Here is a 55,381-nt window from a genome sequence, read left to right on the forward strand (position 1 = left end):
CGGAATCTTCTCTAATCCTGAGCATCCGCAGTATCCGCAATGATTCCCAGCTTTATTTTCATTTTCAAAATGCGCAGGACCGCTTCGTTGAGGCGTTCCTCGGTAATCTCACCGGTTTCGACCGCCTTGATGACTGCGGGTACCTGTACTTCAAAATCGGTGCAGCACAGCATATCGTTTCCTGCCTGTACCGCCCGGACGGCAATCTCCGCATCCCCGGCGAACTGCCGTACTCCTTCCATGACCAGATCATCGGTAATGATCACGCCGTCAAACCCTAATTCATTACGCAAAATATTATGTACCGGTAGAGAAATAGATGCCGGTACCTGATCATCCATGCAGGAGACAACATTGTGGGCTACCAGCACCATATCCGCCCCTGCATCGATGCCTGCCTGAAACGGCAGAAAATCAGAATTTACAAATCTCTCTATGGGACGTTCATCATAAGCGATCCCTGTGTGCGTGTCCGAGTTATTGCCATATCCCGGGAAATGCTTTAATACACTTCCCATCTGTTCCTGCGACATGGTCTGCACGACGGTCCTCACATACTCCGTCGTCTGTTCCGCATCCTGCCCGAAACTGCGGGCATAAATAAAATCCTGCGGATCCTGTGATACATCGCATACCGGAGCAAAATTCAGATTAATTCCCAGGCTCTGCAGTAATTGACATTTTTCCTGCGTATCACTTCGGATCATATCCCATCCGCCTGCGCTATACAATTCCTGCGGTGATGCAAAGGGGGTCTTCCGCAGATTCGTATTTTTGCTGACACGGTTTACCGTGCCGCCTTCCTCATCCACACCGATCAGCAGAGGTATTTCCGCAGCATTCTGATAGCTTTGAATGGATGCCGTTACTTCCTCTTTTGTTTTACCGGTAAAATCCCGTGCAAATAAGATATATCCGCCGAGATGATACTGTGTCACCTTGGAGGCTGCATCCGTCTCCGGACAACGGGCGATGAACATCTGTCCGACTTTTTCCTCTAAGGTCATTCCTGCCAGGAGTTCTTCTGCCTCCTGCTCTACAGGATCTTCCGGTTCCGCCGGTTCACTTTCTTCCGTCTCCGGCAATTCCGTAGGATCTCCACTGTTCTCTGCGCTGTTGCCGCTCACATCAGAATCCGATACACTCTGTTCCGACATAGGCTCCGACTGAACTTCCGGTATTATTTCCTGTGCAGACTCCTCTGTACTTCTTAAATTCCACAACAAAAAAACCAGAATTCCAACACATATGACAGATAACACGATCACTACGATATTCCGCACCTTTTTCATTTCGCATTTCTCCATAACCATATTGTTAAGACGCCAGGGTCAAAAGGCCCCGATCTTCGGCTGATACTTCATACTCGATACATTATATACGGTAATAAACGCCTTGGGGTCCAGTTCATTGATGAATTTCATTAATTTCTGGTACTCACTTTTGTCCACAATGGTGATGATCTCGTTGTGTTTTTCAAAATGATAGGCACCGATGGCTTCATAGATCGTGGCACCGCTGTGCAGATCTCTTGTAATAAACTGACGCAGTTCTTCCTCTTTCTTCGTAATAATGCAGACACGTCGCTTGATATTATTGTCAAAAATAAAATGATCCAGAATGATTCCGTTGAAATAGGTACCCAGAATACTCAAAACCACAGTCTTCTTATCATATACCAATGCTGCGGACAGTGCCACGCACATACCGGACAGAGACATTGCCCTGCCCAGCTCCATGTGGAGATATTTGTTCATGATCTTTGCTACAATATCCAGTCCGCCCGAAGATGCATTCCGGTTGAACAGAATGCTGAGTCCCACGCTGACCACCAGAATATAGCACAGTACATCCAGTTCCTGACTGTCCGTCATGGAACCGAAATTCGGAAACAGCATCTCGAAAAGCCCTAAGAATACCGGCAACATCACACTGGTGTACACCGTCTTTACCCCGAATTCTTTCCCGCAGGTGGCAAAGCCGATGAGCAGAAGCACCACATTCAGGATCATCGTAATGACCGACAGTGGAAGTGGTATAAAGTTAGACAGCACAATGCCGAGACCGGAAATACTGCTGACCGACGCATGACTCGGCACCAGGAAAAAGTAGACTGCTGCCGCGATGATGGCTACCGCCACGGTCAGGATCCCTGTCTCCTTCATAATTTCTGTATAATTTATTTTTTTCTTCATAATAACATTTTCTCCAGCGATATATTTTAATTTGTTTCTATACTTTTCTCATCTTATTATTCTTAGAGTACTATTACAACGGCATCAAGTCCCTCTATTTTTCCGTCAAAGGGATTCTCTCTAAGTAAATCATATTTTTGCGCATACTCATTAAACATTCTTGCGCTGCTGCTGCAGTTGAAAATCAAAGCGAGTGTCTCTTCTCCATTTTTTCTGGTCAGGACGATCGTCTCTTCCTCGTCCCTTACAGTTATTTCAATTGGTTCACCCTCTACGATACATGCATGGTTTTTTCGCACCTTCAGCAGCTGCTTATACCATTCAAACATCTCTTTATCCTGGTATTCTTCATCCCAGTACATCCCACGTCTGCAATCCGGATCATTTGCTCCGCGCATCGAAAATTCATCTCCGTAATAAATCATGGGCATTCCCGGTAATAACAATTGAAAAGCTGCTGCCAAATGCTGCTTTTTCTTATTATCATTACATAGATGTAGAAATCTTGCTGTATCATGACTGTCGATCAGATTCCACATTAAAGGATAGCATTTTTTGTTTAAGCGCCCCTTCAAATATCCAAGATTCTGTATAAACTGGCTGACATTGATTTTTTCATCTGCAAGCAGATCTATGAGATTCAGGTAAAATGGATAATTCATGACCGTATCCCATTCATCTCCCTCAAGAAAATCTCCTGCATAATGCCAGATTTCTCCAATGATCAGCAGATCTTTTTTTACTGCCTTAACAGCCTTTCTAAATCGCTTCCAGAAGAAATGACTGATTTCGTCACCTACATCCATTCTCCATCCATCGATATCGCATTCCTTAATCCAATAACATGCAACATCTGTAACGAATTTTTCAACCTCCGGATTTTTCAGATTTAATTTTGGCATTCCGCCATAATAACCAAAACATTTGAAGTTAGGAGTTTCTCCTTTTTCACCCTTCAGCGGAAATCTCTCGATAAAATACCAGTCCAGATATCTGGATTTATCTTCTTTTTCTATAATATCCTTAAATGCAAAAAAATCTCTTCCTGTATGGTTGAATACCGCATCCATCACTACTTTCATTCCACACTCATGCGCTTTTTGCACCAGCTCCTTAAGATCCTCTGTTGTTCCGAAGGAAGAATCAATCTGGTAATAATCAGTGGTATCATATTTATGGCAGGAATCCGATTTAAAAATAGGTGTTAAATACATAACATCTATTCCCAGCTTCTGAATATGATCCAAATGATCAATAATTCCTCTGAGATCACCATGCAGATTATCCTTAGATGTAATGGGTGCTTTATACCACAGTTCCTTGTCTATTGGCTGTGATGCTGCAAAGCGAGATGGAAAAATCTGATACACAACCTTGTTTGCTGCCCACTCCGGCACCTCAAACATTTCTTCCTCACGAAGGTTTTGCGGACAGTCGAACATTCTGTCCCTGTTTGTAATGCATTCCCTGCTAAACTCATAGTTGCCGTAATATACCTTTTCTCCCTGCATATCCGTAAATTCAAAATAATAGCGGAGGCATATCAAATGCATCTGAAGCTGTGCCTCATAATAATCATGAAACTGTGATGTGGCAACCTTCTTCATCGGAATCGTCTTTCGTGTATCCTTCCATCCCAATGGTATGTACTTGTCTTCATAATGAAGAATGATCTCTTTTATATCATCTTTTTTTACCTGCACACGTATCACAAATAAATCCTTATCGATTGCATAGCAGAATCTCTTATCCATATCATGAAGAATTGCCGAATATTCCATAATATTTTCCTTCCTTTTATTTAAGATGCTCAGTTATCACATTCCATCAACTTAAAAATATCTCCATCATTTTGCCATCGAATGATGGAGATTTCAACAGGTATGATGGAGATAGACTCCCCCTATCCACAAGGAATATAGGATAAAGTTCTTTTTTTGTGAAAATTTTATGTACATTGGTTTTTTTGAAAATGGTGATACTATGAAAATAAGCTACATAAAAGAGTTTTTAGCTCTTGCGGAAAGGTGTAATTATAATAAAGCATCAAACAAATTATGTCTATCCTCTTTTCTTAGAGTACTATTTTTGTTCATAAATTCGAATTTTTTATTCTTATATTTGGAATGACTTTAGTTGTTTTTACCAATTTCATATAGGTTCTTTTAATATGTTTTGCACAAATACGAAACCGTCTTCTTCAACCTCTTCCGACAGAATTTTATATTTTGTCCTCTCTCTGTCCAATCTGTGCTTATATCTGGTAATTTCCTCCTGCACTTTACGTTTTGAATACTCACTTTTCGTAATATCCTTGTTAATAAAATGAATCGTCTGTGTAATACATGCCGCTTTGATTCGTTTCATATTTTTTTCTGTATCTTCTCTTTTCCAACGGCGAAAAGCAGCAAGGATTTCCTCTATGTCATTCCAACGTTTATAATACTTCCAGTTCATCCTTTTCGACTCTGCAGGCAAGATTCAATACTTTCACTCCCGCTGCCTGTGCTTCATAAAATGCTTCCGCAAACTCCTTGTCCATCGCGGCATTGGGATACACCATCTTCACACCCTCCATGGGAATGACAAATGCGATATAACAATTATATCCTTCCGAAACCGCATTTATAAGTTCACGAAGATGCTTTGTCCCTCTCTCCGTCGGTGCATCCGGAAAATACCCTGCGCCGTCTATCTCAAGTGTACAGCCTTTTACCTCCATGAGATATTTCTTTGCACCCTTTTCCATGTAAAAATCTATTCTGGAATTTCCATACACATACTCCGGCTTTACATAATCATACTCCTGTTTCTCAAGCCATTCCCCTACCACCTTATTCGGTGCCTGACTATCAATATTTACCCAACCGGACCCTTTTTTGTATACCGATATCAGATCATACTTTGTTTTACGGGCCTCATTGTCCGACCTTTGAATACCAACGGTATTTCCCGGTAGCAAAAGCTCCCGACACCGCCCTGTATTTTTTACGTGTACCGTTTCCATCCTGTCTGCGACCTCCACATAGGCGATAAATCTGTTAGGTCTGTTGATAAATTTGCCTTCCACAATATTTTCATACTTCATAATATATACCTTCCTCAGATATCCTATTTACAGTACACTCAGACAATTCCCGGAAAACTGTCGGTGTCAAACATACAATTTATAGTGCCATTATAGAGCAATCCATCTATTTCAACAACCAAGGAATCTCCTCGAAATCTTTGTACCTGCCGATCACATGATTTTGACTTTTCCTCTGTCGGCTGGTCCATACCGCCTAAAATATTAAGTACTGTCGATTTACCGGCACCAGACTGTCCCAATATGACTACAAATTCGTCTTCTTCTATTTTAAAGTCAATATGGTTGACTGCATATAAAAGAGCTTCACCGCTTCCATATGTCTTTACAACATCCTTAAACTCAACAATTGTTTTGCTCATAGCTCCTCCTAATCTTATGTCTTCTATCATAATTTCTATTTGAGACAACGCAATTTTAACATCTTATATTATTAGTGTTACATTGTAGTTAGTCCCTCTGGATGACAGACCAAAAAATGTGAATCGGTGACAAGCATCCATCCTCGCTGACAAAATCAGTATTTTCAGCCTTGTTTCGCTGACAAATATGTCACTGAAATTGCAATTCTGCACAAAAAAAGCGGTAATGAAACTATCTTCATTACCGCTAAAAATGAGCGTCTCCTATAGGAATCGAACCTACAATAGAGTCTTAGGAGTTCAAGTCCCCGTTGGAAACCTATATTATTTTGAGTTAAGATAAGTCAATGAAATCATTGATTTTTCTACCGTTCCTGCGAATTCATATTTATGGCTACCATTCTCATTTAGCAATGCAGTAATGATAACACTGTTTTCTTATTAGATTACTTATATTATAACGTGTGCGAGGTCGGATATCGATAATTTTTTGACCATATTTTGCTCTGGTTTACAGTTTATCCAGCCACCCATCAAAACTTTTTTGACATCCTAAAATTTATAACTATTCAGAGCCATACAAAATTGCTTTCTGTGAATGCCAGCATGAGAAATTTCGTATCACCACCGCCACGGAGCACTCCCTTTGTCAGAATGCTGTTCATAGACTGAAAAATAACAATAAATGCGATGGCGTCCATAAGCTCACCGGCAATCTGAGCCGTTTCAGGTGTTATATTATAAAGTCCGATAATGGGTCTGCTTCCCCAACCTTTCCCACCATGACGGTATCGGTCATATTGACACCGATGGTGATCATGCTCTGCAAGGAAATCAGAATGGCGATAACTGCCATTTTTTTATAATAAAATTTGTCTTTCTATTCTCTTATCTTCTGTTCATCGTCAACCTCTAAAACGCTTCGCACTTCTTCAATCGCAAAGCACTGACAGAATATGGCGGTGCCTCGTATACGAACTCTGAGGAAGCGCCATGCATATTCACGGTAATATTCTTCACCTTCTCCGGCTCTTCAAAGCTGTTTTCATCCCCCTTTTCACCGCTAAGAAGTGTTACGGTATAGTCGCCCTGTACCTGACAGTCCAGTGTAATGGAAACCGGATCCACATCTCCTGCAAAATTAACCGCCTTAATAATGATTTCGTCCTTGGTGTCAGTTACTACCGAAACAAAAGCAGGTCCGTAGGGAATCGAAATTTCCTTCTGAAGCTCACCATCAACATACAGGCGAATCTGTTTTCCGTCCGTTTCATATCCAAAGCGGTGATATTCTCCCGGTTTTACTGAAATAGCAAAGTCCTCAGTCAGCTTGTTGTCATGCATATAGCCAAACTCTTCCAGTGAACATTGTCCTCCATTAACCTTCCAAAGGAACGGACGCACCAGAGCTGCATCCCATTCTTTTTCCACTCCGGCCGTAATCACGAGCTGCTCCTCATAATAGGAACGAACCACCCTGGCACTGAATATACCCAACTCGAAGTAAGCATTTTCCTCAACAAAAATATCGGTCTCAAATCTTCCATAAGTCTGGTCTTCTTCTCCAAATACCACAAAGCTCTTGGTCTCATCAGCCCATTCCAGAATACTGTGAAATTCCTTTTTCTGCTCCTCATCCGGAAGCTGAAGCAGGCGGCCATCCTCTGTATCCTGCACATGTCCCATTAATTCATGAGTAATCTTTGCTTCTTCTCCATTCCAAATGGGATTTCTGAAGCGAAGTTCCTTATTGGATTTTAAAGATGCCATTCCGGTTCTCGGACGATAAACACGTCCTCCCTCATCTTCGGATCGCACCACATATTCTCCGCGATTTTGACCGAACATTTTCCAGACATAATAAGTAGGAATTCCAAGGCTCTGATGATTATTGAAACGAATCAGATTAGGATACCACGCTCTGTAATTTACATTTTCAAATAATGGAGCATAAGAGGCCAATGTTACGATATCCTGATTTTTCTCAATACCCATAAGGAAAGCCGCTTCTCCCAAAGCCGCATACAACTGTCCCATATAGTTGCCTTCGTTTACAGCCACCTCTCCTACAAAGATTTTTGGTCCCTTACGATCGTAGTCATCATAATAATTTACACGTTCTGCAAAGAACTCTGTTGTATTGTAAAAATGTTCATCCACGCACTCGGCAGGACAACCATTTTTCTCTACATGCTCATTGGCTATGATTTTAATCTGGGGATACAGTTCCTTTACCTTCTTATAAATCATGTTGTATCGCTTTTCATAATCCGGACCCCAGTTTTCATTACCAATTTCCAGATAGGTCATTTTAAAGGGGTCCGGATGCCCCATAGAAGCACGAAGCCTTCCCCATTTGCTTTCCTTAGAGCCGATAGCATATTCAATGGCATCCAGTGTATCCTGTACCATTTCATCAAGAGCCTCTCCTTCCAGAAGGACGCTCTTTCTTCCCTGACAGGTCATTCCGCAGTTACATACATACAGGGGCTCCATCCCCAGATCCTCGCAAAGCTGCAGATATTCATGAAAGCCAAGTCCTAATGTACTCCTGTAATGCCATACAAACAGCTTACTGGGTCTTTCCCATGCCGGACCTACCGTATCCCGAAATCTCATCGCTGTGGACGGTGTCGTTCCTTCCACAATACAGCCTCCGGGAAAACGCATAAACTTTGGACTCATTCCCTTAAGCTTTTCTACAAGATCTGTTCTGAGTCCATGCCCCATGTAGGTATTGTCAGGCATTAGTGAAATAAATCCCAGCAGAATCTCTCCGCCTTCTTTGCAGGAAATAGTAAGCTGTGCCTCGTGACAATCCTCAGCTGCTGTCAGCTTCATGTCATATCTTGTATACTCCTGACCGGAAACCACCAGACTGTTTCCAGTCAGTACTTTTCCCTGGTATTCGATCGCTATGTCCAGTCCTATTTCTTCCTTTGCTTTTGCAAATAAATACAAAGAGTAACTTTCTCCAGCCTTTACGGATATACCGCAGTAACCGGTATTAGTCAGAGATCCGTCCTTTTCAAACTGCATACGCAGAGCTGCGTCCCGATGTTCATTCAGGGTATCCGTCAGTTCCAGTTCCATCTTTGCATTGTGCGTATACCATGCAGGTATTTCTGTCTCCGAAATATTGTTGCCCTTTACCCAGCGGCATAAGCCTTCTCCGTTGCAAAACTCATCCAGCCATCCGGATACGGTTTTTACATGGATGCCATCCTCCTGCTGTATATAACCCTCCGGTAAAACGGAATCTTCGAAGCTTCTGTTTCGAAGCATTTCCGGATAAAGTCCTCCGTCTCCGGCACGGTTAATGTCTTCAAAAAAGATTCCGTATAAATCCCTGGCTGTCTCAAATCGTCTTTCCTTTGTTTTAATCTTTAACTTGCTCATTGTAGGCTCCTTTTTTACATTCCAAGAGTTTTGATCACTACCTGTGCCAGAATTCTGGCAAGATAATCATTGGGGTGATTTAACCAGTTTCCGGTTATATCAATGTATCGTTTTCTCTTTCCGATTTCTTTTTGAACTGCCTGTATCTCCAGTTGCCCAGGTCATCGACCGGAGCTGACCACACGATCATAGTCATATCCTCGATCCGGATTCACCTTTCCGGCATTCAGTTCGAAATAAACCACACCGTTTTCGTTTACAGGAAGCTCTACGCAGATATTTCCGTCCTCCTGCTTTTTTCGCTCTGTTTTTACAAAAGGTCTGGATGATTCCCGAATCAGCTTCGTCTGTTCCTCACTCAGATTGGCAGGTTCTCCCATATCATGCCATACCTTCAAGGGATTACATGTTTCCTCATCTACCGTCTTAGTCAGGAAGCAGTACTCCTCCTGTTCAGCCGGAAATGCAAACTCCAACAGCATTTTTTCTTTACCCTGTTCTGTACTTTTACGGGCAATATTCCAGGCTACACCTAGATAATCACCATTTGCACGTTTCAAAACGACAATATTGTCATCCTTATATACACAATTGGCTTCACTTTCCTCAAGCTTTTTGTAAAAAGCAAATGTCCAGAAGGTCGGCTTGGTAATACAGCCATTGGCAACCAGTCCAAAACCGCCGTGGAATGGTGTAAAAGGAACTCCCAGCTCTTCAAACACATCACCAAATGTCCAGTAGGAATAGGATTCATTCACATCTCCCAATCTGGAAAGCTGCTGTGCTATAAGGGCCGCATTCAGGTTTGTATCATGAATGACGCCCTGAGGAGTATAGGAGCTGTTGAACTCCGTGATATGAATCTGCAGACCCTTATATTCCGGGAAACTGTCAATAATATCTCTGGTTGTTTTTAAATTGGCAAAGCCATCCTCTGCCTTCATCAGTTCAGAATATGCATAATGTCCAATACATTCCGGCGGATCAATGGTGTAATGATGTCTGGTTACGAAATCCAAAGGTATGTGATTCTCATGGCAATATTCCATAAATGCCTGAATCCATTTCTCATCCGTTCCTCCACAAACAGCAGGGCCTCCTACACGGAATCCCGGATTCACTTCCTTTATGGCATCAAAGGTTCTATGGAACAGCTTAAAATATTCCTGCATATCCGCATTTTCCCAGAAGCCGCAAAGATTGGGCTCGTTCCATACTTCAATGGGCCATTGAATAACTTCCTCTTCTCCATAGCGTCCCATCAGATGCCGCAGCAATGAATGCACCATATTACACCACATATCATAATCTTTTGGAGGAGTGGTATTTCCCTGCCAGTAAAAGATAGTCTGGCTTCCACTTGCCAACTTTTTAGGCATAAAACCCAGCTCAAGAAAAGGTCTCAGCCCCACCTTCTTATAGGCATCCATTACTCTATCCAGATAAGTATAGTTGTACTCGACCCTTACCTTACCATCCTCCTCATAGGTCTGAAAGATCGCCATATCATCACAGAATAATCCATGTCCCCGGATATGCTTAAATCCGATTTCCTTTTGAACCAAGCGCAGCTCCTCCTGATATTCTTCTGTCAATGCAAGCCCCATTCTTCCGGTTCCCACACAATAATCTACATTATTGTGAAAAAAGGCCTTTGAATCCTTTGTAATCACGATCTTTTTTCTGTCATTCTCTGTTGCTCCACCCAAATTTACCATGCATGTATCTCCTTCTTCTAAATCATGTTCCTATGCAGTCACGCATAAGATGTCTGACCGCTGCACGATCCGCAGCTCTCTGATGACGATTGACATATTAATCTGATACTATCGCATTGATTTAAAGTTTCCAATGATTTATACTATAAGAAAATTGATATATCCTCTGATGTATCAGAGCGGAGATTCCAGATGACTGAAATTGAATTTGTCGGCTACAGTGCCGTTCACCCCTCAGATTTTATATATGATGTTCCGAATGGCTTTACAGGCTATCTTCTGCTTCTTTTCGACTCTCCCTCGGAGCTGCTCATAGACGGAAGACTAATGCGGACAGCCGCCAATTCTGCTATTCTGTATACACCAGGAAGCAGGATTTATTACCGTGCTGCCGGTGAAGAATACCGGAATGACTGGATTCGTTTTCGTTCCGATCACTCCTTCGTGAAGCTGTTTCCGTTAACAAACACCCCATTTCCCGTAACAGATCCGGAATACTGTCATCAGCTTTTTAAATTACTAACCTGGGAGTCCGCCTTTTTCTCCTCTGAAAGCGAAGCAAACATTACTCACCTGCTGCGGGTTCTGTTCTCCAAATTAAGAGAAGGAATCCAGAATGAGTCCCCGAGTATTCACGATCATGAGCTGATTGCATTGCATAAGATGATCTACAATAATCCTCAGCTTCCATGGAATATAAACATGATGGCTGCGAAGCTTCACTTAAGTCCCAGTCATCTTCAGGCTCTCTATCACCGCCAATTTGGCTCCTCCTGCATGGATAATGTCATCGAAGGACGTCTGCGCCGTGCACAGGATTTATTAGAGTACAGCGAATACTCCATCCGCGACATTTCCGAGCAATGTGGTTATAATAATGTAGAGCATTTCTGCAGACAGTTCCGTCAGCATAACGGCTGTACCCCTGGACAATACCGGAAAAATGCATCAGCGGGAAGCAACAAAAGACTTCTCACCCACAATACCCTGGAAGGAAGGGAGTTTGAGAAGATTAATCGAAATATCCGGAAATTGTGAATTGGTGACAAGCATCCATCCCCGCTGACAAAATCAGTCTTTTCTGCCTTGTTTCGCTGACAAATTTGTCACTGAAATTACAATTCTGCATGAAAAAAGCGGCAATAAAACTATCTTTATTACCGCTAAAAATGAGCGTCTCCTATAGGAATCGAACCTACAATAGAGTCTTAGGAGTTCAAGTCCACACAGAAAACACATATCATTATCTGTAAATCTAAGTCAAGGAAAGTCTTGATTTTTCTAACCTTCCTGTAAATTCATGTCAAAATAAGAAAACAGAAAATCATCCAAGTAAAACGGCTTTCGATGACAAAATGATGACACTGTCACCCTGAGGGTTCAACCATTCCGTTCCTATGAATTCATATCTATGGCTACCATTCGCTCTTATCAAAGCAGTAATGATAACACTATTTTCTTATTAGATTACATATATTATATCGTGCATGAGGTCGGATGTCGATGGTTTTTTGACCATTATTTACTCTATTTTACTTATATACTCTTATATAGAGAAAGATGAAAGTTACTACTCCTATCTTTACTATGCCAACCATACTAACATACCGATAACCTGAAATTTACTTAATAGATAACTGCTTATCTCTTATCTTTAAACATGCCTCAATATGCATAATCCAATGTCTTGAAAACGGCATCTGTATCAATCCCTTTACATCTTTTCCACACCAGTAATCAATTAACCAATATGCGTTTTCATCACCACTCACTACATTTAGCATCTCCAACTGCTTTCTTTTTTCGTCAGTGATTTTCTCTTTAATATCACTATATGCAAGAGCTTTTAAAACTTGTGTCGTAGATGTGTCAACATCAATTATGTAATTATATAATTCTTCAATAGACAATTTTTTTGAAAACTCACTTATTTCTTCTTTTACAAGTTCGTTTGCAGTTGTAATAATCGGAGAATTTATGCGTCTTTGATAATCTCCTTTAAATAATACTTGTTCATCATCAGAAATAAGTGTATGTGCAACAATATCTTCAATGCGAAAAATATGCCAAAGAGAATAGGCAATCGTTTTACTATGATACCCTTTTGCATTCATATATGGCATTGCACTAAAATCATCAAATGATAATTCCGTCTTAAACTGTAGAATTTGTTTCATAAGTTCTTCACGGAGTGTAAGCAATGTATCTATACCTGTTGAAAAGGTATCTTTTTTCTTAATCTGTAATTGCATAGTCTTATTCATTCCTGACCATTCTTTATTCATAAAAACCTCCATGAAATTCAAATTCATGCGTGCTTTCAATCTCTCAGTAAGACTGGAAGTTGTTGGGTTCTTTACATAGATTAAATATCAATTTATAAATCAAACTTTATAAATCAAACTCGTCTTCTATCTTTTCCTGTTCGTCTATAATATTCATCCTTATCTGCATACATCAACTTATCAGCCATTGCCTTAATTTCTTCAAAATTAAGTTCTATATGTTCTGAACAAACAACTACTCCCTTAGACACACTAAGTTCAGAAATAAGATTTCCCTGGAAGTTTTCAGTTAAATAATCAAATGTCTTAACTGCATCCTGTGCTTCTTCTCTCGTTCCTCTCAGTAATGCAACAAACTCATCGCCACCTACACGATACGTCCTTCCAAGACCTGAGAATGCATTATCCATACACTTCGAAGCTCCAATAATTAACTCATCCCCTGCTTCGTGACCAATATTATCATTAGCTGCTTTTAAACCGTTCAAATCCATCATAATAAGAACGTATTCTATTAAGTTATTATTTTTCTTGATTATTTCACAGTCAACTTCAAACCCTCGTCTATTGTATAAGCCTGTAAGCTCGTCCTTTATAGATGCTTCATATCTTCTGTTGTATGCATCCTTTGCCTTCTTCTCTCTCATACTAATAATAACAAATGAAGTTGCCATTATTAATACGCTTGCAATAAAGATTAAAACAATTGGAAGTATAATTTTATTTACATCCAATTTAACAGGATTATTATCTCTTATTACTATATACCAATCAAATCCTTCGAGATACTTGGTCATATAACAGCCATTCTCCGATAACTGATAATAAAAATCATCATCTGATATATTACCAAAATATGAATTATCCAAGTAGCCTGTTTCTATAGAACTTACATCCGTATCAACCTGTATAAGTCCATCATGATTAACTAAATATACTTTAATATTGTATTCTTCCTCGAACCTGGCAAGCATGTCTACAAGGTCATTCATATCAACTCCGACACCACATGCTCCCAAAATGTCTCCATTCGTGTCAATAATACCGTAATTAATAAACACCGAAAGACTCCCGTTATTATCTTCATCAGTATCAACATTAACTGTATATCTTTTCCCTGAATCCAAGTAATCCTTATACCATATATCATGGCTGTCATTTTCAACATCAAGATACCTACTTATTCCATTATATGTATAATATGCTCTTGTTTTATCCGAAACAGCAAATACCATTTTATAATCAAATTCATTACCAATGGATACCAGACGATTAGTTATATCGTCTTTGACACTCTCCGCCTCTTCTCTGGTTTTCCCCTCTATGTAGGTTCTTATATCAATATCACTGCTAATCATCTGAGAAACAGTAATTGGCTTAATAAATTCATTCTCAATCTTTGCTGAAACCATCTGCGCAATTGTTCTGCTATGTATTTCAGAGTTTTCCTTAGTTACCTGCTCAATCACATTCACACATGCCATGATGGAAATACTCATGCTAAGTAGCATTATGATAAACATAATAACAGTATCAAATCTACTGTCATTAATCATATTCATATGTTCATCCACATTATGAGACCAATCATACATATATGCAGCAAACATTACAAATGAACCTATTCCCAGTCCTAAATTGGTTATAGAAAATCCATAAATAAAGGACTGTACAACTGTTGCAATTATTGGAATAAACGAAAACAGCATCATTGAAATGAAGCTTCGTTTTTCCAAATACTTTCTATACTTAATCGCCATACCTGCTCCTATAAATATGACGACAAGTGATATTAGTGTATATACATACCAGAAATTATTCCTGTGATAATAATTTGCCTCATCGAAATAATACATCCATGGATAAAACAAATTAACCACAACAATGAAAATATTAATGCACGAAAAGATATTGGCAATTTTAACACTATTGCCACTTACTTCAGCACCTTTTTCAACAAAAACAGAACTAACATACCTAACATAGGTATTTGCCATTGCTATGTTCATAGCAAATACCATAAGATTAGCAATTCTAGTTACTAAAATATTAAAAGGACCAAGGTTACCTCTAAAAATATATGCCAAAGTCTCTCCAAAAAACAGAACTGTAGCAATAAGAAATAATCGAACGAACATCCTCATACTCTTCTGTTTTGGATTATTTGCTTTAATTGAAACAAACATTATTAGACAGAACAAACAAAAGAACATATCCATTGTTGCCTGTGCAATTTCAAGACTTGTAATATTCATCTATTTTTCTCCTCGTCGATTGATACTCTTTTTTACCTTATATTTGAATTGATGGATAATGCTTGTTTTTTATTCTTATACAAGATTACTGTTTTTTCTTCGAAAGGTAAATTTATCAATTCTGCAACTTCAAAGTTTCTGTTCCCTATAAAATTAAACTATCGGGATTCACCAAATCGCCAAACAACAATTTGTAATTCCATTATAATATCATCAACATAATTTGCAAATTATGCAAGTAATATTCCTGTAAAAAACCTACTTTGCACTTAATCCCTACAGCTGACAGTTTTGAAAAATATGGATTGGTGACAAGAAATCATTTTCGCTGACAAAGATGGTTCCCCATGCTACTTTTTGCTGACAAATTTGTCACCGAAAATTCTGTTTTTGCATGAAAAAAGCAGCAATGATTTTCTAGTCATTACTGCTTAAATGAGCGTTCCCTATAGGAATCGAACCTACAATAGAGTCTTAGGAGGACCCCGTTATATCCATTTAACTAAGGGAACAAATGCCGTATTTTCGGGCTTTTTCAGCCTTTTGGCTACGGTAGCCATATCTATGAATCCAACACTAAGTGATGAATTTCTATTGTAACTTACTTTGACATCCAGGTCAATCCTTACTGGAATCGAACTTAAGACTTACCACTTCTTATCTTCCGTCGGTGTCAACCATGGTTGAACCTTAGGAGGCGCTTGTTATATCCATTTAACTATAGGAACATATGCACAATTGTTAGTATACCGAAAATATTGTTATTTTGCAACATTATTCCTCAGGAAAATTGATATATCCCTGCAGCCAGATGGATCCCTTAAAACGACGTCCCACCCGAGGTTCACCGTAGAGGTCTTTTTCGTTAATGCACACATCAAAAGTCAATTCATTGCACAGAATCGTAAGAATATATACCTTTTCTCCGGTAATATCATTGGTCACCAGGCGAAACTCTGTAATCTCTCCCAGTACTGAGTACTGGTCGCACTCCACACCGTAAGGCATAAAATAGGTGTCCACCAGACTGAAAATATCGTTCTTCTGTATCTTCCGGGAGATAGTGGTATACATATCCATATCTTCAAGTGTCAATGTCTCAATGGCATCTTCGTCTCCCTGTCTGGCAGCGGCCAGGAGTTTATTACGATTGGCAGAATCTTTTTTCACGCGCAGGACCTGTTCTTCATCCTTTTTTATAGGTAGGAGAATACTGCCCTTCAGAGACAATCCGGATAAGGTAAGTGTAGTACCGCGGATTGGTAACTTTCCGGTGCTTTGTGCTTTGATATAGGGAATACGATTCCGCAGATAAAAAATCAGAGAGATTCCCACCTTGATATCATCGCAGATACCGGCATAGGAATCCTTATCCGCATGGCGTTCCACAGAGACATCTTCATACGAAGTAATGCCGCTTCCCGTCAGATACGGAAAATAGTATTCGTAGATAAACTTATCGTTATCATCAAATTCTCCACAGACAGCCACACCAAAGGTACCGGATTCTGCGGTACCCTTAGTGTGTGTGTGATTTTTGCTGAATTCTCCTAGGAGGATGCCCTCCTGATTCATGGTATATGCACGATGATCGGAATTCATGATCACGTCTGTCAGTAATTCTTTTAATTTCTTTCGGTCCGTATATTCACTGAATCCGATGGCTCTCATATATTTATGCAAAAAATCACCTTCTTTCCATCTGTATCGTCTATTATAGATGAATTTTATATGCTTCGCATGGGTGAGCTATTCTATCATTTCTTAGGCAGGACTTTCTCCTTACCACCCATGTAAGGACGCAGAGCTACGGGAATGTTCACGCTGCCATCCTCATTTACATTATTCTCCAGGAATGCGATCAGTCCTCTGGGAGAAGCCAGTACGGTATTGTTCAGTGTGTGTACCAGATAAGTTCCATTTTCACCCTTGGTTCGGATACCCAGTCGTCTTGCCTGCGCATCACCCAGGGTAGAACAGGAACCAACCTCGAAATACTTCTTCTGTCTGGGACTCCATGCTTCTACATCGCAGGATTTTACTTTCAGATCTGCCAGATCACCACTACAACACTCCAGGGTACGAACGGGTACATCCAGACTGCGGAAGAATTCTACGGTGTAGGACCACATCTTGTTATACCAATCCATGGAATCCTCAGGCTTACACAGAACTACCATCTCCTGCTTTTCGAACTGGTGTACACGGTATACACCTCTCTCCTCGATGCCGTGGGAACCTACTTCCTTACGGAAGCAAGGAGAATAAGAAGTCATGGTAATGGGCAGGCTCTTCTCTTCTACGATCTGACCCTTGAACTTACCGATCATGGAATGCTCGGAAGTACCGATCAGGTACAGATCCTCTCCTTCAATCTTATACATCATGGCTTCCATTTCTGCGAAACTCATAACGCCGTTTACTACGCTGCTGCGGATCATGAAAGGAGGAATGCAATAGGTAAATCCCTTATCGATCATGAAGTCTCTTGCATAGCTGATCATTGCAGAATGGATTCTTGCTGCATCACCCATCAGATAATAGAAACCATTACCGCTGGTACGTCCTGCGCTCTCCTTGTCCAGACCGTTCAGACGATCCAGGATATCTGCATGATAAGGAACCTCAAAATCAGGAACTACGGGCTCGCCGAATTTCTCGATCTCTACGTTCTGGCTGTCGTCCTTACCGATAGGCACAGATTCATCAATGATATTGGGAATGACCATCATGATCTTGGTGATCTTCTCCTGCAGTTCGGTCTCGGAAGCTTCCAGTTCAGCCAGACGCTTTGCACCGGCAGCTACTTCTGCTTTCTTGGCTTCTGCCTCTTCCTTTTTGCCCTGACCCATCAGTGCACCGATTTCTTTGGAAATACGGTTTCTGGATGCACGCAGATCATCTGCTTCCTGCTTTGCCTTTCTGCTCTCGGCATCCAATGCGATCACCTCATCTACCAGGGAGAGCTTTTCATCCTGGAATTTTTTGCGGATGTTCTCCTTGACCACCTCGGGATTTTCTCTTAAAAATTTAATGTCTATCATGACTTCCTCCATTCTGCCATTCTGATCTGAACAGCATTATTCTAATCCTTTTTCAATATACACATTCAGAACTTTCACAAGATCCAGTATCTTCTCTTCTTTTAATTTCTGTCCGTTTTTATCCCGGATAATCCGGATCACAGGACGATCCTGAAAATCTTTGTTCTGCGATACTACGATTGCTTCTTCTCCGTCACTGGTAAGCACATGGCTTCCGGCGGGATAGACTGCAGTAAAACTTAAAAACGCGTCTACTATTTTACCATTATATTTCACATTTTTAAAGCTTTTTAAATATTCTACCGCTTCATATACTTTGCTGCGTCTCTGAGCAATACCACAGATCATCTCATCAAAGGCATCACATACCACTACGATCTGGCAAGAGAAAGGAATCTCCGCTTCTTTTAATTTGAGAGGAAAACCAGATCCATCCAGTCTCTCATGATGATACAGAATGATCTTCTTCACCTCATCAGAGATCCAGTCCTCATCCTTGACGGAAGTATATCCGTAGACCGGATGCTTCTTATACTCAGCCAGTGCTCCCGGCTTCATATCCTCCATGGATTTACCTTCGTAATCCAAAGTCGTATATCTGAGTCCGATATCATGTAACAGACAGCCTACACCGATATCATGAATCACACTTTTATCTAGCTTCAGCCGAAGCGCTGTCAGAATTGCCATGGAACTTAAGCTGATGGAATGTTCATAGATATCTGCACTTCTCTCCCGGATGTCAAATACTTTTTCTATGACTTCTTTTTCATCCAGTATATTCGTAATAATCTCATCTGCCGCCTGGGTCAGTCCCTGCAGTTCTTTATTATTCTGATAAGTGTGTCTCTCAAGAATACTTTTTACTTTATTTTTTATCGTTTTTTCTATATCGTTTTTAAGTATTACTATTTCATTTGCCTGGTCTTCTTTTACATAGACCTCCAGGATACCCATTTCTTCTATTTTAGAAATATACTCTTTTTTTAATACTACGCCTTCCGGAAGAATGATCTGATAATCCCAAGTCATCAATGACTGTGCAAGAATTTCGTTTCCGGTCAGCTCGCTCAGTTTCATCCTCTTCATATGCTGCTTCCTCTTTTATTCCCCCATTGCTATGGAAAGTGCTTCTGCCTCCTCAGCTCCCAGATCGATCGCACACTGTCCGAGTTTGATCTCCTTAGTGTAAGAATAACAACCCTCAGAACTATGAACGGAATTAATAATAAATCCATTATTATTTTCATCCAGCAGTGCCAGAGAAAAACTCAGCTGTCCTCCCATCTGATTAAATGCATCGTATTTTACCAGACCCATTTTCTGATAAGCGGATTCCATATTCTTATATAAAGTACGAATATCCTTTTTATTTTTCTCTGTATTTGCCTTGAGGAATTTATTGTCCTCATATAGACCTGCAATATCCTGTTCCAGACTGGTACCGTCTTTACCGGTGAGAAATTTATCCAGTCTCTTTTTTAATTTACTCGTCTTCCGGATCTGCACGATCAACAGAATCAGAAAAATGAGTAACAGCAGGATTGTCACTGTCATTCCGATCAGAAGGTATCCTAAGTCAAATCCACCCAGACCGATCTGATTTAAAAAAGTACTACCTGTCATAATACTCTCCTTTGTATCTCTTCTCTTTACTTGTCTTTCTTATTTATTCAGTACATCCAGGAGTCTGTCCAAGTCTTCATGATTGTAAAATTCAATTTCGATCTTACCGGATCCCTCTCCCTTAGATGTAACGGTTACTTTTCTTCCAAGTTTTTGTTTCAGTTTTTCTTCAATATCCTGGTAGATCACCTGCATGGTTTTATCATCTACTTTTTTGGGCTTTGCAGGTTTATGTAAATTTTTTACCAGTTTCTCTACATCACGTACGCTCAGCTTTTCATCAAAAATACGCTGTGCCAGATTATACTGTTCTTCCGGATTCTCCACTGCCAGTAATGCTCTCGCATGTCCGGTACTGATCATCTCATCTACCACCATGCGCTGTACTTCTTCATTCAGTTTCAGAAGTCGGATAGAGTTGGTAACCGCTGCACGGCTCTTGGATACTCTCTCTGCAACTTCATCCTGCTTCAGATGAAACTCTGTTAAGAGTCGCTTGTATGCCTGTGCTTCTTCAATCGGATTCAGATCTTCACGCTGGATATTCTCAATCAAGGAAATCTCCACAATCTCCTGTTCCGTATAATTACGGATGATAACCGGAACTTCCTTCAGACCTGCCAGCTTTGCTGCACGCCATCTTCTCTCACCGGCAATGATTTCATAATAATCTTTGCGGTCCTGTACCAAAATCGGCTGCAACAGACCGAACTGCTTAATAGAATCTGCCAGCTCCTGCAGAGCATCCTCATCAAAATTTTTACGAGGCTGTTCTCTGTTAGGCTCTACCTTTGTGATCTTCACAAGAGTCTGCGGTTCTTTTCCCTCTGTTGTCTCTGTCTTTGATTTTGCTGCTGTTTCTTTTTTTGTCTTTGTCTCCCCTAATGCATTAGGTATTAGAGAATCCAGACCTTTTCCCAATCCTCTCGCTGCCATACCGTTCTTCTCCTATATTTTCTTACTTGTTTTTAATTACTTCTTCTGCAAGCTGCATGTAAGCTTCTGCTCCGGCAGATTTTGGATCATACATATTGATGGGCATTCCATAACTGGGAGCTTCTGCTAATCTGATATTTCGGGGAATTAATGTATTATACACCTTTTGATTCAGATTTTGTTTAACATTTTCTACCACCTGCATAGACAGATTGGTACGGGAATCGTACATAGTGAAAACAACACCATCAATTCTAAGATCCGGATTTAGTCTCTCTTTTACCAGATTAATAGTGTGGATCAACTGGCTCAATCCTTCCAGTGCATAATATTCACATTGAATGGGAACCAGCACACTGTCTGCTGTAGTCATGGAATTAATCGTTAACATATTCAGAGAAGGAGGACAATCAATGATAATAAAATCATAATCATCCTTAACATAATCCACTTCGTTCTTTAATATATATTCCTTCTTATCTACTCCGATCAGTTCGATCTCAGCAGCTGCCAGATTTACATTGGAAGGAACTACCGATACATTCTTGATAATATTTGAAATAATACAATCTCTGATAGAACACTCTCCCAGGATTAGTTCATAAATTGTATTTTCCAATTCATTTTTTTCGATACCAAATCCACTGGTAGTATTTCCCTGTGGATCTGTGTCGATTACTAATACCTTTTTACCTTTTGCAGCCAGAGATGCAGACAAATTAATGGACGTAGTTGTCTTACCTACGCCACCCTTCTGGTTTGCTATTGCAATAATTCTACCCATACTTTTTTCACCATGTCTTTCTTAATGATTTAGCCGTGCAAACCTCTGGACTGTCTGTCCATATCTTCTACAACAATATCATAGATTTCTCCGAGAGAAGCACAATACTCCAGAACCTTCCAGGGCTCATTGGTATGAAAATGAATCTTGATCAGCTCTTCATCTCCTACTGCCAACAGGCAATCACCTTTGAAATGTTCTGTAATGTAGTCATTAATTTCATCTTCATCCAGATTGGTACCTTCAATTAATAATTGTGTATCATATTTGAATTCTAACATTATGAATCCTCCATTCTGTATTCGTGAAACTACTCTATAATAATAGCATGAGCATTTCTATGTTACAAGGTAAAAATACTACTAAAAGTTGATACTTTATTCGCATTTATAGGTAAATACTAGATATTGTGGCTGTGTATTTGTTTTTTTTTTATAAGTATTATGTTTCACGCTTCTTTTGTAATATGTTTCACAAATTTAGCCACTATATCTTGGGTGGTAATGTTTCACGTGAAACATTATGTAGTATGATTTTCATATAGGCTCATAGAATGTTTCACGTGAAACATTTTATGTAATTAACCCCTACATCTAGTGAACAAATTAATTTAAAAGGATATCTATGTAACTTGTTTTGTACTAACATCTATGCTAGGATAAAAATGCTAGTGGTACAAGTAAGCACACACCGATTTGGAGTAGAAAATTGAATTTTGATTTGCGATTTTTCCGACGAAAGGAATCGTCTGCGGAATGGAGATTAATATGGCTATTGATAAAGTAAGAGAATATTTCAAAACCTATCAGATGGATGATCATATTTTGGAATTTAATGTTTCGAGTGCAACCGTAGAATTAGCAGCGGAAGCTTTACATTGTGAAGGAAAACGAATTGCTAAGACAATGTCCTTCCTAATTGATGATCAGCCAATATTAATAGTAACCGCTGGGGATACAAAAATCGATAATGCTAAATACAAACACTTTTTCGGAGCAAAAGCAAAAATGATTCCGGGGGATGAAGTAGAAAGAATTATTGGTCATGCCATTGGCGGTGTATGTCCGTTTGCAGTGAATGATAATGTGAAAGTATACTTAGACGAATCTTTGCAAAGATTTGAAACTGTATTTCCGGCTGCAGGAAGTCCTAACAGTGCAATTGAATTAACAATCCCTGAATTAGAAAAATATTCAAACTTCCTACAGTGGGTAGATGTCTGCAAAGGTTGGCAGGAATCTAATACAATTTAATCAGATCATTTTTGATAGCAAACACTGCTGCCTGTGTTCGATCAGATACATCAATTTTTTTAAAGATATTAGAGATATGATTTTTTACTGTTCTCTCACTGATATTCAAAGATGTTGCAATTTCCTTATTGAACATTCCGTTAGCAACCTCAATAAGTACTTCCAACTCTCTCTTCGTCAAACTGTTGATTTTTTCTTTGTCAATATCTCTGGATACCAGTCGGCTGTTCAAAGCCGGTACCAGACTAGGTTGAATATAAGTTTCTCCCTGTATAATACAATTAATGGCTTTTTTCAGTTCTGCAGATTCTGCATCTTTCATGATATAACCATCTACGCCAATGTCCACAGCCTTTAAGAGATAATCAACTTCATTGTGTACCGTTAATACCAATACTTTAACAGAGATGTTCTTCTTCTTAATCTCCTGCAGAACTTCTATTCCATTCATAACAGGCATATTAATATCCAGAAGCAGTATATCAGGATGAACAGAAAGTAATTGCTCCATACATTCTACACCATTATTAGCTTCGGCAATCACAGAAATAGTACCGTCAAATTCCAGTAATTGACGAATTCCTTCTCTCATAAGAACATGATCATCTGCCAACATAACTTTTATACTCATATATATCCTCACTTACTTGTATATACTTATTCTTTGTCCTTGCTGTCCTATTTTTCAGCTAAATGTAAATCTGAAGGAATCTTAATATCTATCGTAGTTCCCTGACCAGGCTCAGAACTTATATGTATTGTACCGTTCAGTAGAACGACACCCTCATGGATCAATGCTAATCCAAAATGACTGTTCGCTTTATCTTCGGCTTCTTCCATGGTAAATCCCTTACCATTATCTTGGATTAAAATTTCATATTGCTGCTCTGTTTTTTTACAATGGAATAATACCCTGGTAGCCTGTGAATGCTTTTTAATATTCAACAGACATTCCTGAATCACACGGTATAAGGTAATACAAAAATAGTCATCTGTTTCACATGAAACATCATCGATTTCCACATCCATTATGTAGTCTCTGTCAGCATTCAAAAAATCCAGTAATCTTTCAAAGGAAGCCTTTAATCCCAGATCATCAAATGTCATAGGACGCAGATTGAAAATAGTACTTCTGATATCTTCAATGACATTATACAATCCTTTACTCACAGAATTCAATTCCATCTTTGCTCTGGCAGAATCCTTATCAATATATAAGGAAGCCAGTTCAATCATATGAACAAAATGGGCAATATCCTGCAATGAAGTATCATGAAGTTCGGAAACAATTCTTTTTCTCTCTGTCTCCAACATCTCAATCATTTTCTTACCATTTTCTGTATTACAACTACACTCATTCTTTTGTACATTTTCATTATTGTTCATATATCACCTTATAGAACATATGTTCTATTTAAAAATATTCTATTATATTTATAATATAGGAATAATATTATTGTGTAAAACTCTTTTTATTAATAAAAACAAATCTTAACACAATTTTTACATTGGATTCTCTTCGTTTTATGACAAAGGTTCCTTGGATGGCAATCCGGCTTTTCTGGGATATTTTGCAGGTGTGGACTTTTCCTTTGTAATAATAAACAGATTCCGATAAATATCCGAATCGGGAAGTGTAAATTCAACCTGTCCATCCGTTTTTCCACCTAGTATCTTCACAGCATGCTGTGCGGCATTCATCTCTTCTGTTATTTTTTCAGATTTATAAGAGATAAATTTGCCGCCGACCTTTACAAAAGGAAGGCAATATTCTGACAATGTGGAAAGATTAGCCACTGCCCTGGATACACAAAGATCATATTTTTCTCTGCATTTTCCCGGCTTGGCATAATCCTCCGCACGACCATGAATTGTCTCTACACCGGTAAGCCCTAAAGCAGAGATCACCTCATTTAAAAAATTGATTCTCTTATTCAGGGAATCCAATAAAGTAACCTGGAGATTCGGAAATGCAATCTTCAGTGCAAGCCCCGGAAATCCTGCTCCGGTTCCAACATCGATCACTGTTTTATTCTGTGTCACATCGTAAGCTTTGCAGAGAGAAATACTATCCACAAAATGTTTCTTCATGACTTCATCATATTCTGTAATTGCGGTAAGGTTCATTACCTCATTCCACTCCACCAGCATCTCAAAATATTTCAGAAATTGCCGAATCTGTTCATCACTTAAGGTTACACCCAGTGCCTTACAATCTTTTTCAAATTGTTCTGTGTTATATTCTGCCATGCATTCCTCCGGAATTCATATTAACTATGATTTTTTACATTATAATGTTCCAGGTACACTAACAATACCGAAATATCTGCAGGAGATACTCCGGAGATACGGGAGGCCTGTCCTACGGAAATCGGACGGAATTCCTTCAGTTTCTGTCTGGCTTCCAGTCGAAGGGAAGAAACTTCATCGTAATTCAGATTATCCGGAATTAATTTTTTCTCCATCTTACGATACTGTTCAACCTGACGTTTCTGTCTGATAATATATCCTTCATATTTAATTTCAATTTCTACCTGTTCCACAACAGCCGAAGGAAGAGGTTTTCGTTCCTTATCAATAGGAGCCAATGCCGCATATCCCAGCTCCGGTCTGCAGATCAGTTCTGCCAGAGTAGCTGCCGTTTTCAGAGTAGAGCTGCCACACTCTTCCAAAAAATGCTGGATCTCTTTATTGGCACCTACTGAAGTATTTTTCAGTCTCTGAATTTCCTGATCGATAAGTTCTTCTTTTTCAATCAGAGCATCATACTCCTGCTGTGAGATGAGACCTATCTCATAGCCTTTCTTACGAAGACGCAGATCTGCATTATCCTGACGAAGCAACAGACGATATTCTGCTCTGGAGGTCATCATACGATAAGGTTCTCTGTTATCTTTAGTAACCAGATCATCGATCAATACTCCGATATAGCTTTCGGAACGATCCAGTATCAACGGATCTCTGTGCAGAATAGACATTGCCGCATTGATACCGGCGATTAGTCCCTGGGAAGCTGCCTCTTCGTATCCACTGCTTCCGTTAAACTGTCCACCACTGAACAATCCAATGATATTTTTGAATTCCAGGGAAGGATTCAACTGTTTCGCATTAATACAGTCATATTCAATTGCGTAAGCATTTCTAACGATTTCACAGTGTTCCAGTCCCGGAACAGTACGATACATAGCTAACTGTACATCTTCCGGAAGAGATGAGGACATTCCACCAACATACATTTCATTCGTGTGCAGCCCCTCCGGCTCAATAAATACCTGATGTCTCTCTTTTTCCGCAAATTTTACAACCTTATCTTCAATCGAAGGACAATATCTGGGACCGGTTCCTTCGATAATACCCGCATAAATTGGAGAACGATCCAAGTTATTTCGGATGATTTCATGCGTATTTTCATTCGTATAAGTCAGCCAACAGGAAGCCTGTTCTTTCTGTACAGATTCAGGGTCTGTGGAAAAAGAAAAAGGAACCACTTTCTCATCTCCGAACTGCTCTTCCATTTTGGAAAAATCAAGAGAACGCTTATCCATTCTGGCAGGAGTTCCTGTCTTAAAACGACGCATTTCTATTCCCATTGCTTTCAGAGAATCCGTAAGGTGATTTGCTGCCTGCAATCCATTAGGTCCGGTATAAGTAATAGATTCACCGCACAAACATCTCGCACGAAGATATGTACCGGTGCAAAGGACCACAGCCTTACATTCATAGATGGCTCCGGTAAAGGTTTTGACACCTGTGATCTTTTTCTTATGATCTTCTGTTTCCTCCCAAAGAAGTTCACAGACTTCCGCCTGTTTGATCAACAGATTATCCTGATTTTCCAATACTTTACGCATTGCCCTGGAATATTCTGCTTTATCCGCCTGTGCACGCAGTGAGTGTACTGCAGGACCTTTAGAGACATTTAACATTTTGGACTGAATAAAAGTTTTATCAATATTTTTACCCATCTCTCCACCCAAAGCATCCAATTCTCTTACCAGATGTCCCTTGGATGAACCACCGACATTCGGATTGCAGGGCATCAAAGCAATACTATCTACACTTACCGTAAATATCACTGTCTGAAGTCCCAGCCTTGCACAGGCAAGAGCAGCTTCACATCCAGCATGACCGGCACCTACCACACATACATCCACTTGTTTTTTTAGTTCCATGTTATTTATTCCTCTTAGTTATTACTTTCCCATACAAAATTTTGAGAAAATCTCATTGACCACATCTTCATCTACTTCTTCCCCGATGATCTTACCCAGAGAAGCATATGCACTTGTCAGATCAATAGAATAAAAATCTTCGGGCATTCCATCTTCAATACTTCTCTCTACCAATTGCAGACTATGCAAAGCATCCTGAAGAGCTTCTTTATGTCTGAGGTTGGTGACTACCAATTCATTATTATGTTTTAATTCACCCTCAAAAAACATATTTCTAATAGTCTCTTCCAGTTCTTCCATTCCGGAATTTTCCGAAGAGGGATCAATGGTAGAAGTACGAAGGATACGAATATCCTCGCTATGTTTTAATCTTTTTGCCAGATTTTCTTTCAGACTTTCTTCTGTGATTTTATTTTCCAGATCTGATTTATTCAAAAGAATAATTGCCTTTTTGCCATCCAGTAAGGAAATAATATTCTGATCGTCCTCATCAATATTTCCGGAAGCATCTACCACATATAAAATAAGATCAGCATCCATAGCATATTTTTTGGCCCGTTCCACACCGATCTTCTCAACCACATCCTGTGTTTCATGAATTCCGGCGGTATCGATCATATTAAGACTGATTCCATGCAGATTGATTGTCTCATGCAGGGCATCTCTGGTAGTACCCGCAATCTCTGTAACAATCGCCCTATCTTCTCCCAGAAGCATATTAAGCAGAGAAGATTTTCCGGCATTAGGTTTACCTACAATCACGGTGGATATTCCTTCTTTGATAAGTCTTCCATTATCAGCTGTAGCTAAAAGCTTCGCAATCTCTTGTTGAAAATAGGTAACCTTTGTAGCGAGCTGCTCCGGATATCCATCCAGACTAATATGTTCCGGATCATCCAATGCAGATTCGATAAAAGCAATCTGATATAAAATATCTTCCCGCAACGTGTGTATTTTGTTCGAAAGCTGTCCCTTTAACTGACTTACCGAAGAAGAAAGAGCATATTCATTCTGCGAATGAATCACATCGATAACAGCTTCCGCCCGGGATAGATCAATTCTACCGTTCAAAAAAGCCCTTTTTGTAAATTCACCCGGCTGCGCCAGTCTGGCACCGGCATGCAATACCGCTTCCAATACTTTCTGCATGACCAACACACCACCATGACAGTTGATCTCTACTGTATCTTCCGTGGTATAACTCCTCGGAGCTTTCATGACAGCAACCATAACTTCATCAATTACATTTTCATCCGAATCGACAATGTAACCATAATGAATCGTATGACTCTGTACCTTTGTCAAGATTCTCCTGCCGGCTGCAGAACGAAAAATATTATCTATTATATATATGGCATTTTCGCCGCTAATTCTTACAATCCCGATTCCGGAATCCGATAACGCTGTTGCAATGGCAGCAATTGTTTCGTTTTCATATTTTTCCATATTAACGCTCACTATTATCTATTTTGCATCAAACACTCTTCCGGTGGGAATCAATGTAGATTCATCACCTGCATAACCTGTTTGCATATATTCTACCATATGATCTTCTCCAAGATATTTATAGAGAAGATATCTGCGCTCCCGCTGATCACCTTCTTTGTACTCAAAGCAATCATCAGATGCTGCACCATCCAACAATTTATAATACGCACCAACCAGATCCTCAAAAGAAATGGGTGCTCCGGATACCTGAAAATCATGATTTTCATTCAATCCTTTTATAAATAAAATAGGATGTTGTCTGCCTATTTCATTTTCATTACGCTGTGGAGTATCTATCGCATCACCTTCTATATTATATCCATGATCCGAGAGAACAATAATCACTGAATTATCATATACTCCGGCCTCTCTCAATTTATCCAGATATGCCATAGTAACTGTCATAGAAGATTCAATACAAGTATAGTAATTGGCATTATCTATTACATTTACATCCTTATCATAATAGAAAGGAACATGTGCCCCCATCAAATGAATCAGTTTAAATCTTTTTCCATCCACATAACTTATTTCATCTTCTTTCAAATCATCATAAAATGCTTTATTTTTCCAGGAGAATAATTCTTCATCTTTTGGAGTCATCTCTTGATTATTTAGCATATCAACATTAAACCAACATTTCGGTTTTAACAAATAAGGAGCATATTTCATACCAACCATTTTAATGATACGTTTATTAAATAAAGGAGCATCCCAAAGAGAAGACTGCGTATAAGCCAGATTATTAAATGCCCCGTCCATCACGCCTACTTCGAACTTATACTCATCTTCATAATAACTTAAAGTATAATCCTGTTTCTTCAAATATTCAAAAAAAGGAGAATTCTTAAATATTCTAATCTGATAATCCAAAAAGGGCTCTTTATTTTCATACCATTCTCCGGATATGATCAAAGGAAGAGAATGATCTGTATAGGCATATCCGGACATAGTATTATTATAGAAAGTAAAATCTCTCATTTCTTCTTTATATTCCGGATGCTGTTCCCACACCTGCCAAAAACACTCTTCATCAACAGCATCTAACAATACTATAATAAAATTAGTATCCGTAGACATTTCAAATTGATCTAATTTATTAAATTTTTCATATTGCTTTTTAGTAAAAATATCACCATTTACAGCAAGAACAGTGATCGTACTTCCAAGCATCAATATCATAAAAATACTGATATAACTGACTAGCTTTTTTATTTTATCATATTTTAAAAGGAAAAATCCAATAAGACAAATGACAGCTACTACAATCCACATAATTGTAGATTTCATAGTTTCCGTACGATACAAAGTCCAATTAATTTCCGTACCATCCAGAGGCGGTAGATTTTTTATCATAAAATTGCCCTGAATATAACAAGCAATCATACAGGCAAAATAACCATACAATGCAATTTCATAAACTATCTTTGCTATAAAATAAGCTACTGTAAAACTAATAAGACTGATCACAAAAAACAAAAGGAAATCTTTGAGAATAAAAGGAAACAATAAATAGGCATCATACCAAAATTCATTACTGTTATTAATGTAAAATTCCAGCGGAGCATAAATAAAAATCATAAAGCAAAAAGTCAGAGACAGAAATAAAGCAGGCTTTAATTCCGCAAGCATCTTTCCCTTATTCCATTTATTTTTAAACCAGCTTTTCATTTTTGTATATCTCCTTAAAATATAGACAATTATACTCCCAAAAAAGGGTAGTTGTAAATAAAGCCGGTAAATAGAATGAAATTCTAATACCGGCTTTTCATCACATTATTGTAATCTTCACTTTGATTATTTCTTCAAAGTAACTACAACTCTTCGGAAAGGTTCCTCACCTTCGCTGTGTGTGGTAACATATTTATCATTTTGCAATGCGGAATGAATAATTCTTCTCTCATAAGGATTCATGGGCTCCAGAGATACGCTTCTCTTGGTTCTCTTAACCTTATAAGCAATGTTTTTGGCAAGATTCTCAAGAGTTTCTTTTCTGCGCTGACGATAATTCTCGGTGTCAACCTTTACATGAATATACTCTTCAGATTCTTTGTTCACCACCAGAGATACCAGGTACTGGAGGGAATCCAGTGTCTGTCCTCTCTTACCGATCAGAACACCCATCTCATTACCGCTTAATTCGATATCCATGCTCTTCTCTTCTTCGTTGTACTTAATGGCAATTACTACTTCCATATTCATTGCCTGGAATACATCGTTTAAGAATACTCTGGCAACTTCTTCTACAGAACTTTTTTTAACAGATGCTTTGATCACAGCAGCCTTTGCTCCGATTCCTAAGAATCCGGAAGAACCTTCTTCTACTACTTCATAATCCAGCTTATCACTGGTAACACCCAGCTTCTGGCAAGCTTCTGTAATAGCATCACTGACTGTCTTTGCAGATACTTCGATCATGTCCATATTATTTACCTCCTCAATTATTAAGGAAACTTTCTATTTACGGCTGTTTTTCTCGTTATAGTCTCTGACCATATTAGCCTTAGACATCATACTTCCGGGTTTTGCTTCTTTTACTTCGGAATAGCTGTCAGCAGATACTTCACTATTATCTATTTTAGAAGAAATATTTGCCTTCTTCTGAAGATTTTTAGTATTCATGCTTGCATAAGCATTCAGTTTTTCCTGCTGTTCCTTCATTTTTTCAAGCTTTTTCGCACTCTTCTCAGAATTTTTCTTGATAATATCATCAAAATTCATCTTATCAATATGCTTATTGATCACTATCTGCTGGATACTTCTGACAACGCTACCTGCAACCCAGTACAGACCCAGACCGGAAGGTAATGTAAAACAGAACCATGCAGACATCAGAGGCATGATCATATTCATAGTCTTCATGGAAGAAGCCATTGCTGCCGCCTGATCATTGCCATTGTTAGAAGAAGTATCCTGCTGAGGCATCAGCTTTACGTTGATCCATTGTGTCAAAGCAGACAGAACCGGAATAGCAATTGCTCCGATTACTAAAAGCCATGCTCCGTTAGCCCATGCTTCCTTCAACACATAAGAAGGAGAGTTGCCGATATTCAGTCCTAAAAAATTATTATATTCTTCCAGCTTGCTTACCGTATTGGTCACATCTGCTGCAAGAGAAGGGAACTTCTCACTGATACTTGCAAAATCAGCGGTAGATGCCTTGTTCAGACAGTCAATGATCGTATTCTGTACATATTCACTGTGAGTACCGGCTACAAAGCCTGCATTCGTGAACTGCTTACTGTACATAGCGGAATTGCTCAGATTCTGAACCAGCTCCGTTGCACCGGCTGTATCAATAATATTATCTACCAGAGGGAAGAAAGCTTCCTTAACTCTGCCGACATAAGCAGGAATTGCATAAATTACACGATACAGAGCAAACAGAATAGGCATCTGGATCAACATATACAGACAGCTGCCGGTAGGAGATACACCATACTTTGCATATACTGCCTGGATTTCCTGATTCTGTGCCAACTGAGCATCCTGATCCTTACGATTCTTGTATTTTGCCTGAATCGCCTGAATCTCAGGATTCATTTTAGCAGACAGCTTAGAGAATTTCTGCTGCTTGATGGTAAGAGGCATCATCAACAGGTTAACAACAATTGTAAAAAGGATGATTGCGAGACCGATATTGGGAATACCGATCATATTCAGAACTTCGAAGATTCCTTCCATTATCTTACCCAGAAGCCAGGCTACCTGTCCGATAATGAATGTGGAATTCTGTGTCAAAAGAATACCGTTCATTTATCCTCCTAATAAGTGCCATTATTTAAAATTTTACGGTACCGGATCATATCCACCCTTGGAAAAAGGATTACACCTCAAAATTCTCCAGGCTGCCAAAAGTCCTCCCTTGATCACACCATATTTTTCAATGGCTTCCAGACCATATTGAGAACAACTGGGAACATAAGGACATTTGGTTCCCTTATAAGGCGAAATATATTTCTGATAAAATCTTATCATGGCTATCAATATTTTTTTCATATACGATTCTAATTTAGTCATTATAAAAATAAATTTTTATAATATGATGAAGTTTTGCAAGATGTAACAATGCGCTCTCCGCTTCTTCATATCCTATGGAAGCTGCACCGGGTCTTGCAATGATTACCATATCCAAACCACTATTGAATACACTTTCATGTAATCTGTAACTTTCTCTGACCAGTCGTGTAATCCTGTGTCTTACCACACTATTACCGACTTTTTTACTTACACTGATTCCGATTCTGTTCTTATCAAGGCCATTTTCCTTAACATACATGATAAAGTACTTGTTAGCATAAGATCTGCCATTCTTGTACACAAAACGGAACTGTTCATTTTTCTTTAATGATTCCGAAAACTGCATGCAATCCTCCAACCGTGAAAGTTAAGAGAAAAAAAGGTCACATTGCTGTGACCTATGCGGATAATTTCTTTCTTCCTTTTGCACGTCTTGCTGCTAAAACTTTTCTTCCACCGGGAGTACTCATTCTGGCTCTGAAACCGTGAACCTTGGAATGGGAACGCTTTTTAGGCTGAAATGTCATCTTCATGGAAAGGCACCTCCTTCTCTAAACCTTCTTATATAAAAAGGTAAACATATTTTTCAACAATTGGGCGCATAAAAATACGCCTTCCTTTCGGAAAATAGCATATTGATTGTAATGTAAAAGCCCATCAATGTCAAGCAAAAATCAATAAAAATGCTGAAAAATCAAGAGAAAACGAGCTTTTTAAAATTCTAAATTTTTTTTAAATTAAGTTATCCACATAGATATACACCATTTTTACCCACAAACGAGTTATCCACACCTTGTTGATTATTTGTGGATATTTTTATTTTTCATAGGGATATTATGTGTAAATCACGTGTAAAAGTGGACAAGTATCCAGTAAATGTGGATATCTTGAAATTTTACTATTTTATCCACATTTACACATCGCTATCCACAATCCCTGTTTATATTACAAGTTATAAACAACTTTATCAACAGATTGTGGATAACTTTATACATGACCTGTTCATAACTTGCATTTGAATTATTTGTAAATCTATTATACAATGAAATGGAGTTTCGCATGCGTCAGCTTGCACGGGAGGAAATCAATGGAAGCAATCAAAGAAAATTGGACAACTATCAAAGAAGCTGTCAGAAGAGAATACAGTCTTTCTGACATTTCTTATCATACATGGGTAGAACCTTTAGAATTTCACAATGTGGTAAATGATGTAGTAAGTATCATCATTCCCTCGGACCAGGCACATGCCCTGAATTATATTTCTTCCAAATATAAAAGTTTTTTTCAGGTAACCATCACCGAAATGTTTGATCATCCTTATGATATCAGCTTTATTTTGGAAAAGGATGTAAAAGGGGAAGAGACTGCAGAGAATGAAATGGCTGCTCCAAACCAGATCTACGGTGTGAATTATGAAGATGCCCATCTGAATCCTAAGTACAAATTTGACACTTTTGTCGTAGGAAGCAACAATAAATTCGCTCATTCCGCATCTCTCGCTGTAGCAGAGTCTCCGGGAGAGGTCTACAATCCTCTCTATTTATATGGAGGTCCCGGTCTGGGCAAGACCCATTTGATGCATTCTATCGGACACTTTATATTAGAACAGGATCCGGACAAAAAGGTACTCTACGTCACCAGTGAAGAATTTACGAATGAAGTAATCGAATCTATTCGTAGTGGTAATGCAGCTTCCATGACCAAGCTGCGTGAGAAGTATCGCAATGTTGATGTACTCATGGTTGATGATGTACAGTTTATTATAGGTAAGGAAAGTACCCAGGAGGAATTCTTCCATACTTTCAATGCTCTGCACGCTGCCCACAAACAGATCATTCTGTCTTCCGATAAGCCTCCTAAGGAAATGGAGACTTTGGATGAAAGATTCCGTTCCCGTTTCGAATGGGGTCTGATCGCAGATATTCAGCCACCCGATTATGAGACCAGAATGGCTATTTTACGGAAAAATGCTGAGACCTACGACCGTCAGATTGATGAAGAGATCATCAAATATATTGCTACGAATATCAAATCCAACATTCGTGAGCTGGAAGGTGCTTTTAATAAGATCATTGCTTTTGCCAAATTAAATAAGGTAGATCTAACTCTCTCCCTGGCGGAAGAAGCACTGAAGGATGTTATCTATCCAAACAAGCCCAAGGAGATCACTCCTACTCTCATTATTAATGTAGTAGCGGAGCATTTTGGTGTGAAAGCGGAAGATATTACTTCCAAGAAAAGAAATTCCGAGTTTGTACAACCACGTCAGGTCGTTATGTATCTGTGCAGAGAATTAACGGATACTTCCTTCACTAATATAGGTAAGCTTTTGGGCAAAAAGGACCACACAACCATCATCCACGGTGTGAATAAAGTGGCAGCGGAGATTCAGACCAACGAGGAACTTCGTAATAAAATAGATATTATCACTAAAAAGATTAATCCCTCCTGATGTGTATATCTCGGGAACAAAATGTGTATTGTTGTTGATAACTGATTTCAAGGCTTCAAGAAGGATAGGATGCAGTGTGAATAAGCTAAGAGTTATTCTTAGGTTATTCTGCCAAATCCACAAGATTTCCATTCCATTTTTCCTTGAAAAATAGTATAATAAGACTGGTTATGCACATATCAACATCCCTTATTAAGGATACTACGAAATTCTTTTATTATTTTTATATAACGCGTATCCACGCGTACGCAAATCAACCAGAAAGGAAGTTATGCACACATGAAATTAGTCTGTTCAAAAGCAAATCTTTTAAACGGCGTACAGATCGTATCCAAAGCTGTTCCCAGTAAGACTACAATGTCTATTCTGGAATGTATTTTAGTAGATACTACTAACGGAGAAATTAAACTTACTGCCAACGACATGGAACTCGGCATTGAGACGACCATCGAGGGACAGATTGTAGAAAAAGGTATCATTGCCCTGGATGCCAAGATATTCCTTGAAATCGTGCGTAAACTTCCCGACAGCGATATTACCATTGAAACAGATGCTTCTTTTAAGACCGTCATTACCTGCGAAAAGGCAAAATTCACTATTATTGGTAAATCCGGCGAAGATTTTTCCTATCTTCCCGCAGTGGAAAGAGATGACAGCATTGTGATCAGTCAGTTTACTTTAAAAGAACTGGTAAGACAGACAATTTTCTCTATCTCTGACAATGATAATAACAAATTAATGACCGGTGAACTGTTTGATATTAACGGAGATGAATTCAAGATCGTGTCTCTGGATGGACACCGTATCTCTATCCGTAAGATTCAGATGAAGAATAGTTATGCTCCAAAAAAGGTAGTGGTACCCGGTAAGACCCTGAATGAAGTAAGTAAGATTTTACCCGGAGATGCAGACAGTGATGTTACAATCTCTTTCACTGAAAAGCATATTGTATTTGAATTCGATAAGACCGTTGTGGTATCCCGTCTGATCGAAGGAGAATATTTCAAAATCGACCAGATGCTTTCCAGCGATTATGAGACGAAAGTAAAGGTCAATAAAAAGGAGTTCTTAAGCTGTATCGATCGTGCTACTCTTCTGGTAAAAGAAGGCGACAAGAAGCCTATTATTGTAAATATCACAGACAACGGAATGGAACTTAAGATCAATTCCGCTCTGGGAAGCATGAATGAAGAAATTGATATTCAGAAACAGGGTAAGGATCTTATGATCGGATTCAATCCCAAGTTTTTGATCGATGCTCTTCGTGTTATCGATGATGAGGAAGTAGATTTGTACATGGTAAATCCCAAGGCTCCCTGTTTCATCAAAAATGTGGAGGAAAGCTATATTTACCTGATCCTTCCCGTGAACTTTACGACAGTAGCTTAGAAATGAGGTTATAGATATGCATACGATCCGTTTGAAGGATGATTATATAAAGCTTGGTCAGGCATTAAAGGCAGCCGGTGTAGTAGAATCCGGCGTAGATGCAAAATTTGCCGTACAGGACGGTCTGGTAAAAGTAAACGGACAGACCGAGACCCAGAGAGGCAAAAAGCTGGTATCCGGAGATAAAGTGGAATATGATGGCGAGACCATCATAATAGAGTAAGCAGGTTACTATGATCATCAAATCAATAGAATTGGCAGATTACAGGAATTATGATTCGCTCGTCTTGCAGTTCGACCGTGGAACCAATATTCTGTACGGAGACAATGCGCAGGGCAAGACGAATATCCTGGAAGCAATCTATGTTGCTGCCACCACAAAATCGCATAAAGGAAGCAAGGACAGAGAAATTGTTAATTTTGACAAGGAAGAGGCACATATTAGAACGTATCTCGAAAAAGATGGAAAAGAGATCCGCGTGGACATGCATCTGAGAAAGTCAAAGTCCAAAGGAATTGCTATTGATGGTCAGAAGATCAAGAAGGCTGCAGATCTCCTGGGGCTTTGTAATGTCGTATTTTTCTCACCAGAAGACCTTGGAATTATTAAAAACGGTCCTGCAGAACGAAGAAGATTTGTAGATATGGAATTATGTCAGTTGGACAATTTCTATCTCTATAATCTCAATCATTACAACAAAATCGTCAATCAGCGCAATAAGCTTCTGAAGGATATGTATATGAATCCGGATCTGAAGGAAACTCTGACTATCTGGGATATGCAGCTGGTATCCTACGGAAGTAAGATCATAGAGCGCAGAAAGCTGTTCGTAGAACAGCTCAATGAGATCATTTATGAGATTCATAAAAAGCTGTCCGGTGGCAGGGAAGAAATCCGTATCCAGTATGAGCCGGATGTGGAGCTGGATGAATTTGAAAGAAAATTAAAAAACAGCCAGGATCGTGATATGCGGGCCAAAATGACATCCGTGGGACCCCACAGAGATGACTTTTCCTTCCTGGTAGGTGATGTGGATATACGAAAGTTCGGATCCCAGGGTCAGCAGCGTACTGCTGCTCTTTCTTTAAAATTATCCGAAATTGAATTAGTAAAAAGGATCACGAAAGATACACCGGTCCTGTTACTTGACGATGTATTGTCTGAACTGGACAGTAACCGGCAAAACTATCTGTTGAACAGTATCGGAGATATTCAGACGATCATTACCTGTACCGGTCTGGAAGAATTTGTAAATAACCGGTTTGAAATTAACAGAGTATTCAAGGTATCCGCCGGAACAGTTACCTGTGTAAATGAAAATATGGGTCTGAAATCGGATATAGAAGAATCTCCGTCAGATGAATATAATTTTGGCAGCCTGTAGGGCAGAATGTGAGGAATCATGAGCGAAGAAAATAGGAACAATACCGCGGTAGAACATGAATACGGCGCGGATCAGATTCAGATATTGGAAGGTCTGGAAGCTGTAAGAAAGCGTCCGGGAATGTATATTGGTACCACATCCAGCAGAGGACTGCATCACCTGGTGTATGAGATCGTTGATAATGCGGTAGATGAAGCACTGGCAGGATTCTGCGATACCATTGATGTAACGATCAACGAAGATAATTCTATCACTGTTATTGATAACGGAAGAGGAATTCCTGTAGGTATCAATCACAAGGCTGGTATTCCCGCAGTAGAAGTCGTATTTACGATTCTGCATGCCGGCGGTAAATTCGGCGGTGGGGGATACAAGGTATCCGGTGGTCTGCACGGTGTAGGTGCGTCTGTTGTAAATGCCCTCTCCAACTGGCTGGAAGTAGAAATCTGCCAGGGCGGCAAGGTATATAAGCAGCGTTATGAGAGAGGACATGTGTGTTATGCACTGAAAGAAATCGGCACCTGCCCTATGGAAAAGACAGGTACCAAGGTTACTTTCCTGCCGGATGATACGATTTTTACAGAAACAACGGTCTATGATTTTGATGTACTGAAGAGAAGACTCAGAGAGATGGCATTCCTGACTAAGGGACTGCGCATCATCTTAAGAGATAACCGTACGGAAGAGGAAGCTTCTCTGGAGGCAATGTCTGCGGAACATGAAAATGAGCAGATTAGCGAACTGTTACAGAGAGCACAGGAAGATGCCAAAGATACATCTGCATCTTCAGATGATTCTGTTTCCGATGCTGCGGCAAAAGAATCCGTTAAGGATGACTCTGAGGCGTTTGCAGATGCTTTTGCTACTTCTGAGGAATCTACCAGAGCCCACACCGGCGGCAAAATCGGGAAGATACATACCATTACTCTGGAAAATGGTAAGAAACAGAAAGTTGTTGAGTTCTACTACGAAGGTGGTATCAAGGAATTTGTTGCTTATCTGAATAAAAGTAAGGAGCCTTTATACGAAAATATTCTGTATTTTGAAGGCGAGAAGAATAGTGTGTACGTGGAAGTATCTTTCCAGCACAATGATTCTTATAACGAGAGTGTATTCAGCTTTGTAAATAATATCAATACTCCTGAAGGAGGTACTCATTTACAGGGCTTTAGAAATGCTATTACGAAGACTTTTAATGATTATGCCAGAAGCGCAAAGCTGTTAAAAGACAGTGAACCAAATCTGTCCGGTGAAGATATTCGTGAAGGTTTGACTGCTATTGTCAGTGTTAAGATTGAGGATCCCCAGTTCGAAGGACAGACCAAGCAAAAACTTGGTAACAGTGAGGCAAGAGGTGCAGTTGACAATATTGTCAGTGAGCAGCTGACTTATTTCTTAGAGCAGAATCCTCAGATTGCAAAAACAATCTGTGAAAAATCTATTTTGGCACAGCGTGCCAGAGAGGCTGCCAGAAAGGCAAGAGATCTTACCAGAAGAAAGACCGCATTGGATACTATGGCTCTGCCCGGTAAGCTGGCAGACTGTTCTGACAAGGATCCGAAGAACTGTGAAATCTACATCGTAGAGGGAGACTCCGCAGGAGGAAGTGCGAAGACAGCACGTTCTCGTGCAACCCAGGCTATTCTTCCCTTACGTGGTAAGATCCTGAATGTAGAAAAGGCAAGACTGGATAAAATCTATGCCAACGCCGAGATCAAAGCAATGATCACAGCGTTCGGTACCGGTATTCATGAAGATTTCGATATTACCAAGCTTCGTTATAACAAAATCATTCTGATGACCGATGCCGATGTAGACGGTGCACATATCAGTACTCTTCTGCTGACCTTCATCTATCGGTTTATGCCGGAGCTGATCAAGCAGGGACATGTGTTCCTGGCGAAACCGCCTCTGTATAAGCTGGAGAAGAACAAAAAGGTATGGTATGCCTATAGTGACGAAGAACTTGACAGTATCCTGACGGAAGTAGGCCGTGACCAAAATAACAAGATTCAGCGTTATAAAGGATTGGGTGAGATGGATGCGGAGCAGCTTTGGGAGACCACCATGGATCCCGAGAAACGTATTCTGCTCAGAGTTAATTACGATGAAGAGACGGAATCCGAACTGGATCTGACCTTTACTACTCTTATGGGTGACAAAGTAGAACCCAGAAGAGAATTCATCGAAGAGAATGCTCAGTTTGTTAAAAATCTGGACATCTAGTAACTATTTTTCAAATCAGAATCTGAATAGTTACGGTATTTAATAATAGAGAGTCGTATTTTACGACAGATTGTGAGGAAACATGAACGACGATATTTTTGATAAGCCTTCGGAGGCTGAGATTGATAAAATCCATGAAGTCGATCTGAAAGAGAAAATGGAAACTTTCTATATCGACTATGCCATGAGTGTTATCGCATCCCGTGCGCTTCCGGATGTGAGGGATGGTCTGAAGCCGGTACAGAGACGTGTACTCTATTCTATGATCGAACTGAACAATGGTCCCGACAAACCGCATCGTAAGAGTGCCCGTATTGTCGGTGATACCATGGGTAAATATCATCCTCATGGTGACAGTTCCATCTACGGCGCATTGGTTAATATGGCACAGGACTGGTCTACCCGTTATCCTCTCGTAGACGGTCACGGTAACTTCGGTTCCATGGATGGTGACGGTGCCGCAGCAATGCGTTATACCGAGGCAAGACTTTCCAAGATTTCCATGGAATTATTGGCAGATATCGGTAAGAATACCGTAGATTTCGTACCGAACTTTGATGATACCGAAAAAGAGCCTGTAGTATTGCCCAGTCGTTATCCGAATCTGCTGGTCAACGGTACTACCGGTATTGCCGTAGGTATGGCTACTAATATTCCGCCTCACAATCTCCGTGAAGTGGTACAGGCTGTCGTAAAAATTATTGATAATCGTGTGGAAGAAGACAGAGATACAACGATCGATGAGATTCTTCCCATTGTAAAAGCTCCCGATTTTCCTACCGGAGGACTTATCCTGGGTACCAGAGGCTGTGAAGAAGCCTATCGTACCGGTCGTGGTAAGATCAGAGTCCGTGCAGTGACCAATATTGAGACACTTCCAAACGGCAAGAGTCAGATCATTGCTACTGAGCTGCCTTACATGGTCAACAAGGCCAATCTGATCATCAAGATTGCTGAGCTGGTAAAATTAAAGAAAATCGATGGTATCACAGATATCCGTGATGAATCCAACCGTGAAGGTGTCCGCGTGGTCATTGAGCTTCGTAAGGATGCCAATGCCAATGTTATTCTGAATCAGCTGTACAAGCATACACAGTTGCAGGATACTTTTGGTGTGATCATGCTGGCGCTGATCAACAATCAGCCTAAGGTCATGAATCTGCTGGATATGCTGACTTATTACCTGAAGCATCAGGAAGATGTCGTTACCAGAAGAACCAAATATGATCTGAACAAAGCAGAGGAAAGAGATCATATTTTACAGGGATTGTTAAAAGCTTTGGATTTCATTGATGAAGTCATTACTATTATCCGTGGCAGTCAGAATGCACAGATTGCAAAAGAAAGACTGATGGAAAGATTTGAGCTGTCCGATGTCCAGGCACAGGCAATCGTAGAAATGCGTCTGCGTGCTCTGACAGGTCTGGAAAGAGAGAAACTGGAGAACGAGCATAAGGATCTGGTAGTAAAAATTGCGGAGTTGAAGGCTATTTTGGCGGATGAAAAACTGTTATTGGGTGTCATCAAGACAGAGATGACTGCGATTGCTGAAAAATATGGTGATGACAGACGCAGTAAGATCGGCTATGATGAACTGGATATCTCTATGGAAGATCTGATTCCGAAGGAGAATACTATCATTGCCATGACCAGTCTTGGTTATATCAAGCGTATGACCGTAGATAATTTTAAAGCACAGAACCGCGGTGGTCGTGGAATCAAAGGAATGCAGACGATTGATGAGGATTATATCGAAGATCTTCTGATGACGACTACACATCATTATCTGAATTTCTTCACCAATATGGGAAGAGTTTACAGATTGAAGGCATATGAAATCCCAGAAGCCGGTCGTACAGCAAGAGGTACTGCTATTGTGAATCTTCTGCAGCTGGCACCCGGTGAGAAGATCACTGCTATGATTCCGATTCATGAATACAGTGATGATAAGAATCTGTTCATGGTAACTAAGACCGGTATTGTGAAGAAGACCCCTCTGATGGAGTTCTCCAATGTCAGAAAGAATGGACTGACTGCGATTAACTTACGAGAAGAGGATGAGCTGATCGAGGTGAAAATCACTGACAGCAGCAGTGAAATCTTCCTGATAACCAAACAGGGTATGTGCATCCGCTTCCAGGAGACGGATGTCCGGGCTACGGGCAGAGCTTCCATGGGTGTTATTGGTATGAACTTATCTCCCGGGGATGAGATCATCGGTATGCAGTTACAGACTCAGGGCAGTGACCTGTTGATCGTATCTGAAAATGGAATGGGTAAGCGTACCAATATGGATGAATTTACCGTACAGAAACGTGGCGGTAAAGGCGTAAAGTGCTACAAGATCGTTGAAAAAACCGGTGATGTGGTAGGTGCCAAGGCTGTAAATGACGATAACGAAATTATGATGATAACCACAGAAGGAATTATCATACAGCTTCGTGTTCAGGATATCTCCACTTTGAGCAGAATCACATCAGGTGTAAAGCTGATCAATCTGGATGAGGGTGTTAAGGTTGCGCAGATTGCCAAGGTACGTGAGAAGCTTTCCAACGGAGACCATGAATTCGAAAATCTTGAGGAAGCCATGGAAGAAGTAGCACAGGAAGCCGTTTCTGAGGATGAGGAGGAAACAGAAGAAAATCTGATTTTCCCCACTGAGGAAAATGAAGACGATGAGTAATTAATTATCAAAATAAAAGAGGCTTGAAAAATGGAATCTTATAGTATTTTCAGAGATCTGGCAATTATTATTATATTTGCCAAAGTATTTGGTATTATTGCAAGAAAATGTAAAGCACCACAGGTGGTAGGTGAGATCATTGCCGGTCTGTTGATCGGACCCAGTGTACTGGGACTGGTACAGCAATCGGATTTTCTGATCCAGATGGCAGAAATCGGTGTTATCCTGCTGATGTTCTCTGCCGGACTGGAGACGAATCTGAAGGACCTGATGAAGACCGGTTTTGTGGCATTTCTGATCGCATGTATGGGTGTATTTGTTCCTTTGGTAGGCGGAACATTATTATACATGGGATTTTACGGAGTGGCACCCTGGGGCTCTGAGAAATTCTATGAAGCCGTATTTATCGGTGTCATTATGACGGCTACCAGTGTAAGTATTACCGTGCAGTCTCTGAAAGAACTGGGAAAACTGAAAGGTAAAGTCGGTACAACGATCATGAGTGCCGCTATTATCGATGATGTCATTGGTATTATTGTACTTACTTTTGTCATCGGATTTAAAAATCCGGATTCCAATCCCGGAAGTGTAGTAATTTCTACTCTTCTGTTCTTCCTGTTCGCAATTGGTGTCGGATTTGTATTGTTCAAGGTATTCCAGTATCTGGATAACAAATATCCGCATACAAGGCGTATTCCTATTTTAGGTCTGGCGCTCTGTTTTATTTTCGCTTATGTAGCAGAGGTATTCTTCGGTATTGCGGATATTACAGGTGCTTACGTGGCAGGTATTATCCTTTGCTCCATTCAGGATTCAGAATATATAGCCGAGAAGATGGATATCAATTCTTATATGATCTTCGGACCGATTTTCTTCGCAAGTATTGGACTTAAGACCAGCTTTGATCATCTGAACGGGGAATTTGTGTTATTTTCTATCGGATTCGTCGTTGTAGCATTATTGTGTAAGATCATCGGCTGTGGTCTGATGGCAAGAATCTGCAAATTTAAGGGACCGGATGCTCTGAAGATTGGTGTCGGTATGATGACCAGAGGTGAGGTTGCCCTGATCGTGGCACAGAAGGGACTGTCTGTTGGAATGATCGGATCCGAGTATTTTACCGCAGTCATTCTGCTGATCATCGTATCCAGTATCTCTACTCCTATCCTGCTTAAGATTCTGTATACGAAGCATGCCGAGATTGATTAAAAATGGATCACATGGATCAGAAGCGTTTTGAAGAAGCTAAGAGAAAAATAATAGGCGTGGACCGTCAGAGACTGGGAATCGGAACTCTCTCAGAGAAGACGGTTCATGCTATTTTTAAGGATTATTATGAGCCGGATGAGGATCATCAGGAGATTCCCATAGAGAATTATGTGGCGGATATTTACAAGGATGGGGAGATCATCGAGATCCAGACGAGACAGTTCAACCGTATGCGGGGAAAGTTACAGGCGTTTTTACCTTTGTATCCGGTGACAATTGTCTATCCCATTCCTTATGAAAAATGGCTGATCTGGATCGATGAAGACAGCGGTGAACTAAGTAAAAAGCGAAAATCCCCAAAAAAGGGATCCACTTATCAGGCATTTAAGGAACTATATAAGATCAAAATGTTCCTGAAGGATCCGAATATCCGGTTTAAATTTGTATTGGTGAATATGGAAGAATACCGGCTGTTAAACGGTTGGAGTCGTGACAAGAAAAAAGGATCCACGAGATATGACAGGATTCCTACGGATCTGATCGAAGAGGTGGAAATCAGACAGCCGGAGGATTATCTGCAATTTGTACCTTATGAACTGGAAGAACCATTTCACAGTAAGGATTTTGCGAAAGCAGCCCATATTCCTCTTTCACTGGCACAGACGGTATTGAATATATTATTTGAAATGGGGACAATAGAAAGGGTAGGAAAACAGGGAAACAGTTATTTATATCGTGTCATAGATATATAGATTATATAGATGAAAAAAGAGGATTAGGCCGTATGGCTTAATCCTCTTCGTCTTCCTGATGGGATTTCGGCAGGGAGAAGATAAATTCACTTCCAACGCCGGGAGTACTGATCACATTGATATGCTCATCGTGAGCATTGATAATCTCTTTTACAATGGAAAGACCCAGCCCGGTTCCCTTTTTATCTTTGCCTCGGGATAGGTCGGATTTGTAAAATCTGTCCCAGATCAGCTTCAGATCTTCTTTCGGAATACCGATTCCTGTGTCTTTTACCGAGACAAACAATTTATTTTTCTTCTCCGAGGTCTCAATGTGGATCACAGAATCATGGTGACTGAACTTAATGGCATTGTCCATGAGATTATAGAGTACCTGCTGGATCTTACCCATATCTGCATGGACATACATTTCATTGCCGGTCAGGATCATCTCAATAGCAATGGATTTGTTATGACAGGTGCCCTCAAAGGTACTTGCAGTATTACGGATCACTTGATTGATATCAAAATCTGTTTTATCTAAGAGCATTCCTTTGGTGTTAAGATTATTCAAGGTTAAAAGGCTGTTGGTCAGCTTCGTCAGTCGTTCTGTTTCATTCGATACGATAGTAATGTATTTTTCGTGCATTTCCGGTGGAATCGTGCCGTCCAGCATGGCCTCCAGATATCCCCTTATAGAGGTCAGAGGGGAACGGAAATCGTGGGATACATTGGCTACAAACTTTTTCTGATCATCCTCGGAACGGGCAATTTCGCTTGCCATATAATTTAGACAGGAAGCCAGATAACCGATTTCATCCTCACTATCGACCTGAAATTCATAATGCATATTACCGGCAGCATACTGCTCTGTGGCATGAGTGATCTTCCGCAGAGGAATATATACGATCTCGGTGAAAAAGATCAGAATGATCAGGGATAGCAGGAACAGGATTGCCAGGGTGATATAGGAAATATTCAGCAGGCTGTTACAGGATTTCTGAATATCATTCATATCGGTATGGATGACTACATAGCCTTTTACCTTGTAGTTGGAGGTAATGGGAGCAAATACAGTAAGTACATCCGAATCAAAATTACCGAAGAAATCACCAACAATGTAATAGGAGCCGCTGGTTACGGTCGAATCAAAATTCTCGATGACTACCACATTCTCCACATCTAAGGGACTATTGGTATCCAGTACCAGTCGTCCGGAGGGATTGATGATGCGAATCTCGGAATTCAGATAGACCGCCAGGGAGTCCAGCTGAATTTTAACGGTCTCCAAAGTTGTTTCACTGGTGTACAATCCGCCGGCATAGGTTCCGGCGATCAGGGTTGCTTCGGAATAGAGACTTTCTGCCTTTTCCCGGATCAGATGTTCTTTGGTCATATTGGGAACAAAAGTTGTAACAATGATGAAACCAAATACACCAAAAATAAAATATGCGAGTATAAATTTTAGATAAAGTGTTTTTTTCATAACAAATCCTGCTTTTGGTATGACTTAATTACGTACTTCGAATTTATAGCCGATGCCCCAGATGGTGCTGATCTTCCAGTTGGCATGATCCTTGATCTTCTCGCGGAGACGCTTGATATGCACATCCACGGTACGTGTATCACCGATATATTCATAACCCCAGATCTGATCCAGAAGCTGTTCTCTGGTGAATACATGATTCGGTGAGGATGCTAAAAAGTAGAGAAGCTCCAGTTCTTTTGGCGGCATTTCCACAGTGTGTCCCATATAGATGACGGAATAATTGGTCAGATTAATGGTCAGATCCGTATATTCCACACACTTGTCGTTGGGATTTTCTGTGGGGGCATTGGAGGGCTTGTAACGTCTGAGGACTGCTTTGGCGCGTGCCACCAGTTCCTTGGAGTCAAAAGGTTTTTCCATATAATCATCCGCACCCAGCTCCAGTCCCAATACCTTGTCGAAGACCTCACCTTTTGCGGAAAGCATGATGATGGGAACGGAGTATTGTGCCCGGACTTCTCTGCACACCTGATAACCATCAATGCCGGGAAGCATCAGATCCAACAGAATCAGATTCGGAGCAAAGGTCTCCATAGCCGGCATCACGGATTCTCCGTCATTGACGATCATGGTATCAAAACATTCCTTCGTCAGATATAGGGAGATCAGTTCCGCAATATTATTATCATCATCTACAATGAGAATTTTCTGTTTACTTACCATGTAGTATAGGCCTCCTGTCAGTTATTATTTAAAAGTAACAATGGTTACGCCGGCATCACCTTCACCGTATTCACCCAACCGGTATTCTTTGACGTATTTCAGACGTTTTAAGTGAGACTGTACGGCATTGCGCAGAGCACCGGTGCCTTTTCCGTGTACGACTCTCACACTGGGGAGATGAGCCAGATAAGCGTCATCCAGGTATTTATCCAGTTTTGCAATGGCTTCATCTACCGTACATCCCAGAAGGTTGATCTCGGAGGACACGGAGAAGGACTTGGACATTTTCAACTTGCCGGTGTTGGTACGCTGCAGGGCAGGTGCTGTAATAGTCTCTTCTTTTACCGGTACGAGATCATTAACATTCGTCTGCATTCTCATAATTCCGCATTGTACGAAGAGGTTGCCCCTGGCATCCGGCAGAGTGTTTACGATTCCCTTGAGATTCATAGAAATGATCTTCACGGAATCTCCTTTTTTCAGTTTCTTCGGATCCACGGTCTTCTGATCAGCAGGTTTCTTTTGTGTATTACCAAGAGCCAGCTTTCCGTTCTTCTCATTGATCTTGTCACGGACCTTCTGTCTCTTTTTCTCCAGTTCCTTGATGTCGGAGGAAGCGCCTGCTTTATTGAAATCACGGATGGTTTCGTCGGCTACATCCTTTGCTTCCTGGAGAATGGCTCTTGCCTTCTCATTAGCATCGCGGAGAATTTTGTCTTTAGCCTGGTCGATTTTTTCGTTTTTCTTCTGTAACTGTTCCTGTAGGGTACGGATCCGTTCTTTGTACTCCGCAATCTCCTGCTGTTCTTTTTCAATGGTCACACGGCTCTGTTCCAGATCGGCGATGACATCTTCAAAGCTTTCGTCCTCTTTGCTGATCTGCTCTTTTGCAGCATGGATGATCTCATCGGACAGTCCAAGTTTGGAAGAAATGGCGAAAGCATTACTTTTACCGGGAATACCGATGAGCAGACGGTAGGTGGGGCGAAGGGTCTCCACATCAAATTCACAGCAGGCATTTTCTACGAAATTCGTGGAAAGTGCGTAGATTTTCAGCTCACTATAATGCGTGGTAGCCATGGTGCGGATGCCGCGGTCATGCAGATAATTTAAGATAGCAATTGCCAGAGCGGCACCCTCCGTAGGATCTGTTCCGGCACCGAGTTCATCAAATAAACACAGGGAATCCGCATCTGCGTGCTGCAAAATGTGGACAACTCTGGTCATATGAGAAGAGAATGTGGACAAACTCTGCTCAATACTCTGCTCATCTCCGATATCTGCGTATACTTCCGAAAAAATAGACAGTTCGGAACGATCCAGTGCCGGAATATGCAGTCCCGCCTGCCCCATCAGGGTAAACAGTCCCACTGTCTTTAGAGACACGGTCTTACCACCGGTATTGGGACCGGTGATCACCAACAGGTCAAAATCTTTACCCAGACGGACATCAATGGGAACCGCCTTTTTCTTATCTAACAGTGGATGACGGCCCTTACGGATCTGGATGTAATGCTCAGTGTTAAAAATAGGCTCTGTGGCATTCTGTTCCATGGCAAGTTTTGCCTTGGCAAAGATAAAGTCCAGCGTAGTCATGATCTTCTGATCCGCGGCAAGCTCTGAGCTATGAACAGCAGCCTGGCTGCTCAGATCACCCAGAATAACTTCAATCTCCTCCTGCTCCTGCAGATCCAGTTCTTTTAACTGGTTGTTCAGGTTCACGACAGCAGCCGGCTCGATGAAAAAGGTGGAACCGGTGGAGGACTGGTCATGCACCATACCGCTCACCTGGCTCTTATATTCGGCTTTTACGGGGATACAGTAGCGGTTGTCACGCATGGTAATGACTGCATCCTGCAAAAAGGTACGGTAAGCGCCGTTTACCATGGAAGTCAGCTGGCTATGGATTTTTTCATTGGTGGAAAGCTTGGAGCGGCGGATACTTTTTAAACGGGGGCTGGCATCATCTGCCATTTCCTCTTCCGACAGAATGCAGCGGTTGATCTCATTTGCAAGCTGTGTCATAGGGGTAAGTCCCTCAAAGTAGGCATCCAGGCTGTCATTTGGGAGGTCTTCCCGTTCTTTTTTTCCATAGGTTTTGATCCGGCTGACATTATCCAAAAAGGATGCCAGCTTCAACAATTCGGACATGGACAGAGAACTGCCGATTTCCAGAGAACGGATGGAAAAACCTAAGTCTCTGTTACTTCCAAAAGAGGTGCCGCCGATGCGGAAGAGACGGGCTAAAGCGTCTTTTGTCTCCCGCTGTGCGGTTCTGATAGCAGATAGGTCGGTGGAAGGCACCAGATCGCGGCAAAGCTTTTTACCTGGCTCAGAGTCGGCCTTCTCCGTGAGGAGGTCGATGATCTTATTATATTCTAAAGTGGTGAGTACTTTTGTGTTCATGTGGGGCTCCTTAATATTATTGAAAATACGCAGTACAAGCTCACTGCCGGGCTTATAATAACACGATTTCTTCGTGCTGCGCACTCTCGAAATCGTTATATCCATTTGCAATCCGGACTATCGTTCTTCTTGCTCATGCAGTACAAGCTCGAAAATGCTATGCATTTCCTCGCTGTCGGGCTTTCGCCCTATCAAAATCGGATCTGTCAATTACGCCTGCAAGCAGTCGAATTGACATCTCTCGATTTTGGTACTGCTCAATGCTAATTCATATTATATCATATTTATTGCCTTTTTTGGTACAGTTTTGTATAATTGAGATATTAGAGTCCTAAGAAAAAGCCGGTGTATCTGTAGGCAGCAGAGGAGGCATATTTATGGCGGATTCGCAAGAAAATAAGCAGAAGGAACAAAATGACGTTTCTGAGAAAAATTTTATGATAGAAAAAATCAAGGAACGTCCGGTAAATAAGAAAAAGCTGTTGCGCAGGACTTTGATCACGGCTTCCATGGCGGTGATCTTCGGTCTGGTGGCCTGTTTCACTTTCTTGGTTTTGGAACCGGTGATCAGTAACTGGTTGTACCCGGAGGAGGAACCACAGGTGGTGGTATTCCCCGAAGATCAGGATGAGATGTCTCCGGAGCAGATGCTGGCAGAGAATATGCAGCAGGAGAATCAGAACAGTCAGTCCTCTTCTGTTCCTGGTGAGGTTATGGAACAGGAGCAGATCCGGGAACTGTTATCCGGAATCATATTGGATCTGGATAATTACAAACAGATTTACAGTGCTCTTACCCAGTATGTATCAGAGATGAACCGTTCCATGGTTACTGTGACAGGAGTGTCATCCGGTGTGGACTGGTTCAACAATGTAAATGAGAGCAAGAACCAGTCATCCGGTGTGATCATAGCGCAAAATGGCAAGCAATTACTGATTTTAACCGATTATTCTCCGGTAAAACAAGCAGATGACATTATTGTCACATTCAACGAGGGCACCCAGGCAGATGCATCTTTGAAGGAAAAAGATGAGACTACAGGTCTGGCGGTGATTGCCGTAGAACTGGATACTCTGAATGAAGATTTTCTGAAGAATGATATTACGATCGCTACTTTGGGATCTTCTAATATCAAAGATATTGCCGGACTTCCGGTGGTGGCTCTGGGGCGTCCCATGGGTACGAACGACTCACTGGGATATGGCATCATTACTTCTTCCGCCAGTGAGTCGGCGGCATCGGATACAACTTATCGGATTCTGCAGACGAATATTGTAGGCAGTCAGAATGCAGGCGGTGTATTATTCAATCTTCAGGGACAGGTCATTGGTATCATTACCAATGGCAAATCTGCCACAGATATGAAAAATATGGTATGTGCTTATGGTATTACGGAATTGAAGCGTCATATCGAGAAAATGTCGAATGGAGAAAAATTCGCCTATCTGGGTCTTAAGGGTGTGGATGTCACAGAGGAAGCTAACAGCGAACTTGGGGTTCCTTACGGAGCTTATATTAAAGAGGTAGAAATGGACTCTCCTGCCATGCTGGCGGGAATCCAGCAGGGAGATGTCATCACGGGATTCGGTGAGCGCGTGATCGTCAGCTTTGACGAGTATACGAACTCTCTGCTCAGTATGAAACCGGGAGATAGTGTAGAACTGACGATTATGCGGCAGTCACAGCAGGAATATAAAGAGATGAAATTCGACATCACATTAACGGTGTTGAAATAGATTGACAGAAAGGTTTGGACAACAATATGAAATTTATTAAAGAGTTAAAAGAAGGCGACAGAGTATTTGATATTTATCTGTGCAAGCATAAGCAGGAGGCTGTTACCAAGAATGGCAAACCTTATGAAAGCGTAATTTTACAGGATAAGACCGGAACTATCGACGCCAAGGTATGGGAGCCGAACAATCCGGGCATCGGTGATTATGATGATCTGGATTACATAGAGGTATACGGTGATGTGACGAATTTCCAGGGGCAGCTTCAGATCAGCGTGAAGCGTATCCGTGTCTGCCATGAAGGAGAATATAATCCATCCGATTATCTGCCGGTGAGCTCCAAAGGCATCGACATTATGTACAATGAATTAAAGACTCTGATCGGAAGCATTAAGAACACCTATCTGCATCAGCTGTTGCAGGATCTGTTTATTGACGATGCAGATTTCGCAAAGAAATTCTGCAACTCTTCTGCAGCCAAGACAGTGCATCACGGTTTCGTAGGCGGGCTGCTGGAGCATACTCTGAGTGTTACCAAATTATGTGACTACTACTGTTCTGCTTATCCTATTTTGCAGAGAGATCTGCTACTGACAGCAGCTATGTGTCATGATATCGGAAAAGTAAAAGAGATCTCTGCATTTCCGGTGAATGATTATACCGATGACGGTCAGTTATTGGGACATATCGTGATGGGCGCACAGATGGTTGGGGAACGTGCCGCTAAGATCGACGGATTCCCTTACAATCTGCTGGCAGAATTACAGCATTGTATTCTGGCGCATCACGGTAAACTGGAATACGGCTCCCCAAAGGTGCCGGCGCTGATCGAGGCGGTAGCTCTGAATTATGCGGACGATACCGATGCCAAAATGGAGACCTTTAAGGAAATTCTGGAAAATAACAGTGAAAACAGTGGCTGGCTGGGTTATAACAGATTGTTTGAATCCAATCTGCGCGCTACCAAAATGGAGTAAATGACCATTCTTCTATGAACAGACAGGAAAGAGAGGAAACATATGGAAATCAGTGCATATGTAAAATATGTGGGTGTAAACGATCATCAGGTAGATCTGTTTGAGGGACAGTATAAGGTTCCGAACGGAATGTCTTACAATTCCTATGTGATCCTGGATGACAAAATCACCGTTATGGACACAGTAGATGGATTTTTCACCGAAGAATGGATGAACAATGTAGAACAGGTTCTTGATGGGAAAATGCCCGATTATCTTGTTATACAGCATATGGAACCGGATCATTCCGCCAGTATTCCGGCTTTTCTGAAAAAATATCCCAAAGTCACAGTAGTATCCACAGCTAAGGGATTCCAGTTCATGGAACAGTTTTTCCCGGAGTTTTTCGCCGGTCAGGGATTGCCTGCGGAACAACGCATTGTTGCAGCGAATGATGGAGTCCTGGAGCTTGGACAGCACAGCCTGCATTTTGTCTATGCTCCCATGGTGCATTGGCCGGAGGTTATGATGACTTATGAAGCAACCGAGAAAATACTGTTTGCTGCAGATGGTTTCGGTAAATTCGGTGCTTTGGACGTAGAGGAAGAATGGACCGATGAGGCGCGGCGTTACTATATCGGCATCGTCGGAAAATACGGTCCACAGGTGCAGGCTGTTCTGAAAAAAGCGGCAGGACTGGACATTCAGACCATCTGCTCTCTTCACGGTCCGGTACTTAAGGAGAATCTGGGATTCTATCTGGAAAAATATGATAAGTGGTCTTCTTATCAGCCGGAAGAATCCGGAGTGGTGATTGCCTATGCTTCTGTCTACGGCAATACCAGAAATGCTGCAGAATACCTCGCGGATGTTTTGCAGGAAAAAGGACAGAAAACAGTACTATATGATCTGGCAAGATGCGATAAGGCAAAAGCTGTTGCCGATGCTTTCCGTTATGACAGACTGGTGCTGGCGGGTATTACTTATAATGGAGACCTTTTCCCCTGTATGCGCAGCTTTATCGAAGGTTTGACCGAGCGTAATTACCAGAATCGTAAGGTGGCAATTATTGAGAACGGCACCTGGGCACCCATGGCAGGCAAACTGATCCTTGGAATGTTTGAAAAAAGCAAGAATCTGACATTTACGGAGACTACGGTAAGCATCAAGTCTGCCATGAATGCGCAGAACAAGGACGAGATCGGGAAACTCGCTGAGGAACTTTGCTGAGAAAATTTTTCACACGCAAACAAGAGCCTGCGTAAGCTATTTTAGAATATGGCACTAAAGTACAAAAAAGTTTGCAGGTTACGGAAAGGCATAAGGATATTTATGGAATTTAAAAAGAACGATTGTGTAACGGTGACCATAGAGGATATGGGAAGTGACGGAGAAGGAATCGGTAAAGTAGACGGTTTTACCCTCTTTATCAAAGATGCCGTTATCGGCGATCAGGTGGAAGCCAAGATCATAAAAAGTAAAAAGCACTACGCTTATGCCAGATTAGAGAAGGTGTTACAGCCTTCTCCTTTTCGTGTGGAACCGAAATGTGCATACCACAGACAGTGCGGCGGCTGCCAGCTGCAGGCACTCTCCTACTCCGAGCAGCTGCATTTCAAGGAACAGAAGATTCGCAATAATCTGATCCGGATCGGTGGGTTCGATGCGGAATACATTGATGAACGCATGCAGCCCATTGTAGGCATGGAGGAACCCTTCCACTATCGTAATAAAGCGCAGTACCCCATAGGAACTGATAGAGACGGTAATGTCATCACCGGTTTCTATGCCGGACGCACCCATAACATCATTGCCAATACAGACTGCGCCCTCGGTGCTTCCGAGAATCAGCAGATCCTCGAAACCATACTCTCCTATATGCGGAAAAATAAAGTAACTGCCTATGACGAAGTCACTGGCAAAGGTCTGGTACGTCATGTATTGATCCGGAAAGGCTTCACCAGTGGACAGTTGATGGTATGTCTGGTCATTAATAAGAAAATGACAAAAATGTTATACCCTACTGCCGGAGTACAGAAGAATACGAATGAGTTTTTACCAAATCAGGGAGAATTATTGGCTGCACTGGCAGAAATCCAAGGTATGACAAGTGTGTCAGTCAGTATCAATACCGAGAAAACCAATGTGATCATGGGTACCGAGATCCATAATCTCTGGGGTGAGAGCACCATTGAGGATACGATCCACGTAAGGGACATGCAGAAAGAAAATTACCCTTATACCGGGGATGCATTAACCTTCAAGATCTCTCCCCTCTCCTTCTATCAGGTAAATCCCGTACAGACCGAGAAGCTTTACAGCCTGGCACTGGAATATGCGGGACTGACCGGAAAAGAGACCGTATGGGATCTCTACTGTGGTATCGGAACCATCTCTCTCTTCCTGGCGGGTAAAGCCAAAAAGGTGTGCGGCGTGGAGATCATCCCCCAGGCCATCGACGATGCCAGAGAGAATGCAAAGAGAAACCATATTGAAAATGCTGAGTTTTTCGTGGGCAAAGCAGAGGAAGTCCTGCCGGAATTCTACAAAAAGGCAACCACAGAAGCATCTTCCGATGAAATGCTCCATCCGGATGTCATTGTCGTAGATCCACCCCGAAAAGGCTGTGATGATGCCTGCTTAAACACTATGCTCCGTATGCAGCCCGAACGCATCGTATATGTCAGCTGCGACTCCGCCACCCTTGCCAGAGACCTGAAGATCCTCTGCGATGGTGGATATGAGATCCGGAAGGTCCGGGGCGTGGACCAGTTTGGGATGACTGTGCATGTGGAGACTGTGGTGTTGCTACAAAGAAAGGATATGTAGAAATCCTTGAATTTACGCACTTTGTAGAGTTTTTCAGTTTCAACAAGATTGGTGAAAATCACAAGGAAAAAGAGCTTGTGAGAAAGGTGACCGTAGTTGTGGCATTAGACCTCGGTTGCGGGAACACAAAAAATTCTGAATATGAAAGTGAATAGAGAGCTATCAGATATATTGATAGAACGTAGGGATACTTCAAAAGAGTGTCCCTATTTTTTATATTAGGGCATTCCAAAAGGAGTGCCTTTTTCAATTCACTTTAGAAGGAGGTCATACAATGACAAACACAGCGTTAGGAGCAGGAGCTGAAAAAGCCCAAGAAATTATTTTTATCAGTGAAGCACATGAGAAATTCTACTACGAGAAATTGAAAGAGGTAAGGTATCAGGATGTGTACCACAAGGCACTTTGCTATTGCCTTGGCATTAACGATGATACCAGAAGGAATGCGAATCGCATTTATGATTTTAAGACAGGCTGTGTAAAAACAGAATGTTTGCATGAAGGCTGGCAGACCAGCGGAAGCGTGAAAGTAGTCAGAATGGCAT

The 55,381-nt window shown here is 40.8% G+C and carries 48 protein-coding genes and 1 tRNA gene (1 of these 49 running past the window's edge); 16 read left to right on the top strand and 33 right to left on the bottom strand.

The features are described from left to right. A protein-coding gene (locus FYJ59_RS07015; protein WP_154496105.1) for an HAD hydrolase family protein crosses the window boundary here: on the top strand, window positions 1-15 show its 3' portion. Its footprint begins 753 nt before the window's first position; only the last 15 of its 768 coding nucleotides appear in the window; its start codon lies off the left edge, out of view; it ends in the stop codon at window positions 13-15. On the opposite strand, the gene FYJ59_RS07020 is transcribed toward FYJ59_RS07015, so the two are convergent. From FYJ59_RS07020 to FYJ59_RS07055, 9 genes are all read right to left on the bottom strand, one after another. After that, window positions 12-1,292, bottom strand: a complete 1,281-nt coding sequence (locus FYJ59_RS07020) for a glycoside hydrolase family 3 protein (protein ID WP_154496106.1) — start codon at window positions 1,290-1,292, stop codon at window positions 12-14. The two genes, FYJ59_RS07015 and FYJ59_RS07020, sit on opposite strands and share 4 nt — an antisense overlap. Window positions 1,293-1,331: 39 nt before the next feature. Then, window positions 1,332-2,195, bottom strand: a complete 864-nt coding sequence (locus FYJ59_RS07025) for a YitT family protein (protein ID WP_154496107.1) — start codon at window positions 2,193-2,195, stop codon at window positions 1,332-1,334. Between the two features lie 62 nt (window positions 2,196-2,257). Beyond that, a complete protein-coding gene (locus FYJ59_RS07030) occupies window positions 2,258-3,976 on the bottom strand; it encodes a glycoside hydrolase family 13 protein (RefSeq protein ID WP_154496108.1) in 1,719 nt (572 codons plus the stop codon). A 370-nt stretch (window positions 3,977-4,346) separates the two neighbouring features. Then, complete coding sequence (locus FYJ59_RS07035) at window positions 4,347-4,652, bottom strand: hypothetical protein (RefSeq protein WP_235897941.1); 306 nt, start codon at window positions 4,650-4,652, stop codon at window positions 4,347-4,349. Further along, entirely contained in the window at window positions 4,633-5,283 is a 651-nt protein-coding gene (gene sfsA, locus FYJ59_RS07040; protein ID WP_154496109.1) for a DNA/RNA nuclease SfsA, read from the bottom strand. Before sfsA ends, FYJ59_RS07035 begins: the two co-directional genes overlap by 20 nt. 38 nt (window positions 5,284-5,321) lie before the next feature. Next, window positions 5,322-5,645, bottom strand: coding sequence for an ATP-binding cassette domain-containing protein (locus FYJ59_RS07045; RefSeq protein ID WP_154496110.1), 324 nt, complete (start codon window positions 5,643-5,645; stop codon window positions 5,322-5,324). 569 nt (window positions 5,646-6,214) lie between these two features. Further along, complete coding sequence (locus FYJ59_RS14065) at window positions 6,215-6,346, bottom strand: hypothetical protein (protein ID WP_268878531.1); 132 nt, start codon at window positions 6,344-6,346, stop codon at window positions 6,215-6,217. 211 nt (window positions 6,347-6,557) lie between these two features. Continuing rightward, a complete protein-coding gene (locus FYJ59_RS07050; protein ID WP_154496111.1) occupies window positions 6,558-9,044 on the bottom strand; it encodes an alpha-L-arabinofuranosidase C-terminal domain-containing protein in 2,487 nt (828 codons plus the stop codon). A 161-nt stretch (window positions 9,045-9,205) separates the two neighbouring features. After that, a complete protein-coding gene (locus tag FYJ59_RS07055) occupies window positions 9,206-10,762 on the bottom strand; it encodes a GH39 family glycosyl hydrolase (RefSeq protein ID WP_154496112.1) in 1,557 nt (518 codons plus the stop codon). A 192-nt stretch (window positions 10,763-10,954) separates the two neighbouring features. Here FYJ59_RS07055 and FYJ59_RS07060 point away from each other — a divergent pair, with 192 nt between their 5' ends. Beyond that, the gene (locus FYJ59_RS07060) at window positions 10,955-11,800 is read left to right on the top strand and encodes a helix-turn-helix transcriptional regulator (protein ID WP_154496113.1); all 846 of its coding nucleotides are present in this window, start codon (window positions 10,955-10,957) and stop codon (window positions 11,798-11,800) included. 584 nt (window positions 11,801-12,384) lie between these two features. Here the strand turns inward: FYJ59_RS07060 and FYJ59_RS07065 are convergent. The 10 genes from FYJ59_RS07065 to FYJ59_RS07110 all read right to left on the bottom strand — a co-directional run bounded on the left by FYJ59_RS07065 (window position 12,385) and on the right by FYJ59_RS07110 (window position 21,973). Then, window positions 12,385-13,047 carry a phage head-tail adapter protein gene (locus tag FYJ59_RS07065; RefSeq protein WP_154496114.1) on the bottom strand — a complete coding sequence of 221 codons (663 nt, stop codon included), beginning with the start codon at window positions 13,045-13,047 and terminating at the stop codon, window positions 12,385-12,387. 113 nt (window positions 13,048-13,160) lie between these two features. Then, window positions 13,161-15,302 carry a sensor domain-containing diguanylate cyclase gene (locus tag FYJ59_RS07070; RefSeq protein WP_154496115.1) on the bottom strand — a complete coding sequence of 714 codons (2,142 nt, stop codon included), beginning with the start codon at window positions 15,300-15,302 and terminating at the stop codon, window positions 13,161-13,163. Window positions 15,303-15,742: 440 nt separating this feature from the next. After that, window positions 15,743-15,814 (bottom strand) — tRNA-Arg (locus tag FYJ59_RS07075). Window positions 15,815-16,076: 262 nt separating this feature from the next. After that, on the bottom strand, window positions 16,077-16,985 hold the full coding sequence (locus FYJ59_RS07080) for a DUF3881 family protein (RefSeq protein ID WP_154496116.1): 909 nt from the start codon (window positions 16,983-16,985) through the stop codon (window positions 16,077-16,079). Between the two features lie 74 nt (window positions 16,986-17,059). Further along, window positions 17,060-18,346, bottom strand: coding sequence for a serine--tRNA ligase (serS, locus tag FYJ59_RS07085; RefSeq protein ID WP_118546944.1), 1,287 nt, complete (start codon window positions 18,344-18,346; stop codon window positions 17,060-17,062). 36 nt (window positions 18,347-18,382) lie between these two features. Beyond that, window positions 18,383-19,435, bottom strand: a complete 1,053-nt coding sequence (locus tag FYJ59_RS07090) for an HD-GYP domain-containing protein (protein WP_154496117.1) — start codon at window positions 19,433-19,435, stop codon at window positions 18,383-18,385. A gap of 15 nt (window positions 19,436-19,450) precedes the next feature. Continuing rightward, window positions 19,451-19,972 carry a DUF4446 family protein gene (locus tag FYJ59_RS07095; RefSeq protein WP_022154030.1) on the bottom strand — a complete coding sequence of 174 codons (522 nt, stop codon included), beginning with the start codon at window positions 19,970-19,972 and terminating at the stop codon, window positions 19,451-19,453. Between the two features lie 39 nt (window positions 19,973-20,011). After that, window positions 20,012-20,908: a ParB/RepB/Spo0J family partition protein gene (locus FYJ59_RS07100; RefSeq protein WP_154496118.1), complete on the bottom strand. Its 897-nt coding sequence runs from the start codon at window positions 20,906-20,908 to the stop codon at window positions 20,012-20,014. A 22-nt stretch (window positions 20,909-20,930) separates the two neighbouring features. Further along, window positions 20,931-21,692, bottom strand: a complete 762-nt coding sequence (locus FYJ59_RS07105; RefSeq protein ID WP_022154028.1) for a ParA family protein — start codon at window positions 21,690-21,692, stop codon at window positions 20,931-20,933. Window positions 21,693-21,721: 29 nt separating this feature from the next. After that, window positions 21,722-21,973 (bottom strand): hypothetical protein, encoded by a 252-nt coding sequence (locus tag FYJ59_RS07110; protein WP_022154027.1) that lies wholly within the window; start codon window positions 21,971-21,973, stop codon window positions 21,722-21,724. A gap of 486 nt (window positions 21,974-22,459) precedes the next feature. On the opposite strand from FYJ59_RS07110, the gene FYJ59_RS07115 reads away from it, so the two are divergent. Next, complete coding sequence (locus FYJ59_RS07115; protein ID WP_154496119.1) at window positions 22,460-22,945, top strand: YbaK/EbsC family protein; 486 nt, start codon at window positions 22,460-22,462, stop codon at window positions 22,943-22,945. On the opposite strand, the gene FYJ59_RS07120 is transcribed toward FYJ59_RS07115, so the two are convergent. The 11 genes from FYJ59_RS07120 to rpmH all read right to left on the bottom strand — a co-directional run bounded on the left by FYJ59_RS07120 (window position 22,932) and on the right by rpmH (window position 33,158). Next, the gene (locus tag FYJ59_RS07120) at window positions 22,932-23,576 is read right to left on the bottom strand and encodes a response regulator (RefSeq protein WP_154496120.1); all 645 of its coding nucleotides are present in this window, start codon (window positions 23,574-23,576) and stop codon (window positions 22,932-22,934) included. The two genes, FYJ59_RS07115 and FYJ59_RS07120, sit on opposite strands and share 14 nt — an antisense overlap. 47 nt (window positions 23,577-23,623) lie before the next feature. After that, on the bottom strand, window positions 23,624-24,331 hold the full coding sequence (locus FYJ59_RS07125; protein WP_154496121.1) for a sensor histidine kinase: 708 nt from the start codon (window positions 24,329-24,331) through the stop codon (window positions 23,624-23,626). A gap of 138 nt (window positions 24,332-24,469) precedes the next feature. Continuing rightward, on the bottom strand, window positions 24,470-25,195 hold the full coding sequence (gene rsmG / locus FYJ59_RS07130) for a 16S rRNA (guanine(527)-N(7))-methyltransferase RsmG (protein ID WP_154496122.1): 726 nt from the start codon (window positions 25,193-25,195) through the stop codon (window positions 24,470-24,472). Window positions 25,196-25,215: 20 nt separating this feature from the next. Then, on the bottom strand, window positions 25,216-27,117 hold the full coding sequence (mnmG, locus tag FYJ59_RS07135; protein ID WP_154496123.1) for a tRNA uridine-5-carboxymethylaminomethyl(34) synthesis enzyme MnmG: 1,902 nt from the start codon (window positions 27,115-27,117) through the stop codon (window positions 25,216-25,218). A 21-nt stretch (window positions 27,118-27,138) separates the two neighbouring features. After that, window positions 27,139-28,563, bottom strand: coding sequence for a tRNA uridine-5-carboxymethylaminomethyl(34) synthesis GTPase MnmE (mnmE, locus tag FYJ59_RS07140; protein WP_154496124.1), 1,425 nt, complete (start codon window positions 28,561-28,563; stop codon window positions 27,139-27,141). Between the two features lie 18 nt (window positions 28,564-28,581). Continuing rightward, a complete protein-coding gene (locus FYJ59_RS07145; protein ID WP_154496125.1) occupies window positions 28,582-30,276 on the bottom strand; it encodes a sulfatase-like hydrolase/transferase in 1,695 nt (564 codons plus the stop codon). Window positions 30,277-30,402: 126 nt separating this feature from the next. Further along, a complete protein-coding gene (jag, locus tag FYJ59_RS07150) occupies window positions 30,403-31,029 on the bottom strand; it encodes an RNA-binding cell elongation regulator Jag/EloR (RefSeq protein WP_154496126.1) in 627 nt (208 codons plus the stop codon). A 33-nt stretch (window positions 31,030-31,062) separates the two neighbouring features. Then, the gene (locus FYJ59_RS07155; RefSeq protein WP_118550697.1) at window positions 31,063-32,361 is read right to left on the bottom strand and encodes a YidC/Oxa1 family membrane protein insertase; all 1,299 of its coding nucleotides are present in this window, start codon (window positions 32,359-32,361) and stop codon (window positions 31,063-31,065) included. A gap of 33 nt (window positions 32,362-32,394) precedes the next feature. Continuing rightward, window positions 32,395-32,604, bottom strand: coding sequence for a membrane protein insertion efficiency factor YidD (yidD, locus tag FYJ59_RS07160; RefSeq protein ID WP_178049071.1), 210 nt, complete (start codon window positions 32,602-32,604; stop codon window positions 32,395-32,397). A gap of 13 nt (window positions 32,605-32,617) precedes the next feature. Beyond that, window positions 32,618-32,971 (bottom strand): ribonuclease P protein component, encoded by a 354-nt coding sequence (gene rnpA / locus FYJ59_RS07165; RefSeq protein ID WP_118546957.1) that lies wholly within the window; start codon window positions 32,969-32,971, stop codon window positions 32,618-32,620. Between the two features lie 52 nt (window positions 32,972-33,023). Then, a complete protein-coding gene (gene rpmH / locus FYJ59_RS07170; protein WP_022154017.1) occupies window positions 33,024-33,158 on the bottom strand; it encodes a 50S ribosomal protein L34 in 135 nt (44 codons plus the stop codon). A 554-nt stretch (window positions 33,159-33,712) separates the two neighbouring features. Between rpmH and dnaA the strand changes: the two genes are divergently transcribed. The 8 genes from dnaA (at window position 33,713) to FYJ59_RS07210 (ending at window position 44,721) form a co-directional block, all read left to right on the top strand. Then, entirely contained in the window at window positions 33,713-35,077 is a 1,365-nt protein-coding gene (gene dnaA, locus FYJ59_RS07175) for a chromosomal replication initiator protein DnaA (protein ID WP_154496127.1), read from the top strand. 279 nt (window positions 35,078-35,356) lie between these two features. Then, complete coding sequence (gene dnaN, locus FYJ59_RS07180; RefSeq protein WP_118550695.1) at window positions 35,357-36,466, top strand: DNA polymerase III subunit beta; 1,110 nt, start codon at window positions 35,357-35,359, stop codon at window positions 36,464-36,466. Between the two features lie 16 nt (window positions 36,467-36,482). Next, complete coding sequence (locus FYJ59_RS07185; protein WP_154496128.1) at window positions 36,483-36,689, top strand: RNA-binding S4 domain-containing protein; 207 nt, start codon at window positions 36,483-36,485, stop codon at window positions 36,687-36,689. Between the two features lie 10 nt (window positions 36,690-36,699). Continuing rightward, the gene (gene recF / locus FYJ59_RS07190; protein WP_118546960.1) at window positions 36,700-37,851 is read left to right on the top strand and encodes a DNA replication/repair protein RecF; all 1,152 of its coding nucleotides are present in this window, start codon (window positions 36,700-36,702) and stop codon (window positions 37,849-37,851) included. A gap of 18 nt (window positions 37,852-37,869) precedes the next feature. Beyond that, entirely contained in the window at window positions 37,870-40,077 is a 2,208-nt protein-coding gene (gene gyrB, locus FYJ59_RS07195; RefSeq protein WP_154496129.1) for a DNA topoisomerase (ATP-hydrolyzing) subunit B, read from the top strand. An 82-nt stretch (window positions 40,078-40,159) separates the two neighbouring features. Further along, window positions 40,160-42,760, top strand: a complete 2,601-nt coding sequence (gyrA, locus tag FYJ59_RS07200; RefSeq protein ID WP_154496130.1) for a DNA gyrase subunit A — start codon at window positions 40,160-40,162, stop codon at window positions 42,758-42,760. 30 nt (window positions 42,761-42,790) lie between these two features. Next, window positions 42,791-43,969 (top strand): cation:proton antiporter, encoded by a 1,179-nt coding sequence (locus FYJ59_RS07205; protein ID WP_154496131.1) that lies wholly within the window; start codon window positions 42,791-42,793, stop codon window positions 43,967-43,969. Window positions 43,970-43,980: 11 nt separating this feature from the next. Beyond that, entirely contained in the window at window positions 43,981-44,721 is a 741-nt protein-coding gene (locus tag FYJ59_RS07210) for a hypothetical protein (protein WP_154496145.1), read from the top strand. Between the two features lie 37 nt (window positions 44,722-44,758). Here the strand turns inward: FYJ59_RS07210 and FYJ59_RS07215 are convergent, their stop codons facing one another. The 3 genes from FYJ59_RS07215 to FYJ59_RS07225 are packed head-to-tail and all read right to left on the bottom strand — an operon-like array spanning window position 44,759 to window position 49,318. Next, entirely contained in the window at window positions 44,759-46,186 is a 1,428-nt protein-coding gene (locus FYJ59_RS07215; protein ID WP_154496132.1) for a HAMP domain-containing sensor histidine kinase, read from the bottom strand. Window positions 46,187-46,210: 24 nt separating this feature from the next. Further along, window positions 46,211-46,912 (bottom strand): response regulator transcription factor, encoded by a 702-nt coding sequence (locus FYJ59_RS07220; RefSeq protein ID WP_022154006.1) that lies wholly within the window; start codon window positions 46,910-46,912, stop codon window positions 46,211-46,213. Window positions 46,913-46,936: 24 nt separating this feature from the next. Continuing rightward, window positions 46,937-49,318: an endonuclease MutS2 gene (locus FYJ59_RS07225; protein WP_154496133.1), complete on the bottom strand. Its 2,382-nt coding sequence runs from the start codon at window positions 49,316-49,318 to the stop codon at window positions 46,937-46,939. A 377-nt stretch (window positions 49,319-49,695) separates the two neighbouring features. Between FYJ59_RS07225 and FYJ59_RS07230 the strand changes: the two genes are divergently transcribed. The 5 genes from FYJ59_RS07230 to FYJ59_RS07250 all read left to right on the top strand — a co-directional run. Further along, window positions 49,696-51,054: a S1C family serine protease gene (locus FYJ59_RS07230; RefSeq protein ID WP_154496134.1), complete on the top strand. Its 1,359-nt coding sequence runs from the start codon at window positions 49,696-49,698 to the stop codon at window positions 51,052-51,054. 26 nt (window positions 51,055-51,080) lie between these two features. Beyond that, window positions 51,081-52,028, top strand: a complete 948-nt coding sequence (locus FYJ59_RS07235) for a 3'-5' exoribonuclease YhaM family protein (RefSeq protein ID WP_154496135.1) — start codon at window positions 51,081-51,083, stop codon at window positions 52,026-52,028. Between the two features lie 42 nt (window positions 52,029-52,070). Beyond that, complete coding sequence (locus FYJ59_RS07240) at window positions 52,071-53,237, top strand: FprA family A-type flavoprotein (RefSeq protein WP_154496136.1); 1,167 nt, start codon at window positions 52,071-52,073, stop codon at window positions 53,235-53,237. Between the two features lie 102 nt (window positions 53,238-53,339). Beyond that, on the top strand, window positions 53,340-54,836 hold the full coding sequence (gene rlmD, locus FYJ59_RS07245) for a 23S rRNA (uracil(1939)-C(5))-methyltransferase RlmD (RefSeq protein ID WP_154496137.1): 1,497 nt from the start codon (window positions 53,340-53,342) through the stop codon (window positions 54,834-54,836). A gap of 274 nt (window positions 54,837-55,110) precedes the next feature. After that, on the top strand, window positions 55,111-55,381 hold a 271-nt coding region (locus tag FYJ59_RS07250; protein ID WP_235897942.1), incomplete at its 3' end, for a DUF6075 family protein.

Source organism: Waltera intestinalis (genome assembly GCF_009695995.1).
Taxonomy (GTDB): Bacteria; Bacillota; Clostridia; order Lachnospirales; family Lachnospiraceae; genus Acetatifactor; species Acetatifactor intestinalis.

Bases quoted from the DNA above. Each gene is read 5' to 3' on its own strand.
- dnaA (WP_154496127.1), top strand. From the start codon at position 33,713: ATGGAAGCAATCAAAGAAAATTGGACAACTATCAAAGAAGCTGTCAGA.
- FYJ59_RS07230 (WP_154496134.1), top strand. From the start codon at position 49,696: ATGGCGGATTCGCAAGAAAATAAGCAGAAGGAACAAAATGACGTTTCT.
- FYJ59_RS07120 (WP_154496120.1), bottom strand. From the start codon at position 23,576: ATGAGTATAAAAGTTATGTTGGCAGATGATCATGTTCTTATGAGAGAA.
- FYJ59_RS07030 (WP_154496108.1), bottom strand. From the start codon at position 3,976: ATGGAATATTCGGCAATTCTTCATGATATGGATAAGAGATTCTGCTAT.
- FYJ59_RS07090 (WP_154496117.1), bottom strand. From the start codon at position 19,435: ATGAAGAGGATGAAACTGAGCGAGCTGACCGGAAACGAAATTCTTGCA.
- FYJ59_RS07100 (WP_154496118.1), bottom strand. From the start codon at position 20,908: ATGGCAGCGAGAGGATTGGGAAAAGGTCTGGATTCTCTAATACCTAAT.
- FYJ59_RS07110 (WP_022154027.1), bottom strand. From the start codon at position 21,973: ATGTTAGAATTCAAATATGATACACAATTATTAATTGAAGGTACCAAT.
- rsmG (WP_154496122.1), bottom strand. From the start codon at position 25,195: ATGGCAGAATATAACACAGAACAATTTGAAAAAGATTGTAAGGCACTG.
- FYJ59_RS07240 (WP_154496136.1), top strand. From the start codon at position 52,071: ATGGAAATCAGTGCATATGTAAAATATGTGGGTGTAAACGATCATCAG.
- dnaN (WP_118550695.1), top strand. From the start codon at position 35,357: ATGAAATTAGTCTGTTCAAAAGCAAATCTTTTAAACGGCGTACAGATC.
- FYJ59_RS07215 (WP_154496132.1), bottom strand. From the start codon at position 46,186: ATGAAAAAAACACTTTATCTAAAATTTATACTCGCATATTTTATTTTT.
- gyrA (WP_154496130.1), top strand. From the start codon at position 40,160: ATGAACGACGATATTTTTGATAAGCCTTCGGAGGCTGAGATTGATAAA.
- FYJ59_RS07185 (WP_154496128.1), top strand. From the start codon at position 36,483: ATGCATACGATCCGTTTGAAGGATGATTATATAAAGCTTGGTCAGGCA.
- FYJ59_RS07060 (WP_154496113.1), top strand. From the start codon at position 10,955: ATGACTGAAATTGAATTTGTCGGCTACAGTGCCGTTCACCCCTCAGAT.
- yidD (WP_178049071.1), bottom strand. From the start codon at position 32,604: ATGAAAAAAATATTGATAGCCATGATAAGATTTTATCAGAAATATATT.
- FYJ59_RS07070 (WP_154496115.1), bottom strand. From the start codon at position 15,302: ATGAATATTACAAGTCTTGAAATTGCACAGGCAACAATGGATATGTTC.
- FYJ59_RS07205 (WP_154496131.1), top strand. From the start codon at position 42,791: ATGGAATCTTATAGTATTTTCAGAGATCTGGCAATTATTATTATATTT.
- rnpA (WP_118546957.1), bottom strand. From the start codon at position 32,971: ATGCAGTTTTCGGAATCATTAAAGAAAAATGAACAGTTCCGTTTTGTG.
- FYJ59_RS07225 (WP_154496133.1), bottom strand. From the start codon at position 49,318: ATGAACACAAAAGTACTCACCACTTTAGAATATAATAAGATCATCGAC.
- FYJ59_RS07065 (WP_154496114.1), bottom strand. From the start codon at position 13,047: ATGAATAAAGAATGGTCAGGAATGAATAAGACTATGCAATTACAGATT.
- FYJ59_RS07020 (WP_154496106.1), bottom strand. From the start codon at position 1,292: ATGAAAAAGGTGCGGAATATCGTAGTGATCGTGTTATCTGTCATATGT.
- FYJ59_RS07095 (WP_022154030.1), bottom strand. From the start codon at position 19,972: ATGACAGGTAGTACTTTTTTAAATCAGATCGGTCTGGGTGGATTTGAC.
- FYJ59_RS07055 (WP_154496112.1), bottom strand. From the start codon at position 10,762: ATGGTAAATTTGGGTGGAGCAACAGAGAATGACAGAAAAAAGATCGTG.
- FYJ59_RS07105 (WP_022154028.1), bottom strand. From the start codon at position 21,692: ATGGGTAGAATTATTGCAATAGCAAACCAGAAGGGTGGCGTAGGTAAG.
- FYJ59_RS07125 (WP_154496121.1), bottom strand. From the start codon at position 24,331: ATGAACAATAATGAAAATGTACAAAAGAATGAGTGTAGTTGTAATACA.
- gyrB (WP_154496129.1), top strand. From the start codon at position 37,870: ATGAGCGAAGAAAATAGGAACAATACCGCGGTAGAACATGAATACGGC.
- rlmD (WP_154496137.1), top strand. From the start codon at position 53,340: ATGGAATTTAAAAAGAACGATTGTGTAACGGTGACCATAGAGGATATG.
- FYJ59_RS07145 (WP_154496125.1), bottom strand. From the start codon at position 30,276: ATGAAAAGCTGGTTTAAAAATAAATGGAATAAGGGAAAGATGCTTGCG.
- FYJ59_RS07155 (WP_118550697.1), bottom strand. From the start codon at position 32,361: ATGAACGGTATTCTTTTGACACAGAATTCCACATTCATTATCGGACAG.
- rpmH (WP_022154017.1), bottom strand. From the start codon at position 33,158: ATGAAGATGACATTTCAGCCTAAAAAGCGTTCCCATTCCAAGGTTCAC.
- jag (WP_154496126.1), bottom strand. From the start codon at position 31,029: ATGGACATGATCGAAGTATCTGCAAAGACAGTCAGTGATGCTATTACA.
- serS (WP_118546944.1), bottom strand. From the start codon at position 18,346: ATGATAGACATTAAATTTTTAAGAGAAAATCCCGAGGTGGTCAAGGAG.
- recF (WP_118546960.1), top strand. From the start codon at position 36,700: ATGATCATCAAATCAATAGAATTGGCAGATTACAGGAATTATGATTCG.
- FYJ59_RS07235 (WP_154496135.1), top strand. From the start codon at position 51,081: ATGAAATTTATTAAAGAGTTAAAAGAAGGCGACAGAGTATTTGATATT.
- FYJ59_RS07210 (WP_154496145.1), top strand. From the start codon at position 43,981: ATGGATCAGAAGCGTTTTGAAGAAGCTAAGAGAAAAATAATAGGCGTG.
- FYJ59_RS07035 (WP_235897941.1), bottom strand. From the start codon at position 4,652: ATGAACTGGAAGTATTATAAACGTTGGAATGACATAGAGGAAATCCTT.
- FYJ59_RS07045 (WP_154496110.1), bottom strand. From the start codon at position 5,645: ATGAGCAAAACAATTGTTGAGTTTAAGGATGTTGTAAAGACATATGGA.
- mnmG (WP_154496123.1), bottom strand. From the start codon at position 27,117: ATGGAACTAAAAAAACAAGTGGATGTATGTGTGGTAGGTGCCGGTCAT.
- sfsA (WP_154496109.1), bottom strand. From the start codon at position 5,283: ATGAAGTATGAAAATATTGTGGAAGGCAAATTTATCAACAGACCTAAC.
- mnmE (WP_154496124.1), bottom strand. From the start codon at position 28,563: ATGGAAAAATATGAAAACGAAACAATTGCTGCCATTGCAACAGCGTTA.
- FYJ59_RS14065 (WP_268878531.1), bottom strand. From the start codon at position 6,346: ATGGACGCCATCGCATTTATTGTTATTTTTCAGTCTATGAACAGCATT.
- FYJ59_RS07050 (WP_154496111.1), bottom strand. From the start codon at position 9,044: ATGAGCAAGTTAAAGATTAAAACAAAGGAAAGACGATTTGAGACAGCC.
- FYJ59_RS07220 (WP_022154006.1), bottom strand. From the start codon at position 46,912: ATGGTAAGTAAACAGAAAATTCTCATTGTAGATGATGATAATAATATT.
- FYJ59_RS07025 (WP_154496107.1), bottom strand. From the start codon at position 2,195: ATGAAGAAAAAAATAAATTATACAGAAATTATGAAGGAGACAGGGATC.
- FYJ59_RS07115 (WP_154496119.1), top strand. From the start codon at position 22,460: ATGGCTATTGATAAAGTAAGAGAATATTTCAAAACCTATCAGATGGAT.